At 64.2% G+C, this 56,848-nt stretch carries 57 protein-coding genes and 1 pseudogene (1 of these 58 cut by a window edge); 21 read left to right on the top strand and 37 right to left on the bottom strand.

Annotated features, from left to right (window positions below):
* The 15 genes from CH266_RS24965 to CH266_RS24900 all read right to left on the bottom strand — a co-directional run.
* On the bottom strand, nt 1-392 hold the 5' portion of the coding sequence (locus tag CH266_RS24965; protein ID WP_094688952.1) for a hypothetical protein. It extends 10 nt beyond the left edge of the window; only the first 392 of its 402 coding nucleotides appear in the window; its start codon is at nt 390-392; its stop codon lies beyond the left edge, outside the window.
* 38 nt (nt 393-430) lie between these two features.
* Nucleotides 431-2,062 (bottom strand): M23 family metallopeptidase, encoded by a 1,632-nt coding sequence (locus CH266_RS24960; RefSeq protein ID WP_094688953.1) that lies wholly within the window; start codon nt 2,060-2,062, stop codon nt 431-433.
* Nucleotides 2,059-2,424 (bottom strand): transposase, encoded by a 366-nt coding sequence (locus tag CH266_RS24955; protein ID WP_094688954.1) that lies wholly within the window; start codon nt 2,422-2,424, stop codon nt 2,059-2,061. The genes CH266_RS24960 and CH266_RS24955 overlap by 4 nt, the downstream gene beginning before the upstream one ends.
* Nucleotides 2,424-4,268: an ATP/GTP-binding protein gene (locus tag CH266_RS24950; RefSeq protein ID WP_255176024.1), complete on the bottom strand. Its 1,845-nt coding sequence runs from the start codon at nt 4,266-4,268 to the stop codon at nt 2,424-2,426. The genes CH266_RS24955 and CH266_RS24950 overlap by 1 nt, the downstream gene beginning before the upstream one ends.
* 54 nt (nt 4,269-4,322) lie before the next feature.
* The gene (locus tag CH266_RS24945; RefSeq protein WP_094688955.1) at nt 4,323-5,828 is read right to left on the bottom strand and encodes an SCO6880 family protein; all 1,506 of its coding nucleotides are present in this window, start codon (nt 5,826-5,828) and stop codon (nt 4,323-4,325) included.
* A complete protein-coding gene (locus tag CH266_RS24940; RefSeq protein WP_094688956.1) occupies nt 5,825-7,384 on the bottom strand; it encodes a hypothetical protein in 1,560 nt (519 codons plus the stop codon). Before CH266_RS24940 ends, CH266_RS24945 begins: the two co-directional genes overlap by 4 nt.
* Entirely contained in the window at nt 7,381-8,217 is an 837-nt protein-coding gene (locus CH266_RS24935) for a hypothetical protein (protein WP_094688957.1), read from the bottom strand. Before CH266_RS24935 ends, CH266_RS24940 begins: the two co-directional genes overlap by 4 nt.
* A complete protein-coding gene (locus CH266_RS24930; protein WP_094639456.1) occupies nt 8,214-8,852 on the bottom strand; it encodes a hypothetical protein in 639 nt (212 codons plus the stop codon). The genes CH266_RS24935 and CH266_RS24930 overlap by 4 nt, the downstream gene beginning before the upstream one ends.
* Nucleotides 8,853-8,905: 53 nt before the next feature.
* Nucleotides 8,906-9,178, bottom strand: a complete 273-nt coding sequence (locus tag CH266_RS24925; RefSeq protein WP_094639457.1) for a hypothetical protein — start codon at nt 9,176-9,178, stop codon at nt 8,906-8,908.
* A gap of 67 nt (nt 9,179-9,245) precedes the next feature.
* On the bottom strand, nt 9,246-9,401 hold the full coding sequence (locus tag CH266_RS25625; RefSeq protein ID WP_176457206.1) for a hypothetical protein: 156 nt from the start codon (nt 9,399-9,401) through the stop codon (nt 9,246-9,248).
* A 27-nt stretch (nt 9,402-9,428) separates the two neighbouring features.
* Nucleotides 9,429-9,725: a hypothetical protein gene (locus tag CH266_RS24920; RefSeq protein WP_094639458.1), complete on the bottom strand. Its 297-nt coding sequence runs from the start codon at nt 9,723-9,725 to the stop codon at nt 9,429-9,431.
* A 38-nt stretch (nt 9,726-9,763) separates the two neighbouring features.
* The gene (locus CH266_RS24915) at nt 9,764-10,408 is read right to left on the bottom strand and encodes a DUF6668 family protein (protein ID WP_094639795.1); all 645 of its coding nucleotides are present in this window, start codon (nt 10,406-10,408) and stop codon (nt 9,764-9,766) included.
* A gap of 32 nt (nt 10,409-10,440) precedes the next feature.
* Nucleotides 10,441-12,129, bottom strand: a complete 1,689-nt coding sequence (locus tag CH266_RS24910) for a cutinase family protein (protein WP_255176023.1) — start codon at nt 12,127-12,129, stop codon at nt 10,441-10,443.
* A 51-nt stretch (nt 12,130-12,180) separates the two neighbouring features.
* Nucleotides 12,181-13,023, bottom strand: coding sequence for a hypothetical protein (locus tag CH266_RS24905; RefSeq protein ID WP_094688959.1), 843 nt, complete (start codon nt 13,021-13,023; stop codon nt 12,181-12,183).
* Between the two features lie 91 nt (nt 13,024-13,114).
* Nucleotides 13,115-14,329: a hypothetical protein gene (locus tag CH266_RS24900; RefSeq protein ID WP_255176022.1), complete on the bottom strand. Its 1,215-nt coding sequence runs from the start codon at nt 14,327-14,329 to the stop codon at nt 13,115-13,117.
* A 401-nt stretch (nt 14,330-14,730) separates the two neighbouring features.
* Here CH266_RS24900 and CH266_RS25620 point away from each other — a divergent pair, with 401 nt between their 5' ends.
* From CH266_RS25620 to CH266_RS24885, 4 genes are all read left to right on the top strand, one after another.
* A complete protein-coding gene (locus tag CH266_RS25620) occupies nt 14,731-14,868 on the top strand; it encodes a hypothetical protein (RefSeq protein WP_157226203.1) in 138 nt (45 codons plus the stop codon).
* A 453-nt stretch (nt 14,869-15,321) separates the two neighbouring features.
* A complete protein-coding gene (locus CH266_RS24895; RefSeq protein ID WP_094688972.1) occupies nt 15,322-15,780 on the top strand; it encodes a helix-turn-helix domain-containing protein in 459 nt (152 codons plus the stop codon).
* Between the two features lie 192 nt (nt 15,781-15,972).
* Nucleotides 15,973-16,665 carry a hypothetical protein gene (locus CH266_RS24890; protein ID WP_094688960.1) on the top strand — a complete coding sequence of 231 codons (693 nt, stop codon included), beginning with the start codon at nt 15,973-15,975 and terminating at the stop codon, nt 16,663-16,665.
* Nucleotides 16,658-17,044 carry a hypothetical protein gene (locus CH266_RS24885; protein WP_094716406.1) on the top strand — a complete coding sequence of 129 codons (387 nt, stop codon included), beginning with the start codon at nt 16,658-16,660 and terminating at the stop codon, nt 17,042-17,044. The genes CH266_RS24890 and CH266_RS24885 overlap by 8 nt, the downstream gene beginning before the upstream one ends.
* 7 nt (nt 17,045-17,051) lie before the next feature.
* Here the strand turns inward: CH266_RS24885 and CH266_RS24880 are convergent, their stop codons facing one another.
* From CH266_RS24880 to CH266_RS24870, 3 genes are all read right to left on the bottom strand, one after another.
* Nucleotides 17,052-18,413 (bottom strand): cytochrome P450, encoded by a 1,362-nt coding sequence (locus CH266_RS24880; RefSeq protein ID WP_255176025.1) that lies wholly within the window; start codon nt 18,411-18,413, stop codon nt 17,052-17,054.
* 70 nt (nt 18,414-18,483) lie between these two features.
* Nucleotides 18,484-19,641, bottom strand: coding sequence for a DUF6545 domain-containing protein (locus CH266_RS24875; protein WP_141214579.1), 1,158 nt, complete (start codon nt 19,639-19,641; stop codon nt 18,484-18,486).
* Nucleotides 19,638-20,129, bottom strand: coding sequence for a hypothetical protein (locus CH266_RS24870; protein ID WP_141214578.1), 492 nt, complete (start codon nt 20,127-20,129; stop codon nt 19,638-19,640). Before CH266_RS24870 ends, CH266_RS24875 begins: the two co-directional genes overlap by 4 nt.
* Before the next feature lie 303 nt (nt 20,130-20,432).
* On the opposite strand from CH266_RS24870, the gene CH266_RS24865 reads away from it, so the two are divergent.
* Both CH266_RS24865 and CH266_RS24860 read left to right on the top strand, forming a co-directional pair.
* On the top strand, nt 20,433-20,645 hold the full coding sequence (locus CH266_RS24865; protein ID WP_037174519.1) for a hypothetical protein: 213 nt from the start codon (nt 20,433-20,435) through the stop codon (nt 20,643-20,645).
* A gap of 208 nt (nt 20,646-20,853) precedes the next feature.
* Complete coding sequence (locus tag CH266_RS24860; protein WP_141214577.1) at nt 20,854-22,680, top strand: hypothetical protein; 1,827 nt, start codon at nt 20,854-20,856, stop codon at nt 22,678-22,680.
* Nucleotides 22,681-22,818: 138 nt separating this feature from the next.
* On the opposite strand, the gene CH266_RS24855 is transcribed toward CH266_RS24860, so the two are convergent.
* Nucleotides 22,819-23,814, bottom strand: coding sequence for a hypothetical protein (locus tag CH266_RS24855; protein WP_255176021.1), 996 nt, complete (start codon nt 23,812-23,814; stop codon nt 22,819-22,821).
* A 215-nt stretch (nt 23,815-24,029) separates the two neighbouring features.
* Here CH266_RS24855 and CH266_RS25245 point away from each other — a divergent pair, with 215 nt between their 5' ends.
* Nucleotides 24,030-24,977: a hypothetical protein gene (locus tag CH266_RS25245; RefSeq protein ID WP_141214576.1), complete on the top strand. Its 948-nt coding sequence runs from the start codon at nt 24,030-24,032 to the stop codon at nt 24,975-24,977.
* Nucleotides 24,978-25,166: 189 nt separating this feature from the next.
* On the opposite strand, the gene CH266_RS24850 is transcribed toward CH266_RS25245, so the two are convergent.
* The 5 genes from CH266_RS24850 to CH266_RS24830 form a co-directional block, all read right to left on the bottom strand.
* Nucleotides 25,167-25,820: a hypothetical protein gene (locus CH266_RS24850; RefSeq protein WP_094688966.1), complete on the bottom strand. Its 654-nt coding sequence runs from the start codon at nt 25,818-25,820 to the stop codon at nt 25,167-25,169.
* Nucleotides 25,821-25,858: 38 nt separating this feature from the next.
* Nucleotides 25,859-27,034, bottom strand: coding sequence for a tyrosine-type recombinase/integrase (locus CH266_RS24845; protein WP_094716402.1), 1,176 nt, complete (start codon nt 27,032-27,034; stop codon nt 25,859-25,861).
* Nucleotides 27,035-27,354: 320 nt separating this feature from the next.
* The gene (locus CH266_RS24840; RefSeq protein WP_032370887.1) at nt 27,355-28,233 is read right to left on the bottom strand and encodes a ParB/RepB/Spo0J family partition protein; all 879 of its coding nucleotides are present in this window, start codon (nt 28,231-28,233) and stop codon (nt 27,355-27,357) included.
* Nucleotides 28,234-28,923 (bottom strand): ParA family protein, encoded by a 690-nt coding sequence (locus CH266_RS24835; RefSeq protein ID WP_032370995.1) that lies wholly within the window; start codon nt 28,921-28,923, stop codon nt 28,234-28,236. It abuts the gene before it with no gap.
* A gap of 1,532 nt (nt 28,924-30,455) precedes the next feature.
* A complete protein-coding gene (locus CH266_RS24830) occupies nt 30,456-30,923 on the bottom strand; it encodes a TniB family NTP-binding protein (RefSeq protein ID WP_230593005.1) in 468 nt (155 codons plus the stop codon).
* A 57-nt stretch (nt 30,924-30,980) separates the two neighbouring features.
* On the opposite strand from CH266_RS24830, the gene CH266_RS25615 reads away from it, so the two are divergent.
* A complete protein-coding gene (locus tag CH266_RS25615) occupies nt 30,981-31,157 on the top strand; it encodes a hypothetical protein (RefSeq protein ID WP_155288467.1) in 177 nt (58 codons plus the stop codon).
* Between the two features lie 117 nt (nt 31,158-31,274).
* Nucleotides 31,275-31,694 (top strand): hypothetical protein, encoded by a 420-nt coding sequence (locus CH266_RS24825; RefSeq protein ID WP_094650287.1) that lies wholly within the window; start codon nt 31,275-31,277, stop codon nt 31,692-31,694.
* Between the two features lie 72 nt (nt 31,695-31,766).
* On the opposite strand, the gene CH266_RS24820 is transcribed toward CH266_RS24825, so the two are convergent.
* The 8 genes from CH266_RS24820 to CH266_RS24785 form a co-directional block, all read right to left on the bottom strand.
* Entirely contained in the window at nt 31,767-32,057 is a 291-nt protein-coding gene (locus tag CH266_RS24820) for a DUF4229 domain-containing protein (RefSeq protein ID WP_052053811.1), read from the bottom strand.
* A gap of 32 nt (nt 32,058-32,089) precedes the next feature.
* A complete protein-coding gene (locus CH266_RS24815) occupies nt 32,090-33,052 on the bottom strand; it encodes a cytochrome c oxidase assembly protein (RefSeq protein WP_032370888.1) in 963 nt (320 codons plus the stop codon).
* A gap of 10 nt (nt 33,053-33,062) precedes the next feature.
* Nucleotides 33,063-33,662 carry a copper resistance CopC family protein gene (locus CH266_RS24810; protein WP_032370889.1) on the bottom strand — a complete coding sequence of 200 codons (600 nt, stop codon included), beginning with the start codon at nt 33,660-33,662 and terminating at the stop codon, nt 33,063-33,065.
* 94 nt (nt 33,663-33,756) lie between these two features.
* Nucleotides 33,757-35,529, bottom strand: a complete 1,773-nt coding sequence (ctaD, locus tag CH266_RS24805; protein WP_052053812.1) for an aa3-type cytochrome oxidase subunit I — start codon at nt 35,527-35,529, stop codon at nt 33,757-33,759.
* Between the two features lie 86 nt (nt 35,530-35,615).
* The gene (locus CH266_RS24800; RefSeq protein WP_032370890.1) at nt 35,616-36,572 is read right to left on the bottom strand and encodes a M56 family metallopeptidase; all 957 of its coding nucleotides are present in this window, start codon (nt 36,570-36,572) and stop codon (nt 35,616-35,618) included.
* Nucleotides 36,569-36,922 carry a BlaI/MecI/CopY family transcriptional regulator gene (locus tag CH266_RS24795; protein ID WP_032370891.1) on the bottom strand — a complete coding sequence of 118 codons (354 nt, stop codon included), beginning with the start codon at nt 36,920-36,922 and terminating at the stop codon, nt 36,569-36,571. Before CH266_RS24795 ends, CH266_RS24800 begins: the two co-directional genes overlap by 4 nt.
* A 25-nt stretch (nt 36,923-36,947) precedes the next feature.
* Nucleotides 36,948-37,745, bottom strand: coding sequence for a M23 family metallopeptidase (locus CH266_RS24790; protein ID WP_080729311.1), 798 nt, complete (start codon nt 37,743-37,745; stop codon nt 36,948-36,950).
* Nucleotides 37,746-38,255: 510 nt separating this feature from the next.
* On the bottom strand, nt 38,256-40,295 hold the full coding sequence (locus CH266_RS24785; RefSeq protein ID WP_094688968.1) for a cytochrome c oxidase assembly protein: 2,040 nt from the start codon (nt 40,293-40,295) through the stop codon (nt 38,256-38,258).
* 238 nt (nt 40,296-40,533) lie between these two features.
* On the opposite strand from CH266_RS24785, the gene CH266_RS24780 reads away from it, so the two are divergent.
* Nucleotides 40,534-41,457, top strand: a complete 924-nt coding sequence (locus tag CH266_RS24780) for a cation diffusion facilitator family transporter (protein ID WP_032370892.1) — start codon at nt 40,534-40,536, stop codon at nt 41,455-41,457.
* A gap of 197 nt (nt 41,458-41,654) precedes the next feature.
* On the opposite strand, the gene CH266_RS24775 is transcribed toward CH266_RS24780, so the two are convergent.
* Both CH266_RS24775 and lspA read right to left on the bottom strand, forming a co-directional pair.
* Entirely contained in the window at nt 41,655-42,068 is a 414-nt protein-coding gene (locus CH266_RS24775) for a Rieske (2Fe-2S) protein (protein ID WP_032370893.1), read from the bottom strand.
* Between the two features lie 205 nt (nt 42,069-42,273).
* On the bottom strand, nt 42,274-42,789 hold the full coding sequence (gene lspA / locus CH266_RS24770) for a signal peptidase II (RefSeq protein WP_052053813.1): 516 nt from the start codon (nt 42,787-42,789) through the stop codon (nt 42,274-42,276).
* A gap of 319 nt (nt 42,790-43,108) precedes the next feature.
* Here lspA and lnt point away from each other — a divergent pair, with 319 nt between their 5' ends.
* Genes lnt through ccsB form a run of 3 tightly spaced genes read left to right on the top strand, consistent with a single transcriptional unit; the run spans nt 43,109 to nt 47,207 of the window.
* Nucleotides 43,109-44,587, top strand: a complete 1,479-nt coding sequence (gene lnt / locus CH266_RS24765; RefSeq protein ID WP_094721993.1) for an apolipoprotein N-acyltransferase — start codon at nt 43,109-43,111, stop codon at nt 44,585-44,587.
* Between the two features lie 27 nt (nt 44,588-44,614).
* Nucleotides 44,615-46,240: a cytochrome c biogenesis protein ResB gene (gene resB / locus CH266_RS24760; protein ID WP_032371004.1), complete on the top strand. Its 1,626-nt coding sequence runs from the start codon at nt 44,615-44,617 to the stop codon at nt 46,238-46,240.
* A gap of 4 nt (nt 46,241-46,244) precedes the next feature.
* The gene (gene ccsB / locus CH266_RS24755) at nt 46,245-47,207 is read left to right on the top strand and encodes a c-type cytochrome biogenesis protein CcsB (RefSeq protein WP_032370894.1); all 963 of its coding nucleotides are present in this window, start codon (nt 46,245-46,247) and stop codon (nt 47,205-47,207) included.
* A 9-nt stretch (nt 47,208-47,216) separates the two neighbouring features.
* On the opposite strand, the pseudogene CH266_RS24750 reads toward ccsB, so the two are convergent.
* From CH266_RS24750 to CH266_RS24740, 3 genes and pseudogenes are all read right to left on the bottom strand, one after another.
* Nucleotides 47,217-47,516: pseudogene (locus tag CH266_RS24750) on the bottom strand (DUF3703 domain-containing protein).
* A 48-nt stretch (nt 47,517-47,564) separates the two neighbouring features.
* Nucleotides 47,565-49,772 (bottom strand): heavy metal translocating P-type ATPase, encoded by a 2,208-nt coding sequence (locus CH266_RS24745; protein ID WP_032370895.1) that lies wholly within the window; start codon nt 49,770-49,772, stop codon nt 47,565-47,567.
* Nucleotides 49,765-50,163 (bottom strand): ArsR/SmtB family transcription factor, encoded by a 399-nt coding sequence (locus CH266_RS24740; protein WP_032370896.1) that lies wholly within the window; start codon nt 50,161-50,163, stop codon nt 49,765-49,767. The genes CH266_RS24745 and CH266_RS24740 overlap by 8 nt, the downstream gene beginning before the upstream one ends.
* 136 nt (nt 50,164-50,299) lie before the next feature.
* Between CH266_RS24740 and CH266_RS24735 the strand changes: the two genes are divergently transcribed.
* The 8 genes from CH266_RS24735 to CH266_RS24700 all read left to right on the top strand — a co-directional run.
* Nucleotides 50,300-50,959 carry a DsbA family protein gene (locus CH266_RS24735; protein ID WP_032370897.1) on the top strand — a complete coding sequence of 220 codons (660 nt, stop codon included), beginning with the start codon at nt 50,300-50,302 and terminating at the stop codon, nt 50,957-50,959.
* Entirely contained in the window at nt 50,934-51,581 is a 648-nt protein-coding gene (locus CH266_RS24730) for a vitamin K epoxide reductase family protein (RefSeq protein ID WP_032370898.1), read from the top strand. Before CH266_RS24735 ends, CH266_RS24730 begins: the two co-directional genes overlap by 26 nt.
* A gap of 55 nt (nt 51,582-51,636) precedes the next feature.
* Nucleotides 51,637-52,266, top strand: coding sequence for a TlpA family protein disulfide reductase (locus CH266_RS24725; protein ID WP_032370899.1), 630 nt, complete (start codon nt 51,637-51,639; stop codon nt 52,264-52,266).
* Nucleotides 52,263-52,895, top strand: a complete 633-nt coding sequence (locus tag CH266_RS24720) for a TlpA disulfide reductase family protein (RefSeq protein ID WP_080729299.1) — start codon at nt 52,263-52,265, stop codon at nt 52,893-52,895. The genes CH266_RS24725 and CH266_RS24720 overlap by 4 nt, the downstream gene beginning before the upstream one ends.
* Nucleotides 52,892-53,740, top strand: coding sequence for a cytochrome c biogenesis CcdA family protein (locus CH266_RS24715; protein ID WP_032370900.1), 849 nt, complete (start codon nt 52,892-52,894; stop codon nt 53,738-53,740). The genes CH266_RS24720 and CH266_RS24715 overlap by 4 nt, the downstream gene beginning before the upstream one ends.
* Before the next feature lie 99 nt (nt 53,741-53,839).
* Nucleotides 53,840-55,081 (top strand): Nramp family divalent metal transporter, encoded by a 1,242-nt coding sequence (locus CH266_RS24710; protein WP_032371006.1) that lies wholly within the window; start codon nt 53,840-53,842, stop codon nt 55,079-55,081.
* Nucleotides 55,082-55,758: 677 nt separating this feature from the next.
* Nucleotides 55,759-55,989, top strand: a complete 231-nt coding sequence (locus CH266_RS24705) for a heavy-metal-associated domain-containing protein (RefSeq protein ID WP_032364250.1) — start codon at nt 55,759-55,761, stop codon at nt 55,987-55,989.
* Between the two features lie 34 nt (nt 55,990-56,023).
* Nucleotides 56,024-56,848: P-type ATPase (locus tag CH266_RS24700; RefSeq protein WP_441347069.1), on the top strand; the 825-nt coding region annotated here is incomplete at its 3' end.

Genomic DNA, 56,848 nt, shown 5'->3' with positions numbered 1-56,848 from the left:
ATGTTGACTCCCGCAGCGGCGAACACGCTGACAGTCCAGATCGCCCACATCGCCAGGAGAGTCGATGCCACAGCGATTGCTTTCTTCAGGGCGGTGACCGTCCAGTTCCTACCCCGCATGTAGTCGATTCCGACCGCCAACACACTCCCGATAGCCAGGGCGACGGTGACCACGATGATCGCCCACCATCCCTGGCCGAGGGCGTCCTCTGTTGCTTCGAGGCGGCCGGCGTTCTCTTCGATGGTGTCTGCGGACGGTAGGACCCAATTCGCTACGGGAACGGACCAGGCCAGCCAGATGACGACTGCGGTCACGCCGAGCGCGACGAGCGCTCGGTGCACGTCGTGGGGTCCCAATTCGTATGCCGTGCGGTGGGGTGTGCTGGTGGCCATGGCCGTTGTCTCCTTCGGTCGTGCGTGGTCGGTGAGGGCTATCGAGCCAGGTCGTAATCGGATGCGGTGGCGGTGATGGTGGTGACGTAGTTCTGGGTCTCCGAGTAGGGCGGGATGCCGCCGAACTGTTGGACCGCTCCGGGGCCGGCGTTGTATCCGGCGAGCATCAGTTCGACGGGATCGCCGGTGATGGCACCGGATTCGATACCCGGTCGTAGGGTGTCTGCGACCGAGCAGTTGTAGCGGCCCTGCGCCATGACGGCGTCGCCGATGTCGTTGGGATCCCCCTCCCCCGCTGCCCCGGTGACGACGCCCTGATCGTCGACGGGGAAACCGAACGACGCCCACGTTCCGGGGAGGAATTGCGCATACCCTTCGGCCCCGGCCGGGCTGGTCAGGCCCGGTGTGAAGCCGGATTCCTGTTTGAGCTGAGCGGCGAGGATCGCGGGTGAGAGCTCGCGGCACTGAGCGGCCGAGAGGGCGAGCCACGGCTCGAACTCGGGAGGGATCTGGCCGGCGGCGAGGTTCGCGTGATCACCGAGACCGGCACCGGGTGCGGTGGTGCAGTTGCCTGTGGCTTTCGGTGCGGATCCGCCGCCGCCGGGGACGGGCCCGTAGGTCTGGCCGGGTGCCGGTGCGCCGTGGCCGACGGTGGTGACGTGGACGTGGTCGAAGTGGTTCTGGGTGGGAGATCCCCTGTCCTCCATGGTGTTCGGTTCACCTTGGGAGGGGATGTATTCCTGTCGCCAGATCATGTATTCGATCTGGAGGTAGTCGCGGTTCGCCCACAGGTAGTCCTTGACCTGGTCGCCGAGTGCTTTTCCTTCCTCGGAGGACCAGTTGTCGATCATGATGTCGGCTGCGCGGCCGGAGGGGTGGTCGTCGAATCCGCCGCCGTCGGCTCGCCACCCGCCGATGGTGGTGATCTGCGGGAACTTGGCGTGGATGGCGCGGGCGACGCGGACGGTGTCGACCTGGAAGTGCTCTTCGGAGCCGACATTGGCGGGCAGCGCTGCCATTTCCGCGGTGCCGCCGTTCGGGGCGGGCGAGGTCGGTGCGGTCGTCGACGGCGTCGGCAGTGGACTCTGACCGGTCTGTCCGCTGCCGGGTTCGGCGGCGGCTTCGTAGAACGGCTGCGGGTCGATCGCGTTGTCGGGTGACCAGGGGCCGGTGTGGTACTCGAAGTGCAGGTGCGCGCCGGTGGTGTCGCCGTTGTTGCCTTCGTCGGCGATGTGCTGACCGGCGGTGACGTGCTCGCCAGGCTTGACCAGGACACCGTCGGGGAACATGTGCCCGTAGACGGTGGAGACGATCTGGCCGTCGATGTTGTGTTCGAGGACGATCCACATCCCGAACCCGTCGGCGGGTCCGGCTTGCGTGACGGTGCCGTCGGCGTAGGCGTAGATCGGGGTGCCGACGGGCCCGGCGAGGTCGATGCCCTTGTGCATCGTTCCCCACCGTGACCCGAACGGGCTCGTCAGCTGTGCTTCGGAGGTCTTCATCGGCTTGGAGAAGGACCCGGCCGGAACACCGCCTGCAGCCGCGGAGATACCTTTCCCGGGAATGCAGTTGGTGGGTACTTCTTCTCGGACGCCGGTGGTGACGAACAGGACCACGAACAGCGACAGTGCGAGCACCACGCTCAGCGCGATCGCGCCGCCCTTCTTCACAGCGCAGCCGCCCCGAACGAGTGCGAGCCGTAGGATTGGGTGGTGATCGAGCGCGGCGAGCAGGCGGCGAGTCGTTCGGTGAGAGTGCGGTTCTCGCTGCGGAGCCGCCCGATCTCGGCTTCGGCCGCCCGTAGCTTCGCGGCGACGTCATCGGACGCCGGGGACCGGGAGGATCCGAACTTGTCCTTGACCCACCGTGTCACGGTGTTCTCGTGCGCTCCGATCGCTCGTGCAAGGACTGCAACACATTCGGCGCGCGAGGCGTAGTTCTGGCGAGACTTCTCGTACTCGGTCAATACCCATTGCCGGGTCTCGGCGGGGAACTCGGCTCGCCGATGATCGCGGGGATCGTCGGCGAGCATCACCGCGCACCGACCAGTTCGGAGTCGTTGCCGTAGGCATCTGCATCGTCGAGTTCGTGGTGCTGGCCGGCGAAGTACTCCGCGAAGCGGGCGTTGGTGTCGTGGACTCCGGTGTCGTATTCGACGTCGGTGAGGATGGTCTGGATGGGGATGCCGGGGGTGTTGTCCTTGGCGACCTTGATCAGGAACTTCCCGCGGCCGATCGGGTTGCGGACGGTGCGGCGTTCGGATCCGCGTAGCGCTGCCCCTCGTGACCAGGAGGTGACCATGCCCGCTTCGGCGTCGGTGAACTTCAGCTCCCCCGAGAGGCGCTCGACCTCACCGATCGGCAGGCCGCCGCACACGACCATGCCGGCGCGGTCGATGAAGCCCTTCGCGGTCTTGATATCGGCTTCGGTGGGCAGGGTTTCGAGGTCGCGGCCGGTGTGGGTGATCATCAGCAGCCCGGTCGCGTCGGTGCGGTTGAGGCGGGTGATCTCGTTGACGCGGGCGACCATGCCCGGTCCGGCACCGATGACCTGCCACAGCTCGTCGAGGGCCATCAGGAACAGGCGTTGACGGTCCAGGCCTGCGTCGGCGAGCAGGTGCGCCGCTTCCACGGTGCCGTAGGCGTCGGCCCAGCAGGAGAGCATCACGGCCGCTTTGAGGGTGGTGTCGCCGCGGTCGAGGGAGGAGACGTCGATGCAGATCATCGGTGCGTCGAGGTCGATCGGTTCGGTGGTGTGGTCGGCGAAGATGTCCCCGAGTGGCCCTGAGGTCAGTGCGCCGAGGGCCTGCATCAGTTCGGTGATGGCCTCGCGGTAGCCGTCACGATCGGTCTTGTACGCCGCTTGGAGCATGGCCGGTGATCCGGCGTCGATGCGGGCGTAGAGGTCTTTGAGCAGCGGCGGGTGGGTGTAGGAGAATCCGCCGTTGGCGTACAGCTCGCGCAGCGCGATCCCGATCAAGGAATTCTCGAAGGCCTTCACCGAGTGGGTGTCGTAGCGGATCAGCTCGACCAAGGCGCAGACGGCGTTGATCTGACGGGTGGAGATGGTGATGGTGGCGACGTCGATCAGCTCGTCGAGCTCGGCGATCCGGGCTGGGTCGGTGGCTTCGTCGCGGGCGGCGATCGCGCGGACGACGGCCTGCCCGAGGGCCCCGGCGGCGAGCGGGTTGAGGTGCCCGCCGCCGTGCCCGAGGGTGATCACCTGCCCGCCGAGCAGGCGGGTGAGCTTGACGTATTCGCCTTTGATGTCGCCGGCGACGATGGGGGTCTGTCCCCATCCGCACGCCCCGAGGAGGATCTTGCGGATCAGCGTCGACTTCCCCAGGCCTGGCAGGGACAGGACGAACATCGAGGGGTTTCCGATGAGCTTGTCGCGGAAGTACGCGAACGGATCGCACGAGACGGCGTTGCCGGTGATGGCGTGCTGACCGACGATGGTCCCCGACGAGGGCGCGGCCGCGCCGATCGCCCACGGGTTGAGCCCGCACATCTGCACCGAGGTCGCTTCGTACTCGATCGGGGCCGGGACGGTGGCCATTCGGCCACCACCGGCACCCTTGAGCCCGCGTGTGGTCGAGGACAACGACTCCCGCCACAACTGGTCCGAGGCGGCCTCTTGAATGAAGGCTTGGTTGCTGACCGGGTTCTCGTTGCGCCACCGAGTCAGGCCGATGCCGCGTCGCGAGAGCTTGTAGGGCTCTTCGGCGTCACCGGTCGCGACGGCTGCGGCGAGCGCGGCGTAGTCGGTGTCGCCGATGATCCAGCGGACGAACGCCGACGGCTGCGCAGTGTCGGTCTCGAAGTGCAGGTCGCCATCGCTGTATCCCGAGTCGGGTCGGTCGGCGGTCATGGTCATCGTCGGGAGTCTCTTTCTCACGCAGGGGTATGGGCCGGTGTGGGCGAACAGCGTCTAGCTGCGGCGCACCAGGATCGAGGTCGAGATCTGATCGGGCAGCAGCACACCCACACCGAGACCGGCGACGAACGCGGCATCCTGGAAGGCGAACGCGCGGCGCAGCCGCAGCCGGGAGCGGGCAGCGAGTGATTCGGTGACGGCGGCGGCGTTGGCGATCTCGTCGACCGAGCCGACGGTGATCGTCAGCAGCGCCGAATAGCGTTCGTATCCGGCTCCGGAGACCATTTCCCGGCGTGCCTGCTCGGCGATCTCGTGGCGCTTCTCCGACCCGGCGGAGGTGATCTTGTTGCCGCGAGAATTGATCGCGTGCAGCGCGTCTCGGTGCTGCTTGTCGACCTTCTTCGCGGCGTCCCCGGCGGTGTAGGGGCGGTAGACGAGAGTGAGGCGCTTGCGCGGGAGGTCGTCGTGCGGCTGCAGCAACGGTTTGAGGACGGTGTCTGTGAACACCGATTCCGGAGGCGCGGCCATCTCCCAGACGACCGAGACGCCACCGTCGTGGCGGTAGTGACCCCACTCGGTCTTCGCACGTCCCGGTCCGGCGTCGTCCCAGTCGACACCGTGCTCTTCGCCGGAGATCTCGAGTTCCTCGAAGTCGTTCTCGGTCGACGGGTTGTAGGAGCGGTGCACGGCCGCGGTGATCTCGGCGGCGGTCATCGGCTGGGCATCGATCCCGGCACCGGAGAGTGACTCGTACAGATCCGGCAGACGACGGGCCAGCTCGGTGGCCATCTCCTCGGGGTCCTTCTGCCGCTCTTTGGTGGTGGCGCGGAGGGTGATCGACAACCGCGCGAGGGTGCGGTGGCGACCGGACGGCATCCGGACGGCGGACTGCTGGACGAACGTCGCCGCCAACGGCGGTGCGGCGTCGACGAGTTCGTGTTCTGCTCGCCGCGCCAGCCGCAGCCCGGTGGCGGGAATGTTCTCCACCACCACCACCGCGCCGACGATGTCGCCGGGCAGGCCGAGATCGGCGAGGTAGACACCCCAGTCGGCGGTGTAGAGATCCTTGTCGCGCTGAACGATTGCTTCGTCACCGCCGGGGAGGGCGTCGAAGACGACGGTGTAGCGGTGATCGTCGGGGTTGTGGATCATTCCGAATTCGTTGCCGTGCCGGTCGATTCCCATGTAGACCTTGGTGCGGGCGAGCAGTCCGGGGAGTTTGTATCGGCCACCGGGGATCCTCGAGTGCGGTCCTGCGTGGTATTCGGTGGACTTGTCGACGTGCTTGCGGCGAAACCATTGCATTCTCAGTTGTCCTGTCTCGTAGAGGGTTCGGCCGTTCGGCGCGATGACCAGCGGGGTGAGGATCACTGCGCCGACACCCATCAACGCGAGTCCGAAGAGGACGTTTCCGAAGATCAGGACCGCGAACGAGACCGCGAAAAATCCTGCGCCGTAGGCGATTACCTTCGTAGGTAGGCCGAACGCGAACGTGCTCTGCGGCCGGTTGCCGGCCGAGTAGATCGGCGGCTCGTACGGCGCTTCGAGCTGTGTGGTCATCGTTGGATCCGTCCGTGGTAGTTGCCGACTGCACCTTCTGCAGCGGAGCCGAGGGTGTTCGAGATCGAGCCTGCGGTGCGGCCGGCGTTGCCTGCGGCTTTGAGTGCCCCGGCTGCCCCACGCAGGCCTGCCGAGGATGCGGTGCGTCCTGCCGAACTGACGGCCGAGCCGACTCTGCGGGCTGCACCCATCGGCCCGGACGATGCACCTGCGTGGGAGGGACTCGATCCACCGTTGTAGCGGCCCTGAAATCCGGGGGTGGAACGTGCGCCGGTGCCGTTCCCACCCGAGGACCCACCTTTGCCGCCGCCACCGGAGGATCCGGCGACGGTGTTGGCCGCTGCCCCGAGGGCACGCGACCCGGCCCTAGCGGTACTGCCCATCACCGCGCCACCGGCTGAGCTGACCTGTCCGACTTCGCGGCCACCGGCGGAGATGGTTTCAGCTGCGGGAGCGACGATCTTGACCAAGGTGGGCAGGGAGAACCCGACGACGGCCAGCAGGATCGAGCCGATGATGACCGTGGCGATCTGATCCGAGCTCGACGCCGAGGATGCCCAGAACGCGAACAGATACAGCAGCGTCGCTACCGGCTTGAACAGCAGCGCGCCGAGAGTGAACGCGATCATCGACTTGTAGGAGCTACGCCCGGTGCCGGTGGCCGACGCTGCGGCGGCGAGCGGGATGACGGCGACGACGACGCACAGCACGGCCTCACGGATCAGCAGTGCGATGAGCTGGGCAACCGAACCGAGGAACGCGAACCCGGCGCAGGCGAGAGCGAGTATCGGGCCGAGGCCGGTCTTGTCGTCGAACGCGGTGATGGCGGTGATCTTTTGGTTCAGATCGCCGCTGACGAACTTCTCGAGCGCGTAGGCCGAGGCGACGTCTCCGACTTGGTGGAACATCAACACCAGGATCGGCAGCAGCGAGACAGTGATGACCGTGCGGACCAGCATGCTGGCTGTTTCGGTGGCTCCTTCCATCACTGCTTGTTTGCGGGCGATGGCGAGTTTGGTCATCGCGATGACGATCGAGGCGAACAAGGCGACGAGGGTGAATCCGGTGATGATGTTGCGTAGCCCCGACATGGCGTTCTCGGCGGCGAGTCCTGGTATGCCCGAGGACATCCAGAAGGTCATGACGGTGCGGAATGCCTGGCTGTTGCCTTCCATCACGGCTTTGGTGAAGTCACCGACGGGGTCACCCCAGAACGCGGACGATGCGGAGGAGACGGCAGTGGAGATCGCGTCACCGGGATTGTCCTCGAACGAGTTGGAGAGGCAGAACACCTGAGGGAGTGCGTCACCGGTCACGCTGTTGAGTTGGTCACCGATCCAGGTCGAGTCCTCGCGCGCCTTGTCCAGGCATTCCCGGCGATCCTTCTGAAAGTCGTTGCCTTGGTTTGCGATATCTGCGATTCCAGGAACGGGCGGTGGGTCCTGGGCGTACGCGACGGCGTTGCTTCCCGCGATGATCGCGACGGTGACCACCGCGAGAAGAAGGAACCGAATCGCACCGCGTCGGATTCGCTCGAAGACGTTCGGGCGCGTCACGCGAAGCTCCAGGGAGTGAAGGAACTGATGTCGGTGATGTCGGTGTCGGTGGCGACGGAGCGTTTGTCGAGCCGGCTCCTCCAGGTACCGCCGTCGTAGAACATCGACGTGCGCAGGACTGTGTAGACAGGGGTGGTGCGGCGTTGCCCGTTGTCGTCGATGGGAACTTCGATGGCGAATTCGACTGACGCGAAATCAGAAGTGCAACTTCCGATACGGAACGCCACCGGAGCGGGAAAACCAGTGGCGGCGTCTTGACCGGGCGAGTCCCACGCTTCGGCAGCGGCACCGCGATCGAGTTCGTCGGTGTGCACCGTGAGGAGCTCGTAGGCGTCTTTTGCCACCGGACCGGGACCGTACGTCGTTGCCACCCAATTCCACCCGGCCAGGGCTGCCCCCTGGGGAGTCTGTGTGTAACCGGTGGGTACGTTGCCGGTCACCGCGGTGGGTCCGTCTGTGGTCGAGACCAGCAGCGGAAGTGAGGCGGTCTGTTGGATCTGTACTCCGGCCGGTGAGGTGACGGGTGTGTTGGTCGGAGTGCATTCGATCCGCGGTTCCGGAGCGGTCTGTGGCAGAGGCTGCCCGATCGGGTTGTTGGGGACGGTGACCTTGCGGCCGAGTACGTCGACGACGGGTGTGCCGAAACCTCGTTGGCCGTTGCTGCCCGATCCGGACGGGTCGCTGGGCGTGGGTTCGGTGGTCGACGGTGCAGCCGTGGCCGGTGGGGTGTCGTCGTCGTTCATGTTCGGGACGATGAAGACGATCGCACCGACGATTGCGACGACGACGAGCGCCGCAACGCCGATCAGGATGGTGCGGATGCGGCGGCTCATGAGGTGCGCTCCAGGGTGGTGTAGCCGTCGATGGAGTCCAGTTCGACGGCGTCGATGTTCTCCTCGGCGGTCGGTAGGACGATCCGCCAGTCATCCGATATCCATTGCAGCGCAACCGGGTAGGCATAGAGCTGGGTGTCGGTACCGATGGTTTGGGCGACCGACACTGCCGCTGAGAGCGGGTCGTCGCTGTAGTCGGTGACCTCGAACCCGACGAACTTCGGTGCCGCGTCGGCGGGGACCGATCCGGAGACGGTGACGGCGGTGCGGGCGGCCGCGAATTCGTCGCGGCCCGGTCCGGGTGCGGTGACGGTGTTGACCACGTCCGGCCAGGCGCGGTCGTCGGCGACGGCGAGTGCGGTCTGTCCGTTGATCGCGGCCAGGACAGCGCCTTGCGGGGTTTGTGCGTATCCGCTGCGGTTCACCGATGTTCCGGCGAAGGGCCCGTCGATCCGTGAGGTCGGCACAGACACTCCCGCGACCTCGCGCCAGGTCAGTTCGGCCGGGGCGGAGCGCAGATCGGGTGCTGCGTCCGGGGTGGCGGTAGGGGCGTCGTCGTTGCCGGATCCGCACGCAGCGAGTGCGAGGACGGTCGCCGCTGTCGCGGCGATCCGGAGTGTGCGGGAGACGGTCATCAGGTGAGGCCTTTCGGGTCGAATGTAGTTCGGGTGCAGCGAATGTGGGTTTCTCAGGCGAGGACGGCTTGAGCGATTCCGGATGCGGATCCGATGATGGCGGCGCAGATCAGGATGCGGGCCAGGGTCGCGTCCTCGACCATCTGTGTTCCGGTGGACTTGCGCTGGTTGACGAACACGGCCCCGCACACGAACAGTGCTGCGATGCAGGTGATGATGGCGAACCAGAGCAGCCACGACAGGCCCGTCATGATCGGCTGCCACACCTCGTCGGGCCATTCGACCGGTTCGGTGGGTGGTTGAGCGAGCACGTCGGTCATGGCCATGACACGTTCACCCACCAGGCGCTGAACGAACAGAGCACGGTGATGGCCAGGGCGCCGGTGTGACCGGTCATGCGATCACCGCGCCGATACCTGCGGAGACAGTGCCGACCACGGTCGAGACCAGCAGGACTGTGGTCGCGCGGTCGTGTCGGCTGCAGATGGTCTTGTCGACGGCGACCACACCTCCGCTGATCACCATCGCGCTGATCGAGGCGATGAACACCCCCCCACAAGGTCCAGTTCAAGGCGGTCATAGGACGAGCATGTTGACCAGGCCGGCGGCACCACCGATGACAATGGACCCGAACAAGCCGCCGACGAGTTTGCCGGTGGCACCGCCTTGGCCACCGCCGGAGATCTTCTCGTAGGCGAGCATCGCGCCGCAGATCATGATTCCGGCGACGGCGGCGATGATGCAGCCCCACATCAGCCAGGACAGCAGGGTCAAGATCTTCTCCCCGGTGCGGCCGTCCGGTGCTTGGGGGCTGACATCACCGATGTTCTGTGCGAGGAAGGTGGTTGTCGACGCGGCGAGGGTAGTGATCATGGTTGATCTCTTTCTGTGAGGGTGAGTGGTATTGCGGTTCAGTGGCCTGCGGCGATGCGGGCGGCAGCGAAGATTTCCCGCCCGATCACGGCGAGTTCGTGGTGTGGCGTGGTGGTCGAAGGGGCGGGTGCCCGCATCCGCCCGGGTGGGGGTGGGTCGGGCTCGGAGGGTGTCCAGATCGCGAGCTCGTGCTGTCTGTGGGTGCGCAGATCCTCGACGTACGGGATCCGCCAGACCGCCGGGGCTGCGGAGGCGACGACATCGGCCCAGCGGCGCAGGGTCTTCGGGAGTGGGCCTGGTGCGTCGGGAACCAGAGCGAGTCCGAGGAGGGTGCAGCCGCCGGTCAGTCCTGCGGCTGCTTGCAGGAGCAGATCGTGTGCAGCGTCGAGGCCGGCGCGGTCGGTGCGCGCGACGACCACGACGTGCGGGTGCCGGTCGCGGGCGGGCCAGCCCCGGCGGGCGTCGCCCGCCGGGGCCCAGATCTGAGCGAGTGTGCCTGCGCCGGAGCGCCCGTGAGCGGCGAGGAGCCACATCGCGGGCTGGCGACCGTGGACCGATGGTGAGACCGGGTTGTCGTGTATCGGTGCCTGCCGGGATTGCGGTGGTATCCGCAGTCCGGCCGGGGTGACAGATGGTTCGTCGTCTCGGTCGTAGTCACGGCGCTCTGCTGGTTGTGCGGCCATGTCGGGCGCACCTCCTTCTCCGGCGTTCTCGGTCACCGAGTGGTGGTTGGTGAGACGGTGGTTGGCACAGCGGCAGAAACGGTGGGGGTCGCTGTGGTGGCCGCTGTGGTCGTCGTGGCGGTGCCGGTGGTTCCGACGGTGGCGTGGGTAGCGAGGATGCTCCCGGCGCTGCGTACGGTGTCGGTGGTGGCGAACAGGGCCGCGCCTTGTTCGATCACTGCCCCGACCTTGTCTGCGAGGCTCTGATCGCCGGTCAGGTCGGCGGCGAGTGCGACGATCCACCGCACGGTCAGCTCGACGGGGGTCTCACCTTTGGATCCGACCGGAACGCTGTCGTAGGAGCCGTGTTTGGTCGCGGTGTTCCAGTACGAGGTGTCGGTGACGAGCTGCGCGAGACCGGCGTTCTCGTCGATGGTGTTCGACACTTCCTTGAATGCGACGTCGACGGCCGAGTCGATGGTCGCCGGGGGTACGAGCTTGACCGCTGAGGACAGCACTTTGGTGGCGAGTATGCCCAGAGCTGCGGGTGGATTGGTCAGACCGACGGTGGCGAGCTGGCCGATCGTCTCGGGGGTGATGACGTCCTTGGCGACGGTGATCGCCGCGCCGATAGCCATACCCGCGATCTTGGTGACCGCACCGACCGCCTCGTCGATCATCTCGTCGGTCGAGGTTGCGGACGGGTCGGAGTACTTCGCCATCTTCGACAGCACCGTCTCCGACGATGAGTTGACCTCGAATCGTCCTGCCTTGGAGTCGAAGTCGATGTTGTCGTTGATTACCGACGCACCGGTCATCAGGGCAGTGCGCCCGACGGCGGTGGAGACGTCGGTGAGGATCCGGACGGGGTCGCGGGTGTCCATCGAGGACTGTCCGGCGATGGACGCCACCAGCTTGGCCGCGGGTGCGTCGACGGGGGTGTCGCACGCGAGATCGCCTGCGGTGCAGTACGAGGCGACCCGGTCCGACACTGCTCCGAATCCAGCGATCTTCGGTGTCGGTGCGATACCGCCACCTGCGGGGGCGGCTGCGGCGACGGCCGGGGCGAGTTGGACGGTGTCCACGGCTGCGCCGTCGGTTCCCGGTGCCGGTGCGGGGGTCGATCCCCCACCTGCGATGACGTCTTCGCCTTCGGCGCGGGTGGGGTCGGAGAACAGTGCTCCGCCGGCGAGATCGTCGGCAGGTATCGGCCCTTGTCCGGCACCGATAGCGCGCAAGACCTTCGATGCGGCTTCGCCGCCCTGGGAGTAGCCGGAGATGAAGAACTTGGAGTCGGGGCAGCGTGCGGCGATATCGGAGATCATGGTGGTGGTGTTCTCGGCACCGATGTCGACGGACTGGGCGTAGGGAACGGAGCTGCGGTCCCCTGGCTTGCCGCCGAACGATGCCGGATACGGGACGTACTTGCGGTCGAGAGCGGGTCCGTCGCCGGAGTTCGCATCGCGCATCGCCGGGACGGTCAGCCGGGAGAAGAAGCCGGAATCGGTATCGGGTGAGGTGTTTTCGTCGATCTCGGTGGTGCCGGGGACGACGAGGAGTTGGAGCACCGGGCAGTCGCCGTCGGTGCTGGTTCGGCTGGTCGTTGCTGATCCGGACGGGGTGGGTGTAGCGGACGGTTGCGCGGCCGCGACTCCGCTGGCAGAGACCGCGAGCGTCATCGCTGCGGTGGCGGCGAGCAGGCGCGGGGTGAGGCGGCGAACCTGGTCGATGGTTGTGTGCACGGCTTCTCTCTTCTTCGGTGGGGTCCAGCGGATGTGCCTGGTCATAGGGGGTCAGCGCGGGACGATGGCGGAGATGAGCGTCGTGCCGTCCGGCGTCTTGGTGGTGGTGATCCGTTGGCGGCTCATGCGTCCGTCGATCCCGGGTCCGCGTTCGACGACGGTGACGTCGTAGATCCCCGCGTCGACCGGATCAGCGAGCACGCAGAACTCGATGTCGGGTTCGAGCTGGTCGATTCCCTGCTGGAGTCTCTGTGCGGACGCCATCACTGCATCCGGTGCCCCTGCGGCGCGGGCAGCGGACCCGTCGCGGTCGAAGTAGAAGGCCTTCTCGAACCGCCAGATCGCCACTGCGCCTAGATCGTCGCTGTCTTCGGTGACCGGGTCACCGTCGGCTTGCCCCCGGCACCAGGTGACATCGGCTGCGGCGGCACCGGCCGCTGCGGGGGCGGTCGAGGTCGGAGCCGTTGTGGTGAGGATCTCGTCGGGCAGCAGTGCGGCAGGGGCTTGCGGTTCGTCACCGACGCCGGTGAGGACCAGAGCTGCTCCCAAGCCTCCTCCGACCAGAACCGCGAGTGCAGTCGTGACGGCGACAGCGGAGCGGTGACGACGCCACCAGGACTGCGAAGGTGTGGGCGCGGTGTAGGGGCCTCCAGTGCGAAGTAGAGAGGTCCGTTCGTCGAAGGAGCTGTATCCGTCCGTTGGCCGTGCTGGGTCCACGTCGTCCGCAGAGTCGCCTGCGAACCAGTCGTCGTCGGGATCGACGTCGGTATGGTGCTGGTCGGTCAGGACGGTCAGTCTGCGCTCGGACGCTGCAGCGGCAGTCTCTGTGTCGGCGACGATAGGATCGGCGAACCAATCATCGGAGCTGTCGTCGGGGGTCTCTCGAGGTGCCACAACAGGGCCTTTCCGAGTGTCGAAGTGCAGGAACGGGATCGAACCTTCGGATACAGCCCGCCCACCGGTACGGTCGGGCTGTATCCGCATATCAGACCGCGATGTTCAGTCCTGCCAGGGCAGCGTTCGCCTGGTCGAGAACGGGAGCGACGGCGGTGTTCACCGCGGCTACCGTGTCAGCAACGGCTGGCTGCTCGAGCACCGTCGAGGAGAACTGCTGAACCTGCTCGTAGGCGGGCTCGGTCCATACCGGTGCAGCACTTGCTGCCTGCCCGATGGTGGTGTCGACCGTGTTCTGGGTACCGGAGGCCTCGACAAGCAACGGCGCAGCAGAGGCCGCTGGGACGCTTTCAGGTGCCGGGAGCGGGGCGGGCTCTTCGATGATCTGCTGCTCACCCCCGAGGACGGTGGCACCGAGGATGCCGCCGATGGCAGCACCGGTGCCGGTCAGGCCGAGGACGATCGGTGCCGACAGGGCAGCACCCACGCCTGCTCCTGCGAGTGCGGCCGCACCGGGGATGAAGACCCAGCCGACCGGTCCGCCCCAGACGATCGCGCCTGTGCCGGTCGTGGCGGCGACGCCGAGTGCGCCACCGATGGCAGCGGCGGTTCCGGTGATTACCGCGGCCGGGGCCACGGAGGCGGCGAGGCCGACAGCGCCACCGGTCAATACACCGGTGGCGGTGCCGGCGGCGATGCGGTCAGCGCGGGATGCGTCGGCGAACCCGTTGTCCACGAGCCAGTTTCCGCCGTCGGCCTGTACAGCGGCTCCGGTGTTGTTGAACTGTTCCACTAGGTTCCGGTCGAGCAGGTTCGGGTCGTACGGGACGAGCTCTCCGCCGACCAGGACGTAGCCGTCGGGTGCGTCGATCGGTGCAATGACCTTGCGCTGCACCGTCGGAACCGGCGGCGGGGGCGGCGGGGCCGCTTGCAAGGCAGGCGGTGCCTCGGTCGGCGCCGCCTGCGGCGCGGGGGCAGGCTCGTAGTAGGTGGTCTTGTACGAGGACTGCTGATTGCCGGACCGGTAGTCGTCGTAGCTACGCCACTGCGACTGCTGCACCTGCGGTGAGGCCTGGTAGCCGGGCAGGAACGGACGTTCACTGGTCGGGGCCGGCGGCGGCGCGACGGGGGTGGTGTCGGTGGTTCCGGACTGCGCGGTGTCGGGGGCGGTCACGAAGTCCTGCGGTGCCGCGTGGGCGGTCGCGGTGCCCCACGCCAGTGCGACGGCGACCGGCACGGCAGTGAGAACGAGTGCCCGTTCCCTGCGGCGGCGATGACGCCCACCGATTCCTTGCTGAGGAGACATGACTGGTGGTGCCTTTCGTAAGGCGCTGCGATGCAGCGGTATTGGGTGATGTGTGGCAGGAGTAGTTGATGGTGGAACCACCACCGTCCGCGCTGGGAAACGACCGAAAACGAGGGTCAGCCTTCGGGTGAACCCTCAGCGCGGACGACGGTTGATGCCTTGGGCGTGAAGATCCAAAGCATCGGGCGTATTCCTTTCTGTCAGTTGAGGTGTGGGTATTGGTTCGATGTCCCGGCGGGGTCGCGCAGTTCGGCACACGATGAGCGGTCGAAGCGTCACCGTGCGACCCTCGCGCCGGTCCACCAAATGAGCTACGGCGCAGTCTCAGGAGTCGGACTGTCGCTGTAGCTCTCGACTGGGTGTCAGGCGGGACCCCCAGTCGAGACTGGGGGTCAGGCCACGTGACTGAACTCGAGATCGCCCTGGAGTTCGTTGGCGGGCAGGCGAAACGTTTTGTCCGCGTCGGTCCACTCACCAAGGAGTTCACCGGTCGTCTCGCACCGCAGCTGGTGGGTCTCATGGGAGCCCTCGGGCAGTGAGCACACGACGAAGTCGAGGATTGTCGCGGTCGTCGCCGGGCAAAGCTGCGGGTTACAGCCAGGATTGAGCTGGAGCAACGTGCCTGGATGAGAAGATGTCATAGTCGTCCTCCCGAACCGATTGCAGTTCGTTTACGGCGAAGCGTGGGTGCCAGCCCGCGCTTGCCTAGATCAGTGATTGGACTTGGAGCTCGATGGAGAAAAGAACCCTCAGCGCCGCCAGAGACGCCAATCAACGATGGCGCTGAGGGTTCCTCTGCAATCCGGATGTGCAGGGTTCTGCTGCTTCCCCGGACCGCATCGCTCAGACAACGGTCTGTGCAAGATCATGTGAACTTTGCTTCAAGTCCCCGCGAGGGCTGAGAAGGTGATCCACCTATCTCGTTTATCATAACGGTTTATAGCAACAGTGTATAGCGACAGTTTGTGACAACAGAGCAGGGGTCGGGCAGCATGGATCGTTATGTTCGGGTGCCCAGGATGAGTCGACGCCCTTTGGAGGGGTTTGTGCCTTCGCGGCTCCTTGAGGCGAGACTGAACAAGGGCTTCTCTCAAGGGGAACTGGCTCTGCGGGCGTCTGTCAGCTCGGCATCCATATCGGCCTGGGAGGTGGGACGATCGACACCTCAGGTGGACCGACTTCAGCGCGTCGCGCAGGTACTGGGCCTTGAGATGGCCGAGCTGATTCACATACCCGAGACCGAGTGCAAGCTCGTTAATCTCCGCGAGCTCGCCGGTTGGACGCAAGCTCAACTTGCCCAGCGTGCAGGAATTTCGACACCGCTGCTTGCGGCGCTCGAGCGCGGGCATGCGTCGCTGACTGACGCCGTGTGTGCACGGATTGCCGTCGAGTTGAAGCTCCCGGATGTGGCTGTCGCCGAGGCGTTCGAGAGGGGTCGAACCAGGCAGTGAAAAGTGTGGAAGGCGCTCGGGTAACACCCTCATGGTCACCGCCGACAAACCCCCGCCCCCGTTGCGCATACGCAAACCATACGCAAGTATTCCCCTCACGCAAGTGGTTGAGGTTGTCTGCATGTTGATGGGATTTGATCACTTTGACCAGCGGTTCGACCTTAAACCAGAAGATTTACATATACTCTTCGAGTGGCACGGGGCGGTGTAACTCGCAAGTTGTACGCAAATGCCGAAATGAAAGCAGGCAGCATGGGTGGGAGCGCCGCAGAACGCCTGCGTGCAGCTGTCCTGGCAAGGCGGGATCAGCTTAAGTTCAGCCGTCGGCAGGTGTCTCTCAATGGAGGGCCGTCCGAACCGACGCTATTAAAAATCGAGCGGGGCCAAGGCGACGACCTTGGGGCGGCGACATTTCGCAAGCTCGATATCGGGTTGCAATGGGAGGCTGGATCAGCGGCGAGAGTCGCAGTAGGCGGCACGCCCGCGGCAGCGGCAAGATCTGACGTCGCTCTCGCCTCTGCTGGCCTCTCGGTTCCGGTAGCCGCCGTAGCCGAAGTAACCAAGCTTGTCGGCGAACTGCAGGACCTGGCTGACGTCAGGGAAGACGAATCGCTGCGATCGATCTCGGAGCGCCTGGCGCTGGCTATTCGACCAATCTACGGCTCGTATGTCACCAGCGTGCTTGAAGCTAACCGGCGTTCCTCTCCGGGTGGGCTTGCCGCAATCCTCCAGCTGTTAGGGCCGTTCCTCGACGAGCCGATACCGACCGATGCCGCTGATGTCTCAGAATGGCAATATCGGCGGTGGCTCGCCGGCCAAACCGATGGTCTGACCAAAGCGCAGGAACAACGATTTCAACGGCGGTTGGAGCAGTCCGATGAGTAAATTCCCGATGTACCGCAGAATCGACGCACTCTTCGATACTTTCCATCTTATCGACGAGGCCGAAACGTCCAACGAGACTGTCGTGGAATATCTGGTCGAGCGTGGGCACAACATCTCCGTTGAGGCCTTCGAGCAGCTTCGATCAGGTGCCGGAACTCAAAAGATGCCATCTGCAGCGGTTGTTTCCGACATCGCTGGCTTCTTCCGCTTCTCAAGCGATTACCTCACAGCATCGGAGAACGACCAGCGCTTCAAAGACTTGCAGGAGCAGCTCGATACGTTGAGGGTGTTCCGGCAACAAGGGGTGAAACGGCTGCGGTTTCGGGGGCAACCAACATCCTCGGATCGAGCCGCTCTGATTCGCGCTTTGCGCGGCTGAGCCCAAGTCACGTCCGAGGATGCAATTTCACGCGTAGCCCCTCAGGCTTCAACGTGATGGTCTCCCGCACCTGCAACGTGTAATCGGGATCCGGCTCGATGTCGAAGTCCTTGATAATGGTCGCCAAGACGATCAGGATCTCGTGGTAGGCAAACTGCCTGCCAATGCAGGCCCGCATCCCTACCCCAAAAGGTCTGTAGATTTCGGGATGTCGACCACGCGTCCTCTCAGGGAGGAAGCGGTCGGGGTTGAACTCTTCTGCGTCCGATCCCCACAGGGCGTTACGGTGCAATTGCAGTAAGACGACGAACACCCACTCACCCTTCTCGAATGGATGTCGACCTCCAAGCATTGTGTCGGCGTTCGCCTTTCGGAAGTACCCAGGTGCCACCGGCCACAGGCGTAGGGTTTCGTCGACTATTCGTCGGGTGGCTCTGAGCTTCGACACCTGCTCGAACGTAGGGGTGCCGTCCGTCCAGACAGATTCGATTTCGCGGCGTGCTTCCTTGACCACTTCAGGGTGGAGCGACAAGTAGTGCAGTGCAAATGCGAGAGCCCCGGCCGACGTCTCGTGACCCGCCACAAGGAACGTCAGAATCTGGTTTCGCACGTTGGCGTCGTCCAACAGCTCCCCGCTGTCCGGATCGGCCTCGACCAGCATGCGGTCGAGCAGGTCGCCTTTGCCACCCGGCCCGGTGGCTTTTCGGGTTGCAACGACATCATCAACCAGGGCGTGCACCATCCGCACGTCCTCGCGGTGCTGCTTCAACTGATTGCGAAAGATAGTCTTCTCGACGAGGGGATGCGAGTAGGCGGCACGGTTGATGTAGCGCAGCTCTCTCAGCATGGCACCGACCAGAACGTGTTCACCAGAATCGGTGAAGGAGTCGAAGTCGTAGCCGAACGCGCAGCGGCCGATGATTTCAAGCGTTGTCTTGTTCATGTCGGCCGACACATCGATCCACGACCCAGCGGGCTTACTGTGCCACAGCGAGGTCAATTGCCCGGCCGCCTCGACCATCGTCTGGTGATAACCGCGCATCGCTTGAGCTGTGAACGACGGAGCAAGAATGGCGTGAGCTTTCGCCCAGTTCGGCTCTCTGTTGTGTGCGGTGAACAGGCCATCTCGGACAATTTCTCGAAGGTTCCGGATGGGTACTCCCAGAAACTTCGACCAATTCCGATCGTCGTTGATCTCGACCAACAGGTTAGGGTCCGAGACATACGTGACGCGGGTGCCGACAATGTTGCGCTCGTAGATACCGCCGTACCGCTGCGCTCCCTTCATACCCCACTGACTCGAATCGGTGATGTGAAGGTCCCAAATATCACCGAGAAGGGGTATCCGATGGGGTGGGTGCGGCAGCACCCTATCCTTCGCCTTGATACGTAGGGGACTGCTCAGAGACTGGCTCAATGTGACTACTTCCTGAACGCTGTTAAGCGTGGGTTGAGATGGCCGATTGCTTTGCTGTTTCCCACCGACACGCGATCTTGTTCAGCGCGCGCACTTCCTCAATAAGGTCTCGATCTCTGTCAGCGGCGTGTAGTCGTATGTAGTCGCCCGGGGCACCGCCGGAACGTTTTCGTTCCAGAGCTGCCGCGACTTGGAACGCGGAAGCCGTAGCGGGGTCAGTGTGGTCGTCAATGGGGGTCGCGAACCGTCCGAGCACCAGTAAGCAGTCGCGGATCTCGACCGTCATCCGTTGTAAGGCCTCTATACGTCCTGATCCGGCGGCTGCGTGGTACTTCTTATCCAAACCGGGAATATCGTCCTTGCAGGTGGCGACTAGGTCCTCGCGAAGTGGCTGGAGCTTTCGAATGGACCGGGTTGCCGGGTCTAGTTCTGCGAGTTCGAGCAGTAGATAGATGGGCCGAATAATGGCGACAATTGCACCGAGAAGTAGAATATAAACGAAGTTATTCTCATTTGCTGCGAATCTGAACTCGACAAACGACGTGCCAGTTCCGGTTGCGGCAAATACCGAGCTCGCGAAGATGGAGATTGCCTCTTCCGTCGCCCATGCACCAGCGACCAGAAGAACTAGGTATGTTGCGATGTGTTTTCCTCGAAGTTGTCCCCGGACGAGATCGCGCACGCTGACGTAGACGAGAGGGACGCTTACGGCGGCGCACCAGGCGGAAAAGATCGAGAAGTATGCGACCGTTTGCCAACCTTCGGTTCGGTCGACGTATTGGTCGAGCACCCGAGCGTGGGTGCCGAACACGAGCATGAGCGGGACGGATATGTAGCCAGCTAGCCATACTGGCTTGTCCGTGATCCACCGGTCGGAGAATCGAGATCGTGCCCACGACGACACCAGCACTAGGACCAACGGCACGTAAGCCATGACAATCATGGTCGTACCGAGTTGGCGGGTGAACCCGACGGATAGCCCGACGTGGACTGCCAGGAAGTTCTGGGCCTCTGCTTCGCGGAAGGCAGCAGCCAGGATTGCAAAACCGAGTGCGTACGTCACCAGCCGCTCTGTGTGTGAACCGGAACGCCCGAACAGCAGGATCATTCGCGCTACGAATGTTGCGACCGACATCAGGATGATTGTCCAACTGATGAGTCCCGGAACGGAGCTGGTCATGCCGTCCCCCACAACGATCGCATAGCGGCCGAATCGCGGAAATGCGAGACCTTCGTCATCACTAAGTCTGCCAAGAGTTCGGCCTCGCTCTCCTGCTCGTTTGAAACGAGGTTGCGACCTAGAGCGCTGCGCAGGGCGTCCGGCGGGACATCGGAAAGTAGTAGCCGCAACCAGTCTTCGTTCGGCTCCTGGTCGGATGAGTGACCGAGGACCATGTGTGCTGCCTCGTGGCACAGCACCTGAATTAGATGGCGCTCTGTCATCCCCAGGTCGTACAGGATGATGTCTTTGTCCGTGCAGTCACACCACACGCCGCATGGTGATGACTGGAGATCGCCGTACAGCTCGCTGCTATCCGATGACCGGACCCCACGAAGTTCGATTGGCCGGCCGCGGTATTGCGAGAGAGCGTCGATGAACGCGTCGCGGTTCCACGGGGAGGGAATCATCGCTTCAATAGTTGCGCGCGCCTCGAAGACATTGGCCATCGAATCTTTCATAGGAGCCCCCCAGCTGCCGTCTTCAGATTGCGGTGCCAGGGTACTGCATCGCTGTGAGGCTCTCCGAGCAGCAGTTCTCCACACCCTCGCGCCACAAAGGGCCGCTGGGCGGTCCACCGCTTCCAGTCGCGAGACCGGGAATCGCTCTGCCTCTTAGCCCCAAAGACGCGGGCGACTCACATCGATGTAATTTCCTTCGACGCTTTCGGCGTGTCTGAGCCCGCCGAACATGATTCTGCATCAGGATAGGCACTGGTTGGGACCGATGATGCAGATGAAGGAGGCCACGCGATGCCGATGCCCAGTAAGGGTGACCGGAAGCCGTTGACTGTCCGAATCCCGCTAGAGCTGATCAAGACGCTCGAAGAACAACAGAGTTCAGCAGGTGTGACGTCTTTGGGTCAATACCTGGCCGACCTCATCGCGATCGTGAATGACCGCGAGGACCTCGCACTTGAACTCAACCGACCGCAGAACCAAGGAGTGTTGCCCCTGACTGCGTGATCGTTTAGTTCCGAATCGACATTCGGGACATACGTTCAACTGAATTAGCGCAGCACAGATAACGAAAAACCCCCGGCGGGCGGGCCGAGGGTTCTCGAAATCAGAGAAGCGAGTGACTAGCTCGCGACTCGGGTGTTGCTACTCCCCGAAGGGACTTGTCTTGCGTGACATGTCTCAGGGTACATCGTGCCCTGAAGTAGGTACAAGATTGAATGCTCGTGTCGTCCATCCGGATGCGACTGCGGACCGGTTGTGGCATCGATTCGCGCCGGCCATTGCTGCGCGCCGGTCGATGAGGCTGTACGACCCGACGACGCGTAAATACGTGTCCGCGGGGCCGTTGACGGTCAAAAGACCGGCATTGCCATCGGCTGTGCCGCTGTTCTCACGCGGGCGCGCCGGCGTCGTTGCCCTGGACTTCGACACCAAACACCACGGCCACGCCTCCGTTGTCGCCGACGTGACGCGTCTGCTGGCCTGGTTGACCGAATGCGGTGGCCGCGCAGTAGTCGACGAATCGACCAGCGGCGGCAGACACGTGCTGATACCGCTGGCACCGGGAAGAACAGTCACTGCTGACGAGGTCCGGCCGTTGTTGCGCCTTCTCTCAGCGCGACTTCCCACGTTGGACATCACACCGATGACCAACGATGCCACCGGCTGCATCACCGTGCCGGGCTCGCAGTGCAAAGAAGGTGGCTACCGCACCCTCGTCGATCTCGACCCGGCGGCAGCGTCCGACATCCTGACCGTCGGGTCGGATGCCGGCACGCTCCAGCGGCTCGAAGCCCTGCTCGGAGGAACGGGCGGAGCGGCCATAAGCCCGATCGCCGCCCACATCCGCACCGAAGCGTCCGCTGAACGAGTCCTCGGCAGCAGCGATGGCGCCCGGTTGCATCCGCGTTTCTGCCGCTCCACCCCTCCGCCGCGCTGCGTCCTCGACTTCGCCAGCACCGGCCGCATCGACACCCGCCGTTGGCCCTCACGCTCGGAAGCACGCCAGTCCGTCATCACCCACGCCGTCCTCTCCGGTGCCAGCACCGCCGACATTCTCACTCGTGTCACCGAACCAGCGTGGGCGGGTGTGCGTGCCGCCTACGCCCGCTACGCCGAACCCGAACGCGCCATCCGCCGCGACACTGTGCGCGCCCTCGAATGGGCCGCCTCCACACTCCCAGAAACAGTCCGGGATACCGGGCACAAGCAAAAGCACACAGGGGGTACCTACGATCCGGTATTTCGTTTATGGCTTACCCACGCCCAAACTTGGGTCGCTACGGAGTTCTTACATCGGCGAGATCGGTGGACGACTCATGCAGTTGTTCAAGCACTGGCGTGGGCTGCTGCGGTTTCGGGACAGATAGTTGAAGGTGTTCCCACTGTCGGTGTCGGTGGGCGGTCACTGTCTATTGCGGCCGGCATGCTCCCGGAATCGACGGTGTGGTCTGTTCTGGAGCGGTTGCGGGACATGGAAGGCTCACCGCTGTTGCTGATCGAGCGTGGGGTGGGTCAGAACCCCGACCGGTACGCGCTGGTGCCCACACACGCGGGACGCGCGATGACCGACGCTTTGCCCGAGTCAGTGCAGGTGGAGTCGGTACACCCGGCATGGAGTGTCATCGGATGGCGTCACCGCATCCTCTACGACGCAGTCGTCGCAGCAGCAGAACCCCTCACCCCGGACGAGTTGTTCATCGCCATCGGCATCGGACGTACCAGCGGGTACGAGGCTCTACTGGATCTGCGCGTTGCCGGTCTGCTCACGGTCGAGAGCGCCCAAATCGGTGTCGGGCCGGTCGAACTCGACGACATCGGCCATCGTCACGGTCTCACGTCGGCCGTCCGTGCCCGCATTGTGCGCCACCGCGCCGAACGCATCGTCTGGCGGGAATGGCTTGCAGCTCGCGACGAGGCACGCACTCCGCCCGAACCTGACCGGTCGTTGTTTGCCATCGCCGACGAACACCCTGCCGATCCACCCGACCGCGACTACATCATGGCGGTGATGAACACCGGTCCACCTGACCCGTTCTAAGACACTATGCCGGTCACGTATCTCGGCCAGACGCGAATATCGTTCTCGTTCGTTTCTCGGGATCAGGTGGTCGTCAACTTTCTTGACGATACGTAGTGTTGTTGCTTGCCTTCATCCCTGCGCGGACACCCAGGTATGTCAGAGTGTTTCGTTACCAAGTAGGTCGAGTGTGCGCTGCAGGAGCATTTCGATACGGTCCTCGACGTCGTCGACCATGTCGGGAACGCCGGCCAAAGCGGTATGTGCGCGGCGTCGTGCATCGACGCCTGAGCGGTAGTACCCGGAATCAAGTTCCACGGAGTGCTCCAGCTCGGTAGGACCGACGACCTGGAGCTGTTTGGTATCCCCGCGATTCTGCGAGGTGACGACGCGATGGCGGCGCGAGGTGTGTAGCGGTGCGTTCCCGGCGCGGTGCATGGCAATGACCGATCCGACCTCGGCGGCAGTCATCGCGGCGACGGGCAGGGGCATGTGTCCCCACTGGTCGATCGGGACCGCGATCGGGCCCGATCGGAACGGCCACTCAGACATCTCGGGAAACGTGTTGTCGTGCAGATGTTCTGCGAGCAGAGTTGTCGATGGGTAGCGGTCGGAGAACTGCAGGACCGTGCGCCACCGCTCCCATACCTCTACCGGACTGAAGTCGGTGACGTCGTGGGGATCGATGCGAACATGGTGGTGTCCACCGATCCAGACACTCTCACCCTCGATGGTGATCTCGCCGCGGTCAAGTGATGCAATTGCCCTGTGCGACAAACCCACTCCGGCCAAGAGAAGTAGTACAGCATCACGGCGGCCGAACAATGCGGCAGTCGATCCCACGGTCGGCAGTCCGGCCCCGATCGCCTGATACTGCACGGCACGTCGGATCGTTCTCGCGCTGCGGGCAGAGTCCAGTGCCAGCCGGAGCGAAGTCGCGCGCCCTGGCGCGGGGAGGCCGGCTTCGAGGTGGACGTGGTCGATAGCGGAGACCCGGCGCAACTGCACTGCATCGCCGGCGGGGTTCTCGTCGAGAAACTCCGCCAACGTGATCGGCGTCGCAGGTAGTGGCTCGACGTTCGCGGCGGAGCACCAGTCGGCGAACAGCCCCCACTCGTAGCGATACCCGCTCACCGCGGTGCCCCGTCTTGCCATCTGTGCGACGGTACCGGCTTGGGCCGACAGCTCCGGATCGACTCCTCGAGGTGTACGTCGAGAAGTCTTGACACCGTTCGAGCAGTCGCCATTGGGGCCAATCATGTGCCCTGCTGATCAGTCAACCAACGTCAATCCGGTGAGTTGCAGGCTGGACCGGCTGTAGAACCGAACCGACTCGACTGTTGCGGATTCCAAACGGAAGTATGGGCCCCATGTTGAGCAATTTTGTGACGTTCGGGCCGCTGCTGGTTGGATTGACAGCTTTGGTAGCACTCGTCTTGTCCAACACCAGGAGCGCGACCCTTAGACGCCGCGAAGAAACCCTGCGTGAGATTAAAGCCTCTCTCGATCCACGCGAGCGTCATACGACGGCGATCGTTCGGCTACACCGCGCGACTGTCGCCGCTGTAGTTGCTCGTCAAACGCATGGCGCATGGCCGTTCGTGTGGCCCTGGCTGATGTGGATTATTACCGCCGCCCTGTTTGGCCAGAGTGGGTTCTATCTGGGCAAGTATGTGGAGAGCGGGCAACCTTTCGAGCTGAACACGTTTGCATACGAAGTGTTCGGAGGTGATGTCCCCGCCTTCCTGGTAGTAATCGCGGGATGGTTGTTTATCTCGCAGGCGTTTCGAAACTATGAACACTCGCTTTATCAGAGAGCGCGCACTGCTCGCGCGTTTTATAACCGGGGTGAGATAAGCCATTGTCAACGAATCTTTGGTTTTCACGACTTCTACCGAGAGCGTCGGCCCGGTCCATCCTGGCGTTGGTTCGTTCGAGACCTCGTGCCGGGCACTGCCGCATTGTCGGTTGGGTTAGCTGGAGGAGTCGCCGTCTACGTGAGGGCAGAATCGCAGCAAACGGACGGCGTGACACCGTTGCTGATGACAGCATTTTGGACCGGCGTTCCGGCGCTGACCTCGGTTATCGCAGCGTCATTCGTGGCCATCGGAGTACACGAGCGGCGGAGCGACATCGAGCTGCTCCCGCGACCCCGAGTGTCGTCGCGTTTAGGGCTGCGTCGCGCGCTCGTCAGTACCGACAACGGAAGTATCGCAGGGCGCGCACATAGCAACAGATCAAGATCATCATGGCGCATCAATGTGCGACGGTCCCGGGCCGTAGGTCAAAAGGTAACGACTACGGAACCGGACAGTTGAATCAACGCTCCGGCTCAGTCGTCGGGAGGTAGATTTCGCTACCCTTCGACGCTTGCGGACTGGGCATACCCGCTTTCCCAGACATCCCCGCGTTCGCCAGAACTGTATTTCCCCGCCGTCCGAATGGCTTTGGGTGAGGTGCCGGTCTATTGCTCGGTCCTGCCCGATTGTCGGCGAGATCTATCGCTATCACAGCGCTTCCGCCCCGTGCTCGCTGTATGCGCAATTTCGTACTGCCATGACATGGCTCAACTGTGCACGTGTCGGCTCGAACACGAACTCGTTCTCATAGCCTAGGACGGGTAGGGGTTTCGTGTGCAGGTGAGCTTTCAACTGGGCAGGATCAATATTGGCTGCCTTCCACAAACAGCCATCGCGCAGGCTGGTGCTGTCCCAATCTTCGAAGAGGGCGGCCGCGTCGGCACTGACAGTCCACGACCACCCCATCTCGCCACCGGGCTTTGCGGGGTCGCGATCGTGTTTGGCAAACCGGTAAAGCGTGGTCGGCTTCGCGCATGTGCCCGTGCCCGTGTCTTCGTTCTCATCCGAGATGTATCCGGTTCGTTCGAACAGCTGATTCCACTCTGCAGGGGTAAGGCGACTCGGCGTGTGTCCTCCGTAGGTGGGCAGATCGACGTTTGGAAGATTCACGAGTCCGTCACTCACGTCGATCCATATCGTCGCAATGGCGCGACGAAGAACGTCAACCGGCACGACGTCACGTGCCTGCCACAACAACAGTCGGGGCCAATCGGCTTCGTTGTGCTGGCCGGAGACCTGGTCATACCAGGACAACCAATCGTCCCAGCTATGTGTGGGCTGTCCCCCCACTTGCTCTGCCATGCTCGAAGCCTAGAACTTGAGCCACTCCATTTAGCGTTCTACAACCCGATGTCGGTCACGGCATTGCCCACGAGAGGTACATGTTCGCGGCGGTAGACCTCGACCGAGTCGAGGCTGGCGTGGCCGGTCTGCCGGGCGATGGCGGATCCATCGGCACCGTTGCGCGTGCTTTGGGTGACGAAGCCGGCGCGGAGCGAATGTCCGCCCAGCTTCGCGAGTGCGGTCGGGTCGAAGCCGGCGTGTTCGGCGCGGCGACGGATGGTCTGGTGAATTGCGGCTCCAGACAGCGCGGCGGCACCCAGGTTGCCGTTTTTCGCGACGGACCGGAGCAACGGTGCGCGGGCGGCGGTGCGCGGCACTCCCCCACGACACACGTGAGCGTCGAATGGTTCTCGCTTCCGGAGTAGGCGGATCACAGACGGACGGCCACCGGCATCGAACGCAGCCACAACCTGCACCCAGCGGACGTACGCGCACGGAGGGCAAGCCTCGTGAGACTCGGTGAACGGCAGGGCTTTCACCGCTCCCCTGCCCTCTTGGTCGGTCTTCGATTTCCGCAGCCGGATGTGCATGCCGTCGTGGCGATGCACAGCGACGTCTCCACAGACCATCTCCGACAACTCGCTGCGGCGGTAGGCGCCGGCGAACCCGAGCAACAGGATGGCGGAGTCGCGTCGCTCTAGAACCTCATCGGCCCAACCGCGGCATCGCTTTCGAGCGGTCTCGACAAGAAGTTTGATGTCGTCGACTAACAGCGGATCACGTGGGGTGCGGGGCCGGTCCCCCGCTGCGGCGTACTCCCGCCGGATTCCTGACAAGGTTGCAGCGACAAGTTCGTGTGCGGACGGAGACAGATGTCCGGTCGTCCGGTGATGGTGGTTGATTGCGGCGATCCACGTGCCGAAGGTAGCGACGGCATAGGCCCGCTCTCCCGCTTCGGTGCGGGTATCGGCCGCGTCGACCAGATACGCTGCGACGGTGATGGGGTGCGCCGGCAATGTCACGTGACCATTCGAGTCGCACCAGTCGGTGAAGCGTCTCCACGCGGCAGCGTAGGTCTTGCGGGTTCCCTCCGACCGTGACGATTGGACGGCGCTCGCGATCCGCCTCGCGACAGCGGGCGGGATCTCTGGCTCGATGGGTACTGATCTGCCGACCTCGTCAGTGCCGACAAGGGTGGTCACCGCAGGTGTTCGGCCTGACCGGAAGTCCATATCTGCAGCCTAGCGCAGGCCACCGACACGTCTACAGAGAAAAACTGTGCTGAACTGCCGTTTCACGTGACACGGTGCGGAAAATGCAATTTACGTTGGTCTAATCTGAATAAGTAAGGGTGAGTAGGAAGCTCTATCTGCAAGAGTGCCATTGGCGACCGATCAGAGCTGGCGAAGTGGTGGGTCGCGCTTCTGACACAGACCGGCTACCTGGGCTTAAGCCTCCGCTCCACTTCCCCACTGGTCCGAATCGGAGGCTCAGCAGCAAGGCCTCGGCGGATGTGCTTTCCGCCGAGGCCTTCTTGGTTGGATGAGCTGTGTCAGATGCCTCGAAGCGTCTTCACCAGCTCACGTATGTCCTCCTCGTTGAGCGCTTCCCTGATCGCGACTGCCACAGAGTGGGGATCGCTTTTCAGCTTCATCAGCGCCCGGATTGCGGCGCTGCGTGATGCGATCTGCTTGTCAGCATCGGAGGGTCGGCGTGGTTTCTTCTCGTTTGCTTTCGGCGATGGTGGGTTCTGCTGGCGTGAAGACCACTCAGCGACCTGCTCCGCAGACGGAATCTGCGCCAGCGCCCGAGCGTCTCGGATCGCGAGATCGCCTGAACGTAGTTTCTCCCGCAACTCAGGCTCTAGCTTGAGCAATGCGCGCCGCTGCGAGATCCAGCCTTCTGATCGCCCCAATTTTTGAGCGGCCTTGGTGGCGCTTCCGAGTTCAGTAACAAGAAGGTTGACAGCTTCTGCCTCTTCGACAACGTCGAAGTCTTGCCGGTCCAGGTTTTCGACTATTGATGCCCACAGGATGGCCTCTTTGGATGTTGCAAGGCTGTCCTGAACGACCACATCCATTCCCTTGCGGCCATACTTCTCGCTCGCAGCAAGCCTTCGGCAGCCGTTGACCACAACCCAACGTGCGGAACCGATTCTGGCGACGTCCTCTGGCCAAAGTTCGAGCCACCGTGCGCTCGTAACCACTGTCCCAGGTTGAAGCTGCCGCTCCGCGATTGTAGCCAGATCGGCGAGATCCCCGACCGCTGAGCGCGGATTCCGAGGGTTGGCCACTAGTTCGGACAGAGGCACATCTGGTCTAAATTGGCCATCCACAGGGATGGATGCATCCACGGGCGACTTGTCCCCCACTGAACCAACCAGACTAGAAAAATCGACCCGACCGCCCCGGGACTTCTGTGATGTTGCCATTTACTTACCTACTTCCAGCTCAAGGCACAAGCGTTGGAAGTCCTCACGTGCCTGCAGCGATGCCCGATTTGGCGGGTACTCGGTAACCACTTGCCCCTGAGCTGCGGCTCGACTGTGCACCTTGTAGTGCCGAACAACGGTGTTGGCGAGTGGCCAACCTTGCGCTTGGACGAATGCTTCGGTCTGTTCCAGGTCGACTCGGCCGTCTCTTGGATCCCAGTTGTTGATGACGACAATGAATGGGATTCCCTTCGGCTCAAGCACTTTGGAGATTGTGCGGGCCGTCGGGTCGAAGCTGAGTGGCTCCGGGACGATCGGGACGATCGCGAGATCGGTCACCGAAAGTACAGTGTCGAGCGCTTGTCCTGAAGTGCCGTTATCTACAGCCCCAGGACGATCGCCGATCCAGCCCGGCGTATCGACGTAAACGTGTTTGATTCCATCCAGGTTTGGCAGATGGCGGAGCATTTCCGGGTCGTCGATCTGAGTGACCCGGAAGGGAAGGTCCTGCACTCTTTCGGCCCACCACACTGCCGAGCCCTGAGGGTCGATCGAAGCTGCCAGTACTGGCGATTCGCTCTGCTTGGCTCCGGAGCGAGTCAAGACGTCATTCTTGACTGCCGCCAGGTTCATCGTGAGGGTACTCTTCCCCACTCCGCCCTTTTGGCTGATTATTACGTGTACGGGCATTGAGCCCACCTTCCGTTTGCTTCACCGCGGTGCGGCTACTTCGGTGTGGTGTTCTGGCGATGATCTTTACCGCGGTAAAGATCCGCGAGAACGCGCAGCGCTGGAGTTGCTTGCGCCCTCGAAATGTACATCACTATGCCTCCAGAGTGTTCGGTTGTAGCTTCGACTCGCCGGGTCATGTCTGTGATCCGATGGCAGACTCCCCCGCTGGACCTCGGCGCTCACTGGCTCGTCCACGCGCTGTGGTACTTACCGGCTAAATCTTTACCGCGGTAGACGTCAAATCAGTGAAGGTGGGCAGTGCTTAAGTCCGCCTGTCGCACCATCAACTACTGGTATTCAGACTTCTGACCCGAGGGTGTGGGAGCTACACCGTTGCAGATTCGTGCGAGGACTGTGTCATTGAAGCAGCGAGCAGGGCTGCGGACGGCAGCCGTCCCCAACGTTGGCTGGTTCGCTGGTCGACAGCAGTTAGTCGGGAGGCTTGCTAGGTATGGTGATACACGAAGTGCCGGCACCACGCCCGTCGGATGTCTTTAAGGCCCGCTGAGGCGCGTCGTACTAAGATTTCTGGGCGCGACCTGGCGTTGGTTCTGCAACAGTCGTTGCACTTCGAAGTACGCGCTAGTTGCTTGCTGTTGCAGTGCACTGCAATCATGCGCGACCAGGCTCTTCTGATGCAATCGGCCGGCCGATATCGTAGTGAGGGTGCAACAGTTTTCGTTAGGGTTTTCGGGCAGGCCCAGTTTGGTCGTTTCGCCCAATTCCGGCGGACTGTCAAGGCGCTAGGTCCTGAGCCTTGGCGTTGTCGCGTCTTTACCGCGGTAAAGGCTGATCTCTCACCGCAAGGTGATGATTCAGTAAATGCGAGTGGGTGGTGGGGTGATGTGGGCTCCAGTGAGGCCTTGAGTTTCATTTCTTGTCGGCAGTTAGTTTCAGCCATCTCGTAGGACCTTGGTTTGGCCGGCAACGCCTTGCGGCGGATTTACGTAGGGTGAATCGCGATAGTTCGCGCCGAAGTAAGACCGGGGGGCAGGATGTCGCACCCCACCCAATTTCGTCACTGTGACGAAAAGTGTCGCACCCACAAGCGTCGGGATCTGGCCGATTTGCAGTCGAAGTTCCGGGTTCTTTGGCGGTGCGCATTCGAAGGCCGGCCGAAGGTGGCGGCGGGCCTTTGATAGACAATATTCAATCGAATCCGCTTTAACGAGGCTGGCGTGTGCTGGGGAACTTCCTGTTGAGTGCATTTGCTTGAGTTAAATCGTGGATGCGCTTGATGCGCTGGGGGACCGGGGCCTGCAGAGCCTGGAGTCCGGGTGACCCGTTCCATATCTTGGCGACCTTTACCGCGGTAAAGATTGAATTTGACCTTGGAGTGGTACAGAGCTGCACCCTTGCGTCGAGCTCTCTTCGTGTTGCCGTTCGAGCGCGCCCTTCGAGGCAGGCTTCAGTGCTATGCCTCGCTCAGGCCGAGTGCGACGCTGGCAAGGCTGCATCCTGACATCGATGGAGCGAACATAATCGCGCTCCTATGGGATTGGGGCAACAGGTGAGTCGAATCGTGGGCTGGCACCAATGGTCCAGGCTCTGTGTCCTCTAAGGAGAAGCGCTTCGTAGGAGGGAACGGATGAAGGTGTGTCAGGGTCTGGACGAACGAACATCTTCACGCCGGTGGCGCGGAGCAGCATCAATGCTTGCTGTTCGAGTTCGTGGACCCGATTGCGGGGCCTGGTCGGTGTTCCCAACGCTGTGAGCAGTGCGAGGTAGAACCGGCCGGGTGACGGGTCCGGGGGCATCTGCATGCACAACACCGGTATCTGCTCGCGGTCGGACAAGCTGATCGGCGGATGAGTGCGCCGGAACTTTTCGATGATCATCGACTTGTCGTTGTTCGTCGGACCGAGCAACAGTAGGTTCGGCATACGCTGTCGGTCCGGCCACGACAGCAACGTCTCCAGATGGTCGATGACCGTAGCGATCACCTCATCGGTGCTCACGCGCACTCTGTACCTCGGTCCCACCGAGCGGCGCCGCCAGTTCGAGCGCCACCTCGCGTGAACGCGCGGCTCGCGGCGATGCCCGATGATGCGTACGTTCGCCCGTGGCCGCTGCATCCGCAGCCACTGCCAGGTGAGGCCCTCTCGTCCCACCGCGGGCTCGGCCACGACACCCCGTGTGGCCACGAGATGGTGCGCGCCACCCTCGCCGGTATCCAGGTATCGGTCGCGTAATAGTCAGTGAGATAACCGATTTCGGGTGTACTGTAATGCGCTTCATGCCGTACTGTTGGGGGCAGCGGGAAGGCCAGGTTCTTCTCAGAGCACTTGCAGGCGAACGCTTTTCCCGACATGACCAGATGGTCGGTGCACCCAGGTCCCGTCGCCGTGCCGATCGACCGGTGGGGCCACATGCCGTTCCCCGCACAGTCGATGTCCCCGGCAGGGGTCGGATGGATCGTCGATGCCCATCGCACTGGGCAGCCGCCTCGACACGACCCACGACCGCCTCGGTCGCTGCTCCTCGGTGATCGCGCGCTGGAAGCGGACATGACCGGCTCGCCGCCGCAACCCGTTGCAGCTGCACTGGACTCGGACTACTACCGAATCGGTATCGATGCCCGCCGCCGTGCCCACACCGATCTGGCCGATGTGTCCGACATAACCGATGATCTCGAGCATCGGATCGAGAATCTGTTGCAACGCACCCTCGAACTGCTCGATGGCGCGCCGAAACCAGAAGCGCAACCACACATCGAGTGGGTCGGGTGAACAGTGATCGACAAGAACGATACGGCCATGCCGTGAATGCGTACGCCGGCGTCAGAGAGTTCTGCTACGGGGTCATCCCGCCGCGGGACCTCGCTTCTTGATCGAGCGCGCGCGATCGACAGCTTCGATGTCCGCGTTGATGGTTCGGCGACGTTTCCTCAGAGTCAGTGCCGACAGCGGCAGGCTTGCGGCAAGTGCGGCGAGTAGTACCAATACGAAGGGAATGTCGAGGGTCGTCAGCGCGTCGACGGCCAAGATCACGCCTGCAGCGACGCACACGAGTATCAGCCGTACGCCGTTGTAGGCCAGCACATGAAAGACGAGCTGCCCCTGGGGGGTTGCGGGTGTGCGGATCAGTGGCATCGGCCGTCCTGTCGTGCGTAGTTGTGCGGGCGTCACCGTAGGGTGCGGGGCCGGGTTTCGGTGCCGATCTGCTTGAGGAAATCGTTGTAGGCGTTCAGTTCGCTGTATCCGTCTTCTTCGGCGTGGCGATCCGCGACGGCCGATTCCTCTTTTTCGTCTCGGTTCCATCGAATGCAGAAGATGAGCACCACCAGCAGGGCCACCGGCTCACCGTAGGACCATGCCAGCGCCCCGGCGAGTTTCTGATCAGCTATCGGATCGACACCCCACTGCGGGGGAGGGGAGGCGAACGTGGCGAGCATGGGGGTGCTCGACATCATCAGGATGACACCGAAGAACACATGCAGCGGCATCTCGACGAACAGGTCGAACATACGGCCCAGATTGCTCTGCCGAACAGGGAGGGGGCCGACGGCGAGCACAGGGATGATGAACAGCAGCCCGCTGGCGAAGAAGAAGATCTCCATCGATACGTGCCCGATCTCGCTGACGGCGAGAACATCGAAGATCGACGACAGATACAGACCGTAATAGCTGAAGAGGAACAACGGAATCGTCAGCCCGGGGTGAAGCGCGATGCGCCCGGCGCGGCTACGCAACCCCGTCAGCGCCGCGATCAGTACCCACCGCCCGGTTCCGTGATGAGCGGTGGCACGCAACAAAAGTCGTCCGGGCGAACCCACCACCAACAACGGTGGGATGGTCATCGACAACGTCAGATGCTGGAACATGAAGACGCTGAACAGGCTGTAACCGTAGCGTTCGACCTGCAGTCCGGTCACCAGGACCAGCGCCGCGCAGCCGAGCAGAAAACTCGCACTCCGCCACCGTGACCACGCGATACCTCGACCGCGGACCCGGTAGAGCCCCCAGCAGTACAGCCCGGCCATGACGATGCCGGCGATCGGCAGGATCGGGAGCGGCGGTACATCGAAGCTCAGCAACGCTGCCAGCGTCGGCGGGCCTTCCGGGGGAGTTACTGCGGCGATGTTCATCGGGACCCTGTCATTGCTTGTCCTTGCCTCGGATCACCAACGTCAGGGCGATGGCAGCGAGACCGAGGACAGTCAGGCCCACGATGGAGAGCAGCATCATGGTGTTCTGTTTCGGTGGCCGGTCTTCGCTGGCGGAGGGATTGTTGGGATCGTAGGGCTGCGTAGCCGTGGTAACAGGAGTCGGCGAGGTCGAGGTCGCACCGCCCTGCGATTGCTGTGCAGCGGCGTCCTGAGGGGTGGCGGTCGCCGCAACGTCGACGGAGAAACCGTACGACCCGGTGATCGGGTGCCCGTCCGCGGAGGTGACACGGTAGCCGACGGTGTACTGCCCGTTGGGGAGTCCGTCCTCGAGCAGGACCGATACGTCGGGGCCCTCGACCGTGGCCGTTCCCTGTGCCCACTGAGTGTCGCCAGGACCCACGACGCTGATGGTTGCGAACGATTCGTTGATGTCCTGGTTGAACACCAGACCGACACCGATCGGCGCGAACTCCAGGGTGGCATCGGCGGGCGGGTCGGAGCTGACCAGTTCGCTGTGCGCCGACGCCGGCGCTGCAGCGAACAATGCTGTCCCGCAGATCATCACAGCGATCAGCATCAGACGTTTCACGTGGGGTACTCCTCTGTATCGAGCCCGACCCAACAACTACGGGACATAGTAGTAGGGAGGGCGGTTTAGCGGTGGGTCACTTCTGCGACGATGGTTATTTCACCGGGTCCGGCGGATCGGATCGCTCACGGCCGGCGATGGCTTCGGTGATCACTTCCGAGGGCGCGATCGAATCCGAGTGCGGGCCACCGACGTGCTGCTCGGCGCGGATGCGTTCGACCATGTGCGGATAGTGAAGCTCGAACGCCGGCCGCTCGGAGCGGATTCGGGGCATCTCGGTGAAGTTGTGCCGCGGTGGTGGGCAACTGGTCGCCCACTCGAGGGAGTTACCGAACCCCCAGGGGTCGTCGACGGTGACCACTTCGCCGTAGCGGTAGCTCTTGAAGACGTTCCAGATGAACGGCAGCGTCGAGGCTCCGAGAACGAACGATCCCACGGTCGAGACCTGGTTGAGGGTGGTGAATCCATCGGACGGGAGATAGTCGGCGTAGCGGCGCGGCATTCCTTGCGCTCCGAGCCAGTGCTGAACGAGGAAGGTGGCGTGGAATCCGAGGAACGTCATCCAGAAGTGCCACTTGCCCAGTCGTTCGTCGAGCATGCGGCCGGTCATCTTCGGGAACCAGAAGTAGATGCCCGCATAGGTCGCGAACACGACCGTTCCGAACACGACGTAGTGGAAGTGCGCGACGACGAAATAGGTGTCGGTGACGTTGAAATCGATGGGCGGGCTCGCCAGCAGCACCCCGGACAACCCGCCGAAGACGAACGTGACGAGGAATCCGATGGAGAAGAGCATGGGGGATTCGAGGGTGACCTGGCCGCGCCACATGGTGCCGATCCAGTTGAAGATCTTCACCCCGGTCGGCACGGCGATGAGGAAGGTCATGAACGAGAAGAACGGCAGCAGCACGGCACCGGTGGCATACATGTGGTGCGCCCACACCGCGATGGACAAGGCGGCGATGCCGACGGTGGCGTAGATCAGCCCCTTGTACCCGAAGATGGGTTTGCGGGAGAAGACCGGGAAGATCTCCGAGACGATTCCGAAGAACGGTAGCGCGATGATGTAGACCTCGGGGTGCCCGAAGAACCAGAACAGGTGCTGCCAGAGCAACGCCCCGCCGTTGGCGGGATCGAAGATGTGGGTGCCGAGTTTACGGTCGGCGAGCAGGCCCATCAACGCCGCGGTCAGCAGTGGGAACGCCAGCAGGATCAGAATCGAGGTCACCAGAATGTTCCAGGTGAAGATCGGTAGCCGGAACATCGTCATTCCCGGAGCGCGCAGGCACACCACGGTGGTGACCATGTTGACCCCGCCCAGGATGGTGCCCAGGCCCGCGACGAGCAAGCCCACGATCCACAGGTCGGATCCGATACCGGGGGAGTAGACGGCGCTGCTCAACGGGGTATACGCGGTCCAGCCGAAATCTGCGGCACCGCCGGGGCTGATGAACCCTGCGGTGGTGACCAGCGCGCCGAACAGGTACAGCCAGTAGCTGAAGGCATTGAGCCGGGGGAAGGCGACATCGGGTGCGCCGATCTGCAGCGGCAGGATGTAGTTGCCGAAGCCGAAAACGATCGGGGTGGCGTAGAGCAGCAGCATGATCGTGCCGTGCATGGTGAACAGCTGGTTGTACTGCTCGTTGGAGAGGAACTGCATTCCCGGAACGGCGAGCTCGGAGCGCATGATCAACGCCATCAGGCCACCGACGAGAAAGAACCCGAACGAGGTCACCAGATACATCAGCCCGATGACCTTCGGATCGGTGGTGGTGACCATCGTGTGCAGGAACGACCCCTTGCGGGCCCCGCGGGGAGGATAGGGGCGAACCGCCGGCGCAGCCGGAGGAGATGTCAGCGCCGTCATGGAACCACCTTCGAATCGCACGCGAATTACAGGACGCGTCCGACAGCCTAACTCAAATACTATGCTGCATAGTATTTAGGGGTGGTTCAAGTCAGCAGAACCGCGCACGCTGCGGCGGAGACCGCACTGAGAAGGAGGATTGCCATGGCGGCCGGCACCACGAGCGGCAGCACGGCGGCGGCAGCGTACGCGCCTGCCCCGGTTCGGCTCGGCGTGTGCGCGCTCGTGTCGAGGTGGTGCAACCGCTCGGCGGTCGATTCCCCGATCAGGCCCAACGCCCACAGTGGACGCGCTGAATGCGCCTGCGAGACCGTCGACAAGGCCGAACGCACAGTGTCGGCGCTGGTGACCGCGGCCGCGGACCGGTCCGCGGCGACCTCGACCAGAACCCGCACCGCTGCAGGTGCTGCGGCGAACAGAGGAACGCGAGGAAGTGCTTTGGCCAGGATCTCGCAGATGTTGACGATGCGGTGGTGTCGCCCGCGCAGGTGGGCACGTTCGTGTGCGATCACAGCTCGCTGCTGATCGGGATCGAGATGGGCGAGCAGGCCTTCGGTGGCCACGACGTAGCCCGGGCGACCGTCGATGCTGTAGGCCAGCGGGAGCGGGTGGTCGAGCCACATGATCGGTTCGGGTCCGGGGTCCGTGCGCGCGACGACGGCGATGACATCGCGGTGATAGTCGCGGACTTTGGACCGGGCTCGAAGCTGACGGCGAGTCGAGCGCAGGACGCGCGCCGACGCCGACGCCGCGAGGACGACCGATGCCCCGGCTACAGCTTCACCGATCCACGGCTGCGCCGCGTGTTGCAGCGATCCCAGGCAGCGGACGGCAAGTTCGACCATGCCCTCGGCGGGCGCATGGCCGGGCCAGAGCAACACGGTCACCGCGGATCCCACGAGAAACAGCACCCCGGCGATGCTGCCGATCCATGCGGTCAAGGCGAGAGTGGGGCTCACGGTGCGGGTGAGAGAGGTCAACGGCTGCGGCAGGGCGACGGCCGCGATGATCGCCGCGAGGAGCAACGCCAGCGCGACGATCACCGGTTCACGTCCGGCAGGTTCCCCCGCAGAGCGTCGAGCTCGTCGTCGGTGACGGTTTTCGCGAAATGCATCAGGACGGCGGCCGAGTCGGTGCTGGTGTCGAGGATTTCGCGCAGCGCTTGCGAGGTGGCCTCCGCGCGCGACTGCACCGGGGAGTACAGGTACGCGCGTGACTGCTTGGTCCGCTCGACCCACCCCTTCTCGTGGAGATGGGTCACGACGGTCAGGATCGTGGTGTAGGCGGGGTTTCTGCCGGCCATGCGCTCGCGCAGGTCGTGGACCGACTGCGGTCGATCGCATTCCCAGAGCACGTTCATCACCTCCGCTTCGAGATCACCGAGCCTTTTCATCGCCAGTTCTTCTTTCCTTGTCGTGTCAGGTGATATCGACTCCGCGTGCCGACAGCCACGCCGCCGGGTCGGACTTGGCACCGTCGGGTTGCCACACTTCGTAATGCAGGTGGGGTCCGGTGGATTGGCCTCGGTTGCCTACCGTAGCAATGAGCTCGCCGGCTTTCACGCGTTGACCGGCGGTGACGAGCGCCTGGTCTATGTGGCCGTACACCCCGATCGTGCCGTCGTCCTGACGAATACGCACCCACAGGCCGAACCCTTGCGCCGGCCCTGCTTCGATGACCTCGCCGTCGGTCACCGATACGATCGGCGTCCCGATCGTGTTGGCGATGTCGAGTCCGTAATGCGTTGTCCCCCAACGTGGCCCAGAACTGGAGGTCAATGTTCCCGACACCGGCACCACCGAGAGCGGGCGGCGCGCCTCGGCATCGCGTGCTGCGCGCTCCGCCGCCCGAACTCCCCCCTCGGCGAGTTGTTCGGTCATGCGCTGCGCCAACCGGCCGACGTCGAGATCGGGCAACTGCAACACCTGCGGGGGTGAGGCAACGACCGGGCTCGGCGGCAGGGCGCCGGCGGGAGGTCGATCGATACTCGCGGCGCTGAGCGCCACACTGTCCTGCGACCCGGTGTTCGGAGCCGTCGCTGCCGCGGAAAGAAAGGCACCGACCGCGACCGACGCAGCGATGGCGCGGCCACCCGGCTTCGGCACCCGGCGGCGATGAAGTCCGCGGCGAGTAGTTCGCGACACGGCCTGGACATCGGCGCGGCCCCCGTCGTCGTGCGTCGCCTCGTCCGGACCGGCCACGTGCGCCGCCCACATCGACGCGGTAGTGTCCGCGGCCGCGGTGTCCCAGGCGTCGCTGACCGCGTGAACGGTTTCATCCGGTGCGGGCGTCTGCGCCGAGGGCGTGTGCTCGTCCTCCGGCAGAGTGTCGGAGTACCCGGCATCGGCGGGCGACTCGGTCACGAAACGTGAGGGTGCGAACTCGGCCCGTCGATGACGGGGGCGATCGGTGAGCGCCGTCGGCCTGGTGCCGACGGGCATCGAGATCACGCCGCCGCGCGCCGGCGCTGCGCAGTCGTCGTCGATCGGATCGGGTGTGCGGTGTCGGGCCAAGATCACAATCCTTGGTGGCTACGAGGCCGAGGCCTCGCTCGAGATAACGAAATGGTGACGGTCAGGCCACAGGTTACTACTATCGAGCATAGTTTTTCCATCCCCTTCGACCCGGATTCGCTCATACCGCTGGTCACGGTCCTCGGAGGACATCCCGCGGGCTGCGGCGACCGGGCTGCGGCGACCCTGACCGAGAACGGGATTTTTCGGGTATCAGGGGTGATCGCGCCGAGAGGACAGGCCACCGAGCATGGTGTTGTACGCCTCGAGTTCGGTATCACCTTGATCGTCGATTCGGCGGTCTCGTTGTCGTGCCGCGTTCTCGTCGGCCGCCGACCACCGGACCGCGGCGAGAACCGCGGCAGCGAGCAACGGTAACTCGCCGATGCCCCACGCAAGAGTGCCGCCGCGCCGCTGGTCGGCCAGCAGGTCTGCGTTCCAATCCAGACGCAGTCCGCTGTAGAAGCTCGCTCCGAGCGCGGTCTCGAGATCGATCGTCACGACGAGGAAGAATGCGAACCCGGCCAACGCGGTGATACTCGCGAGCAACTTCGTCAGTCCCGGGATCGGTCTCGGTACCGGGTCTTCGCCGACCGTGCCCCAGAACATCACCATCCCGACGGTCAGGAACCAGCCCTTCATCACCATGTGTGCCACATGCGAGTCGGCGACGGTGTCGAACACTCCGCCGGGGTAGAGCAGGTAGAAGCTGCTCAGGAACACCGTGGTGCTGACCCACGGGTGGATCGCGATCCGGGCTGCTCGGCTGTGCCATGCAGCCCGGAGCCATTCGCGCGAGCCCGGTGCCTCGGCTGCCGGCGCGGTCGGCAGGACCGAGGCGACCAAGGTGGCCGGTCGGCCGAGGACCAACAGCAACGGCACGGCGATGGCGACCGCGGTCAGTCCCGCCATGTGCACGCTGAACATCGCCGGGCTGTAGAGCCCGACCCCGGACGAGGTCGCCACGAGCAGCACCGCAGTGCCCATCAACCAGCTCGCGGTCCACCGCCGCCGCCATGGCAGGCCTACCCGCCGACGACGCCGCACGGCCACCAGATACACAACAGCCGCGATCACGGCCGCGGACCCGAACACCAGGTCGAAACGCCACTCGAACGCCAACCGCGCAGCGGTGGGCGGGCCGTCCAACACGTAGCCCAAGGCTTCTTCGTGCGCCTGAGGTAGCGAGGCGTCCTGCGGCGGGGGCGGGGGAGTGCGACCGAGTGCGACCGCCAGGCCCACTGTGGTGACGAGAACGAGGGTCTCGATCATCGACAACGTGATCAGGGATCTGCGGTTCTCGGGATCGTGAGCCAGAGCGCCGACCGTTCGTCGTCGCTGTATCCACCCGAGGGTCCCCACGATCGCCAGGGCTGCGATCTTCGCCAGTATCAGAGCGCCGTACGTCGAATCCCACAGCGACGTCACGGGTACTCGCACGGCAGCGTTGACCACTCCGGAGACCGCCATGATCACGAACGCAACCAGAGCGAGCGTCGAGTAGCGGCGGGTCGCGACGGCAAGGTGTCCACCCCCGCGCAGCGCGTGAGCGAGAAGTGCGAGGAGTCCGCCTACCCACAGTGCGGCGGCGAGGATGTGCAGGATCAACGAGTTCGTCGCGATGTCGTGATTGCCGCCGGTCGAGGAGTGGCCGGTGACCGCGCGCGGGATCAACGCGAGCATCGACAGGGCGAACAAGGCGGGGGTCCATCGATGCCGCAACACCGCCGCGCATGCTGCGGCGGTGATCGCCGCGATCGCGGCGGTGATGGCCCATGCAGTGGAGGCCTCGACATCGCCGATCGCACCGAGGAACTGCACCGGTTGCGCCGCAACGGATCCGACAGGTTGACCCGACGCGTCCGAGAGCGTCAGCGGCACCAACGCCGCTGCGCACACCGCCCACACTGCGGAGGCCTTCGCCGCGGTGCGGACGGCGATGTACCCGTCGATGTCGAGCACACCCGACATTTGGGGAGGAACGAGGAACGCTGCGAGAAGCAACGACCCCACCGCCACGACCGCGGCTACCTCTCCGAGCGCGGTCAGCGCCGGAATACCGTAGGTCGTGATCGGTCCCGGATCGGGAAGCCCGAGCAGAATCAGCGCCTGCGACGTCGACAACGCCGCGAGCGCAGCGGCCACCACTGCCGCGATCGCGGCCCACAGCAGCATCACCTGCGAACCGGAGCGTCGATTCACCGGACCGCGGGTCGAGAGTGCGGCTTCGGTGGCCATGTCGTCGGTGGCCATGACGCGGCACCCCTTACGTGGATGATGTGTGGCGGGAAAACTGTCGGCCGGCAATATCGGCACGGCTGCGCGACCGAGTCGCGCAACCGAGATCGAACTACTACGAATCATAGTTCTGCGCCGACGCAGTGCGGCCGCGCGGGCAGCAGCTTCCAGCGAACACGACACTTGCATATATGCGCATATCGCAATATGTTGTGTTCCTGCTATCGAACCACGCCGAGAAGGGGTACCCACGATGGGACACGGACATGGCCACGGGATAGAGCCGGGATCGCCGGCGAGCGCATCCGGTAAGCACCTCGGGCGACTGTGGATCGCTGTCGGTCTCGGGGCGGTTACGTTGGTGACGCAGGTGGTAGTGGGTCTGTCCACCTCGTCGCTGGCGTTGTTGTCCGATTCCGCACACGTGTTCACCGACGTGTTCGGGGTCTTGATGGCGATCGTGGCGATCACACTCGCACAGCGGCAGTCTCGCAAGACCGGCCGCACGTTCGGACTGTATCGAGCCGAAGTGTTCGCGGCTCTGTTCAATGCAGTGCTGCTCTTCGGTGTCGCTGGGTGGATTCTCTACGAAGCCGCGCAACGCATCACGAACCCACCGGAGGTGCCCGGGATTCCGGTCATGTTGGTGGCACTGCTCGGTCTGGCCATGAACCTGATCGCGTTCCTCCTTCTGCGTAGTGGTGCGAAAGAGAGCCTCAATGTTCGGGGTGCGTATCTGGAGGTGATGGCGGACATGCTCGGCTCGATCGGAGTGCTCGTCAGCGGACTGGTCACCGTCGTGTTCGGGTGGCGGTACGCCGACCCGGTCATCGCGGTCGCCATCGGGTTGTTCGTTTTGCCGCGTGCATTCACTCTGGGGCGTCATGCCGTACGAATTCTGCTGCAACACGCTCCGTCGGGCATCGATGTCGCCGCCGTGGAAAAGGCCCTGACCGGTGTCGACGATGTCGAAGAGGTACACGATCTGCACATCTGGACACTGACGTCGGGGATGGAGGTCGCTTCGGCGCATCTGACGGTCGCCCCGGAGGCCGAGACACCCCGGGTGCTCGCTGCAGCGCAGCAGGTTCTCCGCGACGAGTTCGGTCTCGAGCACGCCACTGTGCAGGTCGAACCCCAGGAAGGCGAAGGCCGTTGCCGAGAGGTCAATTGGTAGGCAGGTCTCTGGTAGGCAGGTCTCGACCCGGTGCGAGATCGGCACGCCGTGCTGTCGTCGACACGGCAGCGATGTACCGGAACCGGCACCAGTCGGGTGGGGGCACAGAGTGGGTCCTCGATTGCCGCACATCGGCCCGGTCGACACCGTTCACCCCGAACCCGTCCACCTCGCATGTTCGGCCGCCCGGTGATGGATCAGTCGACTGTGAGGGTATCTACGGTTCTGGTCACGGCGCGGTTCGGCAGTGGCTCGGTAGCGGGGCTGCGCATGACCGCCCCGTCGGTGATCGAGAAGGCACTGTTGTGGCAGGGGCACTCGATCGTGCCGTTGCGGACTCGGTTCACTGTGCACCCTTGGTGAGAACAGATAGCCGAGAAGGCACGGAAGGTACCGGGTTCCGGTTGGGTGACGACGACCTGCCGGTCGGCGAGCACGATTCCACCGCCGACAGGAACATCGTTCACCGACAAGGTGATGGGACCGTCGGAAGCGGTGTCCTCACCGGACGGGGCTTCGCCGACGCTGCATCCGGCGGCAGCCAGGCACGCTGTAGCGCAGCTCGTAGCGAGAAAAATACGGCGCGGTAGCGCCGGGATGTTGTCGCTCATGCAGCAGGTTCCCCTCGGTGCGCCTCGGTGCGCCTCGGTGAGCGAGAGGCGACGATCGCTTGTCGGTGGTTGTGGTCGACTATGTTTCGAGCCGTTTCGGTGTCGATCACTCTCACTGTTCGAGCGAATCAGCATGATTGTCCTGTCGCGAATGTGTCTGCACTGCAGGGCATTCGATTCGAGCACCGAGGTATCTCATGCAAGTTCACGATTCGGCGCTGTCGGGCACTGCGGGCCGAGGGGTAATCTTTGTGGCCTCTCGCGTGAACAGTGCCGCCCCGATCATCAGCACCACCCCGCAGGTGATGTAGATGTCGGCGAGGTTGAATGTCGGCCACCAACCGGTGTGAAAGTAATCGGTGACCGCGCCGTCGAGGAGCCGGTCGAGGACATTCGAGAGTGCACCGGCGAGGACCAACGACAGCGCTGCCGTGGTGACCGGACCCGCGTGAGGCGCGGTACGCCACCCGTAGATCGCCAACCCGGTGGTGATCGACGCCGTCACGGCGACGACGACCCACACGGGCAGAGAATCACCCAGGCTGAACGCCATTCCGCGATTGAAGGCCAGTCGCAGCTCGAGTATCCGCAGCGGAATCGTCGAGCCGGGCAACGCCGCCTGCGCCCAGTAGTCGACCAGTAGAGCGGCAGCGACCAGAGCCAGGACAAGGGCGGTTGCGGCGGCGCGGAGCCGAGCGGTGGCGATGGGGGAGCGGGTCACTGGTCCTCGTTCTCGGGTGTACACCGTGCGTACGTCCGGGTGCACCGCAGACGGTGCAGGTGACCCCGGATTTGCCAACACTTGAAATACTATGCACCATAGTAGTTGATGAATACCGTCGATTTCTCCGCCACCCGATGCGTCGTGTCGCCGTGAGGGCGGCGGCACCCTCGTCATGAGGGCGATGCCCGATGCCGAACCCGGGCCCGGACCGTCCTGCGTCGACCGAGGTCGAGTGTGGCGGCTGTATCGGACAAGTCGAGGTGAAGGGCCCCGAACCTGGGCACGTCTGACCGCAGCGGCAACTTCGGGGCTGGCGATGTACGCCACGTTCCCGCCCATCGATCTGTGGTTTCTCGCTCCGGTAGCACTTGCAATGCTGCTGTTGGCTGTGCGCGGGCGAGGGGCGCGTGCGGGGGCCGGCTACGGCTTCGTTGCCGGCTCGGCGTTCTTCGTGCCTCTGTTGCCGTGGGTGGGGGAGTACGTCGGGTCGGTGCCGTGGCTGGCGCTGGCTGTCGTTCAGGCCCTCTTCGTGGCGATGTTCGGCGCGGTAGCGGATCGGATGTCGCGACTGCCGTGGGCGCCGGTCTGGGTGGCGAGCGCCTGGGTGGCGATCGAAGCTGCGCGCTCACGTGTCCCGTTCGGCGGATTCCCCTGGGGCCGCATCGCATTCGGTCAATCCGACGGGCCGCTGCTGCCTCTGGCTGCGTTGATCGGCGCGCCGGGGTTGTCGTTCGTCGTGGTGCTGATCGGGTCCGCTCTGGCCGGTGCCATCGCTTCCGATCGGTTCACCCGCAGAACTGCAGCAGCGTCGTGCATGGGTGCGGCCACTGTTGTAGGGGCGCTCACGGTGGTGGCTCCACTGTTCGCTCCGCCGCCGCAGGACACGGTCACCGTCGCCTTGGTGCAAGGCAACGTCCCGCGGCTCGGTCTCGACTTCAACGCCCAACGACGAGCAGTGCTCGACAACCACGTTCAGCGCACCATCGAGCTCGCCGACGACATCGACTCCGGCCGCGTACGCGTACCCGATCTGGTCATCTGGCCGGAGAACTCCTCCGACATCGATCCCCTGCGCAATCCCGATGCCGCGGCGGGTATCGATGCCGCAGCCCGCGCCGTCGGAGTGCCCATTCTCGTCGGCACGGTGCTACGCCAGGGCGACGGCACCACCACGAACACTTCGATCGTGTGGGATCCGGTCACCGGCCCAGGGCAGAGGCACGACAAACGTCGACTGGTGCCGTTCGGGGAGTACCTGCCGATGCGCACGATCGTCACCGCACTCTCTCCCTATGCCGCCCAAGCAGGACGCTTCGTTCCGGGTCAGGGCAACGGCGTCGTCGACCTCGCCGGAGTGCCCGTCGCGGTGGCCACCTGCTACGAGGTCGCCTTCGACGCATTGCTCACCGACTCCGTTCGCGCCGGTGCCCAGCTGATCGCAGTGCCGACCAACAACGCCACCTTCGGTCGGACGAACATGACCTATCAACAACTCGCCATGTCGCGGGTACGGGCGGTCGAACACGGGCGCAGCGTCGTCGTTTCGGCCACCAGCGGCGTCAGCGCCGTCATCGATGCACGCGGGGAGGTCGTCGAGCGCACGGAGCTGTTCACCCCCGCAGCTGTCGTCACCGAGGTGTCACTGAGCACCACGCTCACCCCGGCGACGATCACCGGCAGCGTTCCGGAATGGATTGCCGCTACCGGCGCTGTTGCGGCACTGGCGTTCTCGCTGCTGCGCCGACCACGCTCCACCACACCGAACCCGCAAACTACTATGTCGCGTAGTATTTAGATGGTGGTCGGTGAAGGGTGTGCGGAGATGACGATCGACGAACACCCCAGTGCGCACTCGCCGGGACTGGTGCGCAGAACGGTGGCGATGCTGCGCAACCGGTGGCGACAACTGACGTCGATGCGGACAGCGCTGGTGCTGCTGTTCCTCCTCGCCGCCGCAGCAATCCCCGGCGCATTGCTGCCGCAGCGCAATCTCAATACCCAGGCCGTCGATGCCTACATCGCCGCCCGCCCGGCTCTCGGGCCGGTGATGGACACACTGGAATTGTTCGACGTGTTCGCAAGTTCCTGGTTCACCGCGATCTACGTCCTGCTGTTCGTGTCTCTGATCGGCTGTCTGACTCCCCGGTTGATCGAGCACGGTAAAGCTCTTCGCGCACAACCTGTTCGAGTACCCCGAAATCTCACTCGACTACCGTTGCATCATTCGGGCACCCTCGCCGGCGACCCCGAGAAGGTGATCGCCGACATCGCGCCGCACTTGAAAGGGTGGCGTACCGTCGTGCGGCCCGAGCCCGATGGGGCACTGACCCTCTCGGCCGAGAAGGGCTACACCCGCGAGGCCGGAAACCTGCTCTTCCACTTCTCGCTGATCGGCCTGCTCGCCGCTATCGCCATCGGCAAACTGTTCGGCTACGAAGGCTCGGTCATCGTCATCGCCGACAACGGACCCGGTTTCTGCAACACCTCTCCCGCCGTCTACGACTCCTTCCGCGCCGGCAACAGCACCGACGGCACCGGCCTCGAGCCGTTCTGTATCCGGGTCAAGGACTTCACCGCCGACTACCTCGAGAACGGTCAGGCCGAGATGTTCACCTCGAACATCTCCTACCAGAGCGCCGACGACATCGCCGCCGACACCTGGCGCGACTATCAACTCAAAGTCAACGAACCCCTCCGGCTCGGCGACGAACGCATCTACCTCACCGGACACGGCTACGCCCCCGAATTCACCGTCACCTTCCCCGACGGCCAGACCCGCACCGAAGCCCTGCAGTTCCGCCCCGACGACGCCACCACGTTCCTCAGCAGCGGCGCGCTGCGATTCGACCCACCCGGGGGGACCTACGCCACCGCCGACGAACGCCGCCGAGGGCAGATCGCCATCGAAGGACTCTTCGCGCCCACCGCGCAATTCAACGGAAACCTGCTCTCCTCCCGCTTCCCGGAACTGGTCGATCCCGCTGTGGCAGTGGACATCTACAAAGGCGACACCGGTCTCGACACCGGCATCCCGCAGTCGATCTTCTCCCTGGACCAGGAGATGATCAACCAGGGACGGCTGGTCAAGCAGGACCGAGTCAACCTGCGGCCCGGAGAATCGACAACCCTCACCGACGGCACCGTCGTCCGGTTCGACGGGGCCAAGGAATTCGCGAACCTCCAGGTCGGATACGACCCCGCGCAGCGGTGGGTGCTCGTGTTCGCGGTCACGATGATGACCGGACTACTGATCTCCCTGGTGATCACCCGCCGTCGTGTCTGGTTTCGGATCCACCCTGCCGAACACGGCCGCGCGGGCGTGGACATGGGCGGACTGGCTCGCACCGATCACGCCGGCTGGGGACCCGAATTCGAGACCCTCCGGTCACAGATCTGGCCGCAGGCAACTTCGAGCGACTCCGAGACCCACGACAGAGAAACGGTGTAGCGCCATGCCGATCGACGACACCCTCGCCCGCTGGAGCGACATCAGCTTCGAGACCGCGTTCGTGGTCTATCTCCTCGCCGCGATGGCGTTCCTCGGCCAGCTCGCGACGACCCGTGCGGCGACACTGCACAACACGGAGCGACTGCGCACGCGAATAATCGCCGCGACGTCGACGACACCCGGTCGCATTCCCGACGCACCCCGGCGGGTTCCGTCCGAACGCCTGGGGCGCACAGGCCTCGGGCTGGTGATGGTGGCGCTGACGTTGCATGTCGGGTCGATCGTTCTTCGCGGGATCGCCGCCAGCAGGCCGCCGTGGGGCAACATGTACGAATTCGTCTCGGTCACCTGCGCGGCCGGTGTACTGGCTGCACTGGTGGTGCTGCGCTCCAAGCAACTGCGCACCCTGTGGTTGTTCGTCCTGGTACCGACATTGATCCTCCTGTTCGTCGCCGGCACCGTGCTGTACGCCAACGCAGCACCGGTGGTACCGGCACTGCAGTCGTACTGGCTGCCGGTGCACGTCTCCATCGTCTCGCTCGGCAGCGGGGTGTTCTTGATCTCCGGGGTTGCAAGCGCGCTGTTCCTGATCCGCATGAAGCATCCCGAGGCCTCGGGGAGCAGAATGAGCCGAATCGTCGCCCGTCTGCCCTCCGCGCAGACACTGGACATCGTGGCGTACAAGACCACGATCTTCGCATTTCCACTCTTCGGCGTCGGCGTCATCCTCGGTGCCATTTGGGCCGAAGCCGCATGGGGCCGATTCTGGGGCTGGGACCCGAAAGAAACGGTCTCCTTCATCACCTGGATCGTCTACGCCTCCTACCTACACGCCCGCGCCACCAGCGGATGGCGCAACACCCGCGCAGCATGGATCAACATCGCCGGATTCGTAGCGATGCTGTTCAACCTGTTCATCATCAACATGGTCGTCTCCGGCCTGCACTCCTACGCAGGCCTGAACTGATGACTCCCGCTACGTGCCCTCCAGCGCGTCCGCAAGGTCCTGCGGAATGGGCATCGGCGACATCAGTCCCGCCTCGACCCGGCCGGTGTTACCGGCCGGGTATCGCCCCGACCACGATCCTGGAGCAGCGACCACGATCCGAATCAACTGGCCCCAGGATTCGCGCCGATCATGTTCTACCGCCGCAGCTTTCAACATCGCGGCGTGGTTGCGAGCATGCAACCGTCAACAGGGCTGCGAGAGGATGTGTGCTCGTTCGAGGTGGTACCAGCGCACCTCTGTTGTCGATGCCCGTGCTGCTGCGGTCATGTCGATCCCGTAGAGCCTGCGTGCAGTCCGATCACCGCCCGCAGGTCTCTACCTCTGTCCGCGGAAGAGTTCGCCGTACGCGGGGGTCGATGTGCAGCAGGTACATCCATCCGAGCACACGGAGCTGCCATCGTCTGCTCCGATCGCCGACGGTGACGTTGCGGTGGTGGAGGCCAGTAGGTTCCCAGATGCGAGAGGTGCGGTGTTCCTCGGCGTCGGAGCCGGAGCGCAGCAGGCATCCTCGAAGGCCGCTGCGGGTGCGATCGTGACGTTGAGGGCACCGGACGCCGCGGGCGGGGGCACGAACCCGTCCAACGGTGTGGTGCGGGCAGCGCGAATCGCATTGGCTATGACCAGGACTTCGGCGAGTTCGTGGACGAGCACCACAGTCGCCAAACCGAGGACACCGGTGGCAGCCAGTGGGACGAGCACGCCGATGATGGCGATCGACAAGGCGATGTTCTCGATCATGATGCGCCGGGCGCGTCGAGCGTGGGCCAGCACCTGCGGTAGATGCCGGAGGTCTTCCCCCATGAGGGCAACATCGGCGGTCTCGATGGCAACGTCGGTTCCCATGGCGCCCATGGCGATACCGACATCTGCGGTCGCCAAGGCGGGAGCGTCGTTGATGCCGTCGCCGACCATGGCAATCTTGCGTCCGGCCGCGATGTCGGTCAGCAGGGCCGCTTTGTCCTCGGGCAGTAGTTCGGCGTGGACGGCGGTGATGCCCGCCTGGGTCGCCAGAGCCTGCGCAGTGAGCGCATTGTCGCCGGTGAGCATCGCAGTGTCGATACCGAGCGCGGTGAGTTGGCGGACAGCCTCGGCGGCCTCGGGCCGCAGTTCGTCGCGGACGGCGATCGCAGCGATCAGAACTCCGGCGCGTTCGACGAGAACGACTGTGGCACCGCCGCTCTGCAGACGAGCGACGTCGGCGCGGAACACCTCGGAGCTGGGGTGTGTGTCGAACCAGCTCGGTTTCCCGAGCCTGATCGCGGCACCGTCGAGGGTGCCGGTCAGGCCGTGCCCGGCGATGGCAGTGACATCATCGGCGGCCGCGACGGTCGATACGGAGGCCAGTACGGCGCGGGCGAGTGGATGCTCGCTGCGCGCTTCGAGCGCAGCAGCAACGGCCAGCGCGGCGTCGCGGCTGATTCCCGCAGCGGTGACGACGTCGACGACCTCCGGTCGTCCTGCGGTGAGGGTGCCGGTCTTGTCCAAGGCGACGACGCGAATGCGGCCCAGCTCTTCCACTGCTGCACCGCCTTTGATCAATGCCCCGTTGCGACTCGCAGCCCCGATCGCCGCCACCACCGACAGCGGCACCGAGATGGCCAACGCGCACGGTGATGCCGCGACCAGGACCACCAGTGCGCGTTCGAGCCACAACATGGGGTCACCGAGCACCGCACCGACGCCGGCGACGAGTACGGCGAGAATCATGATCGAGGGCACGAGCGGACGTGCGATACGGTCCGCCAGCCGTTGGCCGGCCCCTTTGCGGTCCTGGGCCTGTTCGACGATGCGGACGATGCGAGCAAGCGAACTCTCCGATGCCGGCGCGGTGACGGTGACCTCGATGGCCCCGCCGCCGTTGATGGCACCGGCATGCACCTCGTCACCGACACCGGCTTCGATGGGCACGGACTCGCCGGTGATCGCAGACACGTCCAGATTCGTCGAACCGCGAGCGATGGTGCCGTCCGTGGCAGCTCGCTCACCCGGCCGCAGCACCATGATGTCCCCGATCACGACATCGTCGGGGGACAGGGCCTGCTCGGTTCCACCGCGCAGGACAGATACCGTCGGCGGCACCAAGGACAGGAGTGCGCGCAGTCCGCGGCGGGTCTTGGTGACCGCGTATTCCTCGAGCCCCTCGGCGACGGAGAACAAGATACCGAGCATCGCGGCCTCGGGGATCTGGCCCAATGCGATGGCACCGAGCAGCGCGATCGTCATCAGCGTGCCGACACCGATGCGTCCGTGTCGCAGATTTCTCACCGTCGCGGGAACGAAGGTGACGGCGGCGATCGCGGCAGCGATCAGAGCGCCGACGGTCGCAACCGCATCGGCACCCGTTCGACCGAGCAACCACGATGCGCCCAGGATGATCGCGGCGGCCGAGGCGAGTTGCAGCTCGCGGACCTGCCACAACCTCGGGAGTGCATCGGTTGGAGCTGGACCTCCCGTGCCCGCACCGTCAGCAGTGGATTCGGTGGTCGGCGCTGCCGGGGTAGGTCCGCAGCACGCGTCAGCCATGATCGACCCCGGTGACTTCAGCGACGATCGAGGTGGTGGGCAGTACCTCGGTCAGTGTCGCGAGCAGTCGGGTGCCGCGGTCGGTGAGCGCATACATGACCAACTTTCCGTCTCTGTTCGATGTGACGGCGTCCGCGGCTTTGAGTTTGCGGAGATGGTGGGAGACCAGCTTCTGGCTCTGTCCCACGATCCACGCGATGTCGCAGCCACACATCTGCCCGCCGGCGTTCAACGCGAGCGCGATGGTCAGTCGGGTGGGGTCGCCGAATGCTCGGGCAGCGTCGGCGACCGGTTCGATATCGCCGAGCGCGGGCAGAGTAGCGCGCACCCTCTCGGCGTGAGGGAGGTCCATACACAACAGATCGCACGAGTCCAGAGGTTCCAAGGCCATGGGCACAATCTAACAATCATGCGATCGTTAGGGAAGGACCATTAGTCAACGTTCGCACGATTGTTAGTGTCATAGCGGGTCGAAACGCCCATATCGGGCCCATTGATCAGTCCGAACGAATCGAGAAGGTAGTTGTATGAGCCGAGCGTTGAAGATTTCCTTGTCCCTGGTGATCGTGTTCGCCGCCGCGTTGGCTGTATTTCTGGTGGTGGATCGATCGGGGTCTCCGGATGCTGCCGCCGCCGAGCAGGCCGCGACCGACCCTGCCTCGATTGCGGTGCGCGAGAACAGTCATCGGTTGAACTCGGTGCCCGACGGCCGGGTCACGTTCGTGGAGTTCCTCGACTTCGAGTGCGAGGCCTGCCGATCGGCCTACCCGGCGATCGAGCAATTGCGTGAAGAGTACGGCGACCGGGTGAGCTTCGTGGCCCGCTACTTTCCGATCGCCTCCCACTTCAATGCCGAACGAGCCGCACGCGCAGTCGAGGCCGCGGCCCAGCAGGGCGGATTCGAGGCGATGTATCAGCGCATGTACGAAACGCAGGCGCAGTGGGGCGAACAGCAGGTTCCGCAGGACGAGTTGTTCCGCAGCTTCGCCGTCGAGCAAGGGCTCGACATGAGCGCCTTCGATGCCGCCTACACCGACCCTGCGACGCTCGCGCGCATCGAGGCCGACGTCGCGGACGGGATCGCGCTCGGCGTGCAGGGCACCCCGACGTTCTTCCTCAACGGCACCAAGATCGAACCCACCACCTACGGAGACCTCGCCGATGCCCTCGACGCTGCACTCGGCTGACCCCGCAGCCGCTCTCACCCGACGCAGCGGACCGTTCGCCCGGGGCCTGCCCTGGCTGCTACTGGTGGGCGGCCTGATCGGCCTGACCGCCGCGTTCGTGCTCACAGTAGAGAAGTTCGCTCTGGCGCTCGATCCCGCCTACGCCCCGACCTGCAGCATCAACCCGGTACTCAACTGCGGATCGGTGATGGACACCCCGCAGGCGTCTGCGTTCGGATTTCCCAATTCCCTTCTCGGGATCGCAGGCTTCGCCGTCGTGGCGGCAGTGGGTGCCGCCCTTCTCGCCGGTGCGGTGTTCGCGCAGTGGTTCTGGGGTGCAATGCAGGTCGGTGTCACTGCTGCCGCAGTCTTCGTGCACTGGCTGATCGCGCAGAGCCTGTACGAGATCGGTGCCCTGTGCCCGTACTGCATGGCGGTGTGGGCGGTCACCGTACCGATCTTCTGGTACGTCACGCTGCGCAACCTCGACCGCGCCAGGTCGAAATCCGCTCTTGGGCAATGGTTTCGGCCATGGCTTGACTCGCTGATTCGCAATCACTCGATTCCACTGACCGTGTGGTTTCTCGTCCTCATCGCCCTGATCGCGCAGCGTTTCTGGTCGTACTGGTCCACGCTCCTATGATCCGCGACGTACCGTTCGCCCCTCTGCCGCTCTCTCGAGAAAGAAGGTCACGGCGATGACGCGCGGCTGGTCGATCGTCATGCTCGTCGTTGTCGTTGCATCGATCGTTGCACTGTGGCCCCGCTCCGGTGGCGTCGAGGGCGGCCCGTCCGAGGCCATCGCCAACAATGTCGCGCCGGTCGGACCCGAACCCACACTGTCCCGCCCGCCGGATGACGCGGCACGAGCAACAGCGCTACCGCTGTGTCCGCCGCCGGTACCGCGCGAAGGCGGTCCGCTGGCAGGAGTGATAGCGCGCTGCATCGGCAGCGCCGACGATGTCGATCTCGCCGACGTTCTCGGAAGCGAGGTGACGCTGATCAACCTGTGGGCATCCTGGTGCGGCCCGTGCCGCACCGAGATGCCCGTACTCGATGCCTACACCGCAGAACCCGACGCGATCCCAGTCATCGGAATCGACGTCGAGGACCGGCCCGCGGACGCGGCCGCGCTGCTCACGCAACTGGGCGTCCGCTATCCGAACTACATCGACGGCGGCAGCGTCCTGGACGCGCTCTCGGCACCGCCGGTCCTTCCCCTGAGCTTTCTCCTCCGCCCGGACGGAACGGTCGAGCGCGTCACCGACCCGACGGTGTTCGAGACGACAGACCAGATCCGCACTGCAGTAAAGGATTTCACCTCATGACACGCTTCCCACCAGTGTGGGTCGGTGCGCGCCGTCAGGGCAGCACGCCCACCGCGGCAATTGGATCGATTCTTGCCCTCGTACTACTGATCTCCGGATGCTCCGACGGCGCACAGGCTGCGCCCCCGGGAGGCAGCTTCGACTTCGTCGCCCCCGGCGGTCGAACCGACATCGTCTACGATCCCCCCGAAACACGCGGAACCATAGGCGAACTCGCCGGCCCCGATCTGATGGAGGAAGGCAAGACGACCGCTCTGTCGGACTACGACGGCAAGGTCGTCGTGATCAATCTCTGGGGCCAGTGGTGCGGCCCCTGCCGCGGCGAAGCCGACGACCTCGAAGAGGTCTACGAGACCACCCGCGAGCGTGGCGTGCAATTCCTCGGCCTCAACGTCAGAGATCCACAGAAGGACAAAGCGCAGGACTTCGTCGTCGACAACGACGTCTCCTACCCCTCGATCTACGACCCCTCGATGCGGACCCTGATCGCCCTCGGCGGAAACTACCCGACCAGCGTGATCCCCTCGACGCTGGTACTCGACCGTTCACACCGCGTGGCCGCGGTCTTCATGCGCGCCCTGCTCACCGACGACCTCCTTCCCGTCGTCGAACGGATAGCCGCGGAATGACGACTCTTCTCGCCCAAGACATCGGGTCGGCCTTCCAGAACGCGGCATCGAGCGGGCCCCTACTGCTCGCGATCGCGGCATGCATGCTCGCCGGGCTGGTCTCGTTCGCCTCCCCGTGCGTGGTGCCGCTGGTGCCGGGATACCTGTCCTACCTGGCAGGAATCGCCGGTGCCGACGCCCAATCAGCCGATACCCGATCGCCCCGCACCTCGACCACCGGCACCTCGACCACCGACACGTCGTCGCCGGAGCTGGCGAATCGCTGGCGTGTGGCCGGCGCAGCGTCGTTGTTCGTCGCCGGATTCACGATCGTCTTCGTCCTCGCCACAGCCTCGATCTTCGGAGTCATCGGCACCTTGCGCATCAACGAGCAAGTACTTCAACGAGTCGGCGGCGTCATCACGATCATCATGGGTGCAGCGTTCATCGGATTGATACCCGTTCTGCAACGCGACACCCGATACGCACCTCAGCAGATCTCGTCCCTCGCCGGAGCGCCGCTGCTCGGCGGTGTGTTCGCGCTCGGCTGGACACCGTGTCTGGGCCCCACCCTCGCCGGCGTTCTGTCTGTCGCGGCAGGAACCGAAGGTGCAACCGCAGCCCGCGGGGTCACTCTCATCGTCGCGTACTGCATGGGACTCGGCCTACCGTTCGTCGTCCTCGCGTTCGGCTCGAGTTCGGCGATGCGAGGTGTGGGGTGGCTTCGAAGGAACTCACAGAAGATCAAGATCGCGGGCGGTGTCATCATGATCGCCGTCGGCATCGCGCTGCTGACCGGAGTGTGGGGGTTGTTCATCGCCTGGATCCGCAACGAATTCGTCAGTGCAGTGGTCCTGCCCATCTGATCGAGATGTCGCCAAACCACCCCGCCGCATTGCATTGTTCGGGTAGCCGAACTATATTTTCAGGGTCCTGACATACTGTTGGTGCCGGAGGGTGTGGTCATGTCTGTGCTGCAGCGCCGATCGTCTCGGCCGCCCTCGAGGTTTCGGTCGGGCCTCGTTCTGCTCGGACCCGCTTTCGTCGCAGCGATCGCCTACGTCGACCCCGGCAACGTCGCCTCCAACGTCAGCGCCGGTGCGCAGTTCGGATACCTGCTGGTCTGGGTGATCGTTGCCGCGAACGTGATGGCCGGTCTCGTCCAGTTCCTCTCCGCCAAACTCGGCATCGTCACCGGAATGACACTGCCCGAAGTAGTCCGCGAGAAGTCGAGCAGGACTGTGCGACTGGCATATTGGGGGCAAGCAGAGGTGGTCGCCATGGCGACCGACCTCGCCGAAATCGTCGGCGGTGCGATCGCCCTCTACCTGCTCTTCGACCTGCCGCTCCTGATCGGCGGCCTCATCACCGGGGCCGTATCGATGATCTTGCTGATGGTCCAGGATCGCCGGGGCCAACGGCCCTTCGAGTTCGTGATTCTCGGGCTACTCGGTGTCATCGCCGTCGGATTTCTTGCCAGCGTCGTCGTGGAACCGCCATCGTTCACCGAGGCCGCCGCCGGTCTCATTCCGCGGTTCGACGGCGCGGAAAGTGTGTTGATCGCCGCCGCGATGCTCGGTGCGACGATCATGCCGCACGCGGTGTACCTGCACTCCGGTCTAGCACGTGACAGGCACGGACACCCCGAGGCAGGGCCCGTCCGTCAGCGGTTGTTGCGGATCACCCGGATCGATGTCGGGTTGGCGATGCTGCTGGCCGGGGCAGTGAACATGTCGATGCTGCTGTTGGCGGCCTCGACGCTGGGGGGCCGCGAGGGCGTCGATTCCATCGACGGAGCTCACGCAGCAGTGGGTGACACTCTGGGGCCGGTGGTAGCACTGCTGTTCGCGGTGGGCCTGCTGGCCTCGGGCCTTGCATCGACATCGGTCGGGGCGTACGCGGGGGCGATGATCATGGACGGGCTACTACGTAAGCGCATTCCGATTCTGGTGCGACGACTGGTGACACTTGTTCCCGCACTGGCAATTCTGGCAGCAGGAGTCGACCCCAGTCGGGCACTGGTCGTCTCGCAGGTCGTGCTGTCGTTCGGTATCCCATTCGCGTTGATTCCCTTGGTGCGGTTCACCTCGGACCGCATCCTGATGGGCGGCGATGTCAATCACCGGATCACGGCATACGCGGCATGGCTCATCGCGGGAATCGTCGTCGCACTCAACATTGCACTGATCTATCTGACCGTGGTCTGACTGCACCAAAACCGGGATCGCATCAGTCCTCGGTGTCGGCAGAGTCACCCTCTACCGACACCTCGCCGCCCTTCAGCAGTCAGCGGGGGAGAGGCCGCGTACCTTTCTTCCACACCAACGGGCCACAGTGCCACTGCGGCAGCGAGAGTCGAGCACTCCTGCCTCAATTTTTGCAGGATTCTGTGGATCTAAGTCACACGCTCTGAGCCCAACGGCGTCCTCGAGCGCTTCGACGGCACCGCACCACCACACCTGCTCTATCTCTGAAGCCAGGACGAAGTACGGCGCGACCCGAAACTGTTGCAACAGAACAGCTCTGTCAGTGCCCAATTGTCATACTCGCCGTCATACGGATAGAACCGTCGGTGGACCACCACTACCCGCCGAAATCGCCGAGCAGGCGGTGCAATCGTCCTCACCGCCCTGCAAACAATCGACCACGCTCGCAGTGAGCCAGCCGATGGGGGTCGATCAAGCGCCGCCGGTAGGCCGGTCCACTGACTCCAATACGTCCGCGAGCATCGGAACGTCCCAGTCGCGATCGTCGAGATCCGCGATAGCCCTCGCCGTCAGATCGTTGAATGCTGTCCCCCTTCCAAGCAATACGGGGAGGGGGTATGGTCCGAGTCGTCGCTAGGTACCCCCTGGGGGTATTATTCAGGATGAAGGAGTACCTCATGATCACCACGAATTACCGAGTCACCGGCATGACCTGCGGACACTGCGAGGCGTCGGTCCGGGAAGAAGTCGGTGCTGTGGCCGGGGTCGACACGGTCGAAGCATCGGCGTCGGCGGGGACGCTGACGGTGACGAGCGCCGACGAGCCCGACCACGCCCAGGTCGTCGCTGCCGTTCGCGATGCCGGCTACACAGCCGAACCGCAACCCGCAGATTCACGCACCGCGTAGCCGCTGAACTCGGCGGAGAGAAGGATTTACCGCGATGAACAACCACACACATGCCGATGTCGGCGTGGCCGAGACAGCGGGCACACAGTCGGGCCACGACCCGTCTGGACACAGCGCAGCCCACACCGGACACGGCGAGCAGACTGAACACGAAGGCCATACCGGGCACGGTGGCCATGCCGGTCACGGCGATCACGTCGGCATGTTCCGTCGCCTGTTCTGGGTCATGCTGGTCCTCGCCGTTCCGGTGATCGTTGCCTCGAACATGTTCGCGATGCTCCTCGGATACTCGCTGCCCGACGCAGCGTGGATCGCCTGGGTCTCCCCGGTGCTGGGCACCGTGATGTATGCCTGGGGCGGTTCCCCGTTCCTCACCGGCGCGGTGAGTGAAATCCGTTCACGTGCACCGGGAATGATGCTGCTCATCGCCCTCGCGATCACCGTCGCATTCGTCGCGTCGATGGGAGCGAGCCTGGGCCTGCTCGATCATCAGCTCGACTTCTGGTGGGAACTGGCGCTGCTGATCGTGATCATGTTGCTCGGGCACTGGATCGAGATGAGATCCCTCGCGCAGACCACCTCCGCTCTGGACTCGTTGGCGGCGTTGCTCCCGGATGTCGCCGAACGCGTCGACGGCGACGATGTGGTGCCGGTGTCCCCGGCCGAGCTGGAGCTCGGTGATGTCGTTGTCGTCCGCCCCGGCGGCCGAGTACCGGCGGACGGCACCATCGTCTCCGGATCGGCGAGCATGGACGAATCGATGATCACCGGCGAATCACGCACCGTCCGCCGCAGCGACGGCGACCAAGTTGTCGCCGGCACGGTAGCCACCGACTCCGGTCTGCGCGTCCAGGTCACC

The sequence above is a fragment of the Rhodococcus sp. 06-1474-1B genome, assembly GCF_002258885.1.
Classification (GTDB): Bacteria; Actinomycetota; Actinomycetes; order Mycobacteriales; family Mycobacteriaceae; genus Rhodococcoides; species Rhodococcoides fascians.
This window is presented reverse-complemented; position numbering and strand designations above follow the sequence as displayed.

Coding starts and splice junctions, on each gene's coding strand:
- CH266_RS24875 (WP_141214579.1), bottom strand. CDS start 19,641: ATGACCAGCTCCGTTCCGGGACTCATCAGTTGGACAATCATCCTGATG.
- CH266_RS24725 (WP_032370899.1), top strand. CDS start 51,637: ATGACGCGCGGCTGGTCGATCGTCATGCTCGTCGTTGTCGTTGCATCG.
- CH266_RS24955 (WP_094688954.1), bottom strand. CDS start 2,424: ATGCTCGCCGACGATCCCCGCGATCATCGGCGAGCCGAGTTCCCCGCC.
- CH266_RS24930 (WP_094639456.1), bottom strand. CDS start 8,852: ATGACCGTCTCCCGCACACTCCGGATCGCCGCGACAGCGGCGACCGTC.
- CH266_RS24885 (WP_094716406.1), top strand. CDS start 16,658: ATGAGTAAATTCCCGATGTACCGCAGAATCGACGCACTCTTCGATACT.
- CH266_RS24775 (WP_032370893.1), bottom strand. CDS start 42,068: ATGAGCGACAACATCCCGGCGCTACCGCGCCGTATTTTTCTCGCTACG.
- CH266_RS24900 (WP_255176022.1), bottom strand. CDS start 14,329: ATGTCTCCTCAGCAAGGAATCGGTGGGCGTCATCGCCGCCGCAGGGAA.
- CH266_RS24925 (WP_094639457.1), bottom strand. CDS start 9,178: ATGGCCATGACCGACGTGCTCGCTCAACCACCCACCGAACCGGTCGAA.
- CH266_RS24710 (WP_032371006.1), top strand. CDS start 53,840: ATGTCTGTGCTGCAGCGCCGATCGTCTCGGCCGCCCTCGAGGTTTCGG.
- CH266_RS24785 (WP_094688968.1), bottom strand. CDS start 40,295: ATGGCCACCGACGACATGGCCACCGAAGCCGCACTCTCGACCCGCGGT.
- CH266_RS24740 (WP_032370896.1), bottom strand. CDS start 50,163: ATGGCCTTGGAACCTCTGGACTCGTGCGATCTGTTGTGTATGGACCTC.
- resB (WP_032371004.1), top strand. CDS start 44,615: ATGACGATCGACGAACACCCCAGTGCGCACTCGCCGGGACTGGTGCGC.
- CH266_RS24825 (WP_094650287.1), top strand. CDS start 31,275: ATGACCAGATGGTCGGTGCACCCAGGTCCCGTCGCCGTGCCGATCGAC.
- CH266_RS24945 (WP_094688955.1), bottom strand. CDS start 5,828: ATGACCACACAGCTCGAAGCGCCGTACGAGCCGCCGATCTACTCGGCC.
- CH266_RS24720 (WP_080729299.1), top strand. CDS start 52,263: ATGACACGCTTCCCACCAGTGTGGGTCGGTGCGCGCCGTCAGGGCAGC.
- CH266_RS24815 (WP_032370888.1), bottom strand. CDS start 33,052: ATGAACATCGCCGCAGTAACTCCCCCGGAAGGCCCGCCGACGCTGGCA.
- CH266_RS24735 (WP_032370897.1), top strand. CDS start 50,300: ATGAGCCGAGCGTTGAAGATTTCCTTGTCCCTGGTGATCGTGTTCGCC.
- CH266_RS24935 (WP_094688957.1), bottom strand. CDS start 8,217: ATGAGCCGCCGCATCCGCACCATCCTGATCGGCGTTGCGGCGCTCGTC.
- CH266_RS24705 (WP_032364250.1), top strand. CDS start 55,759: ATGATCACCACGAATTACCGAGTCACCGGCATGACCTGCGGACACTGC.
- CH266_RS24780 (WP_032370892.1), top strand. CDS start 40,534: ATGGGACACGGACATGGCCACGGGATAGAGCCGGGATCGCCGGCGAGC.
- CH266_RS24745 (WP_032370895.1), bottom strand. CDS start 49,772: ATGGCTGACGCGTGCTGCGGACCTACCCCGGCAGCGCCGACCACCGAA.
- CH266_RS24920 (WP_094639458.1), bottom strand. CDS start 9,725: ATGATCACTACCCTCGCCGCGTCGACAACCACCTTCCTCGCACAGAAC.
- CH266_RS24915 (WP_094639795.1), bottom strand. CDS start 10,408: ATGGCCGCACAACCAGCAGAGCGCCGTGACTACGACCGAGACGACGAA.
- CH266_RS24730 (WP_032370898.1), top strand. CDS start 50,934: ATGCCCTCGACGCTGCACTCGGCTGACCCCGCAGCCGCTCTCACCCGA.
- CH266_RS24835 (WP_032370995.1), bottom strand. CDS start 28,923: ATGCCCGTACACGTAATAATCAGCCAAAAGGGCGGAGTGGGGAAGAGT.
- ccsB (WP_032370894.1), top strand. CDS start 46,245: ATGCCGATCGACGACACCCTCGCCCGCTGGAGCGACATCAGCTTCGAG.
- CH266_RS24850 (WP_094688966.1), bottom strand. CDS start 25,820: ATGGCAGAGCAAGTGGGGGGACAGCCCACACATAGCTGGGACGATTGG.
- CH266_RS24895 (WP_094688972.1), top strand. CDS start 15,322: ATGGATCGTTATGTTCGGGTGCCCAGGATGAGTCGACGCCCTTTGGAG.
- CH266_RS25245 (WP_141214576.1), top strand. CDS start 24,030: ATGTTGAGCAATTTTGTGACGTTCGGGCCGCTGCTGGTTGGATTGACA.
- CH266_RS24845 (WP_094716402.1), bottom strand. CDS start 27,034: ATGGACTTCCGGTCAGGCCGAACACCTGCGGTGACCACCCTTGTCGGC.
- CH266_RS24715 (WP_032370900.1), top strand. CDS start 52,892: ATGACGACTCTTCTCGCCCAAGACATCGGGTCGGCCTTCCAGAACGCG.
- lnt (WP_094721993.1), top strand. CDS start 43,109: ATGTACGCCACGTTCCCGCCCATCGATCTGTGGTTTCTCGCTCCGGTA.
- CH266_RS24950 (WP_255176024.1), bottom strand. CDS start 4,268: ATGACCATGACCGCCGACCGACCCGACTCGGGATACAGCGATGGCGAC.
- CH266_RS24795 (WP_032370891.1), bottom strand. CDS start 36,922: ATGAAAAGGCTCGGTGATCTCGAAGCGGAGGTGATGAACGTGCTCTGG.
- CH266_RS24820 (WP_052053811.1), bottom strand. CDS start 32,057: ATGCCACTGATCCGCACACCCGCAACCCCCCAGGGGCAGCTCGTCTTT.
- CH266_RS24790 (WP_080729311.1), bottom strand. CDS start 37,745: ATGTGGGCGGCGCACGTGGCCGGTCCGGACGAGGCGACGCACGACGAC.
- CH266_RS24870 (WP_141214578.1), bottom strand. CDS start 20,129: ATGGCCAATGTCTTCGAGGCGCGCGCAACTATTGAAGCGATGATTCCC.
- CH266_RS24865 (WP_037174519.1), top strand. CDS start 20,433: ATGCCGATGCCCAGTAAGGGTGACCGGAAGCCGTTGACTGTCCGAATC.
- ctaD (WP_052053812.1), bottom strand. CDS start 35,529: ATGACGGCGCTGACATCTCCTCCGGCTGCGCCGGCGGTTCGCCCCTAT.
- CH266_RS24855 (WP_255176021.1), bottom strand. CDS start 23,814: ATGGCAAGACGGGGCACCGCGGTGAGCGGGTATCGCTACGAGTGGGGG.
- CH266_RS24840 (WP_032370887.1), bottom strand. CDS start 28,233: ATGGCAACATCACAGAAGTCCCGGGGCGGTCGGGTCGATTTTTCTAGT.